We start from the raw sequence: 57,671 nt of genomic DNA, 5'->3' as shown, positions 1-57,671 counted from the left end.
ATAAAAGTGCGGCTACAAGTAGAGTACGTTTCATTGTCATTTCCTTATTATTTTTTATATATGTAGGGTTCTATTCCGTTTTAGTCATCGCGAGTTAGGGCTTTAATTTTTTAAAGCTCTCGCTTCGGCAACCTATAAACGAAATAGTCTCGCTATTAAGCTCTTTTTCGGTACCACCGATCTTTTGTCTGTATCAAGTTCTAACGATTTAGAGTTTGGACGGGGGTTACTGTTTTTTTGATGAGTTAATTTGTTCAATACGGCTAAGTTTTTATAATAAGAACGTGCATCTTTCGCCGGATAACCGAACAGATCACTATTGGCAGGGAAAGAGTGGCTCACACCTGATTTGGCTTTAATAACGGAGTTTTTCCCGATAGTAAGATGCCCTGCGGTACCGGCTTGACCATGTACAATGACATGATCTTCCAAAGTAGTGTGGCCCGCAAAACCAGCCTGAGATACCAGTAAACAATGCTGACCTATTTTGCAGTCATGCCCTATTTGCACTAGGTTATCTATTTTGGTTCCACGACCAATAACGGTGTCGCCTAAAGTGCCTCTGTCGATGGTGTTATTACAGCCAATTTCAACTTCATCACCAATGATCACTCGACCCACACTTTCCACGCGTTCATAACGGGTGTTGTGCCCGGTCATGTATTCGAAGCTGTAATTACCAATGGAGTTGTTAGAGTCAATGGTGACATTGTTACCAATCACAGTGCCTTCTTTGATGACTGTATTGGCATGAATTGCAACGTTATTGCCGATTGTTACACCGTTCATGATTTTAACACCGGGCATGAAATGGCAACCTTCACCTATTTGACAATGCTTTCCGATATAAACATCGGGAGTATCTGATGTATTCCCTTGATCAAATAATTGATATTTTTGAACTTTATAATGACGCATTAGTTGATTGAGCTTCTCAGCTTCGAGCTTCTCAATCACGATTTTTGTTTTTGCTTTAGTCTGTAAAATGGCTTCTGGCCCAACAATGACATCAGCCAAAGTTTCAGATAGCCCTTTTAAATCGGCTTTAGCAAAGACAATGGCTAAGCCGCCCTCTTCTACGCTAGAAACTGGGCGAATCTTCGATATTTCTACCGTGTTATCACCTTCAATTTTTCCACCAACGATTTGGGCGATATCTGAAACTTTGATCATAATATTACTCTGTCATTTGAGTTGTGATTAATACCACTTAGAAGCGGTAAAGCGCTTGTAGGTACATTGTTTCTTGTTCTACAGTTTTCTCTTCGCCTTTCAGCTTAGAGAAAGTCTCTGTGTCTTTAGCCCACTCAAGTTCGCCTTTTACCAACCAATCGTCGCCAATTGCTTGCTCATAGCCTAAAGTTGCCTTACGAATATCTTTGAAGAAAGTTTCGTTCTTTGCCCAACCGTCTGTATGTTTCGTTTCGTTTTCACCAATACGAGCACGAACGTACATAGTGCCGGCTTCTTCAAAGCTGTACTGAACGATTGGCTCAATGTACATCTCGGTGAAATCGCTGGCTTCATTGAGTGAACCGTTAGCGGTTTTCGCTTTATTTTCTTTAACTTGATAGTAGAGCTCAGCTGCAACTTCCCACTGACCAAAGCGCTTGTAAGGTTTAAATAAGAGACTGTAACCTTCCTCTTCACGAGAACCCCAAGCACTCTTATCTGAATCGTTGTATAGGTACTCTAGGTTTGAATAGAAGCCCGCTGAATATTCATTATTCCAGTACGTAAGGTATGGACGAATACTGTGCTCAGCTTTCGTGGTTTTCAAGCCGTCTACTTTCGCAGAAGTAACAATATCACCCTTTGTATATTCCAACTCATAGATCAAGCCCGTTCCCCAACCATTTCCTAGCTGAAAACTTTTATTTAATGATAATAAGTGCTTATATCCATTTTCTGTTTCTGCGTATGCGCCTTTCTTTTTCTTACGATTTTCAAGTTTGAACGCGTAAAGTGCTGTCGCATTCCACGCAGCGTTGTTATAGAAGACGTTAAACACTTCATGAGTCGTTGTACGCTCTTTAGACTTGCCACCACCCCATGATGCAAAATCAGTGATGTTTTTCTCTTCGACTTCAATCGATGTTCCAACATGCCCACCAAATTTTAAAGCGTCATAAAAAAAGATATCACTTGGAGACATAGTTCGGTCATCAGCAGCCGAAGCGCCAGCACTAATAAGTAGAGTGTTGGTGATCACTACAGACAATAATGTTTTTTTCACGGTCATTCCTTATTGATTCTTCACTGAATCATTTGTTGTTATTTGTAGGGTTATTTTTGTTCACTGTTTCTCTTTATCTATCCACTGTGTCTCTTGATAGGCTTGCTGATTTCGCAACATTTAACCAGAAAAACATAGTCGTCCGTAATGAACGCCTATTTATTGTTCTAGAATTATAAATGTTTTGCTTCCTATTGAATTTAGAAATGAGAGATCAATCACCCTTGACTGCGGAGATTATTGATCACCATCACAAACGGTAGGCTTTTCATTAATCTAAGTATCAAAACGAACAAAGCATCGTTCAAAAGCCCCAATAAACAAGACATAAAACCCTATAGCTACCAGATGTAAAAAGCACAAACAGAAGGTGATGACCATCACAAATACGCTGACATTTTAACCAGGTAATGTTGACATATTGTCGGCGAGACATACCATAGTAGTACTTAATGAACGACTACTAAGAATTTAAATAGCGCGGTGTCAGTATGAAAAATTCAGGAATGAAAAAGAATCTATTCGCGGCAGCCTTAATGGCGGCAACGTTAACGACCAGTACATTAGCGGCTGCAGCCGATGCAAACGCAGACACAATTCAGCCAGAAAATGGGGCTGAGTTGTTAATCTGGACCGACAAAACAACACTCGACTACATGGAGTACGCCGCTCAGTCCTTTAATAAGGAGTTAGGATACGATATTGATTTTTCATTCCGTGGGTTAGCGCCTATCGATGCCGCTTCTCGTTTGATTCAGGATGGCGGCTCTGCTCGCGTGGCAGATGTAGTCGAGATTGAACATGACTTATTGGGGCGATTAGTCGTGGCAGGTGGGGCGATGGAGAATCTGGTATCTGCCGAACGTATCTCGAATACTTTTATGCCAAATGCGATTAATGCGTCTCAAGCTGAAGGGGTGAGCTATGGCTTCCCAGTTAGCTTCGCCACTACCGCTCTGTTCTACAATAAAGATTTACTGACTAAAGCACCTGAAACTTTTGAAGAAATTATTGAATTTTCAAAAACTTTCAACAATAAGCAAGAGCATAAATACGCACTGCTTTGGGACATACAGAACTATTACGAGTCTCGTATGTTTGTCACGCTTTACGGCGCATACGAATTTGGTAATAACGGTACCGATGCAAAAGACATCGGCATCAACTCTGAAAAAGCCCAACAAGGCTTAGAAGCAATGAAAACCCTGCAAGTGGCCAACAATTCAAATCCAGTTGATATGCGCAACCCGCAAGTACGTCGTGGCTTATTTAATGAAGGAAAAGTCGCCGCTATTATCGACGGCCCTTGGGCAATCGAAGGGTATCAAGAATCAGGTATAAATCTTGGTGTTGTACCTATGCCAAAATTAGCAGGCCAACAACCACGCACTTTTGCAACTGTTCGTCTTGCGGTTGTGTCTTCTTACACTGAGTATCCGAAAGCCGCACAATTATTTGCTGACTACCTTACTTCCGACGCGATGCTGAAAAAACGCTATGAGATGTCAAGAGCACTCCCTCCTATCCAGTCAGTTATGGAAGAGATCATTGTTGATGCCGATGAAGCAACTTACGCCATTATTACGCAAGGTTTCTACTCAGACGCAATGCCATCTATTCCTGAAATGGGCTTCATTTGGTCACCAATGGCCAGTGCTATTACAGACTACTGGGTAAACGATAAACCTGCGAGTTCTGTTCTAGACCGTGCGCTTTCGATCATCGAAGAACAAATAGAATTACAAGAGTAACCTCTGAACTCCCGTCGCGACTCACAAGCGACTTAGCTCATGCGCTGTGTCATAAAGCCACAGCGCTAGTTCAGGGCGTGACCAGAAAACGAATACATAACGACAACCTAAACAATAGAGATAAACAATGTTGTTAACAGAGAATCAGCCGGCATCGCGAATGCCCGCTTCACTCCTTATTATGGGGAGTACACAGATCGTAAAAGGTCATTGGATAAAAGGCGGTGTATTTTTAGCCATGCAGCTAATCACATTGTTGATTCTCCCGGAGCTGTTGGCCTCGCTAAAAGGCTTAGTCACTTTAGGAGATGTCGCTCAAGTTCGTGAAGGCTTTAAAATATTACAGGGCGATAACTCGGTCTTTATGTTGGTCGAAGGGGTCATAGCCTTACTCTACAGCTTCTTATTCATCTGTCTGTACATCGCTAATGTCCAAGATGCAAAAGTCAGCCTTAAGTCACGACTGAACCTTCGAGAACAATTTAAAGACATTTACGACCAAAAGTTCGCGTTCATCATGCTATCGCCAGCTTTTATTGCCAGTATCGCATTCATTATTTTACCAATCATAATTACGGTACTCGTCTCTTTCACTAACTATTCGGCACCTCATCATATCCCACCAAGAAACCTTGTAGATTGGGTGGGGTTTAAAAACTTTGTTTCACTATTTGAACTGAAAATATGGTCGAGCACTTTCTTCGGTGTCGCTTCTTGGACGGTTCTGTGGGCATTTTTTGCCACCATATGTACTTGTGGGTTTGGTTTTTTACTGGCGCTTGCGCTACAAAATCGAAACATTAGAGCAAAAAAAGCATGGCGCTTTATCTTTATTCTCCCTTATGCCATTCCTGCTTTCGTGACCTTATTGATGTTCCGCTTGCTACTGAATGGTATTGGACCAGTCAACGCAACGTTAAACTCGTGGGGCTTTGATTCGATTGCCTTCTTATCAGACCCTTTCACCGCAAAAATTACCGTTATCGCGGTGAGTGTTTGGGTTGGCGCACCTTACTTTATGCTGCTTATTGCAGGGGCACTGACTAACATTTCAAGCGAACTTTATGAAGCCAGTGAAGTCGATGGTGCAAGCAAGTTCCAGCAATTTAAAGAAATCACCCTACCTATGGTGTTGCACCAAGTGGCCCCATCGTTGGTCATGACCTTTGCCCATAACTTCAATAACTTTGGGGCGATTTACCTGTTAACCGAAGGGGGTCCTATCAACCCTGAATATCGATTTGCAGGACATACCGACATTCTGATCACTTGGATTTACAAGCTCACGCTCGACTTCCAGCAGTATCAAATCGCTTCGGTTATCTCAATCATTATCTTCTTGTTCTTGTCTGGTATTGCGATATGGCAATTCAGCCGCATGAAGTCATTCAAAGACGATGTAGGTATGTAACATGGCTAATTTAAATAGTACGAATAAGTTAATTAACATGGACAAATACATTGGCAAAATAGGCACCCTAGTCGTGTACCTATTTCTCATTGCCAACGCATTATTAGTACTTGGACCAGTGATTTGGACAGTGCTAGCTTCATTCAAAACGGGGAATAACTTATTCAGTTCTTCTTTCACAAGCATTGACTTTACGCTCGACCACTACCGCGCATTGTTCACGGACACACCCTATTTAGACTGGTATAAAAACACCTTTCTTCTCGCGACAGCGAATATGGTTATCTCACTGGTTGTCGTGACTATTTCAGCGTTTGTGTTCTCTCGCTACCGCTTCAATGGGAAGCGCAACATTATGATGAGCATTCTTGTATTGCAGATGTTCCCGGCCTTTCTTTCAATGACGGCTATCTATATCTTGCTATCAAAAATGGGATTGATTGATACCTATGCTGGCTTGTTATTTGTGTATGTAACGGGCTCATTACCATTCATGATTTGGTTGGTGAAAGGTTATTTCGATGCCATTCCCACTTCATTAGATGAAGCAGCAAAAATTGATGGCGCAGGCCACATGACGATTTTCCTCGAGATCATTCTCCCTCTCGCGAAACCTATCTTAGTGTTTGTTGGTTTAGTGTCTTTCACCGCACCTTGGATGGACTTCATTTTACCTACGCTTATCTTACGCAGCGAAGAAAAAATGACGCTAGCCATCGGTATTTTCAGTTGGATTTCATCTAACTCAGCGGAGAATTTCACGCTGTTTGCCGCGGGTTCATTATTGGTTGCAGTGCCCATCACTTTGCTATTTGTTGCGACTCAAAAACACATTACTACCGGCCTCGTCAGCGGTGCAGTTAAAGAATAATAATTAGGGATGATTTCCGCTATGGCTATTACAAATTCAGTTATCAACAAACCGATTACAAAAAGTTCAATCACAAAAAGCTCGCTGACTCACTCAGCAAAAAGTGCAGACAGCTACGCTTACAACAATGAAACGCTTCACCTTCGCTTACGCAGTGCAAAAGGCGAACTAGACAAGGTTTCACTTTGGATAGGCGACCCGTACCACTGGGCAGAAGGCGGCCTCGATGGTGGCAACCTAGGTGGCAGTGATGCACACGGTTGGGTGGGTGGCAATGAAGTGACCATGATTCATGAAGGGGAAACCGAGTACCACGACCACTGGTTTGCAGAGTTTACTCCACCGAAACGTCGTAGCCGCTATGGCTTTATTTTGTACGGAAAAGGCGGCGAAAAGATTCTATTTGGAGAAAAACGCTGCGCCGACATTTCAACGACTGAAAACGCAGAAATCGAGCTGAGTAACTTAAGCAATTTCTTCTGTTTTCCTTACATAAACCCTCGTGACGTTTTAAAGACACCGACGTGGATAAAAGACACCATTTGGTACCAAATATTCCCAGAGCGCTTTGCCAACGGTCGCCCTGAAACATCACCTGCCAACGTGCAACCTTGGGGAACCAGACCTGTATCCGACAACTTTATGGGTGGCGATTTATGGGGCGTGATCGATAAGCTCGATTACCTGCAAGATCTTGGCGTGAATGGTTTGTATTTGTGCCCTATTTTCACAGCCAACGCCAACCATAAATACGACACTGTCGACTACTACAATGTAGACCCGCACTTTGGCGGCAATGAAGCTTTTAAAGCACTCGTCGATGAAGCCCATAAACGCGGCATGAAAATTATGCTCGACGCGGTGTTCAACCACATTGGGTCTCAATCACCACTATGGCTAGACGTTGTGAATAACGGGGCAAAGTCCAAATACGCCGACTGGTTTTGGATCAATCAATTCCCTGTATACCCAGATACACCAAAAGAAGACTGGGATTTTTGGAACTTAAACTACGAAACTTTCGCCAACGTCGTCGAAATGCCAAAGCTGAATACTGAAAATGAAGAGTGTCGCGCATACTTATTAGACGTAGCGCGCCACTGGGTAGAAGAGTTCAACATTGATGGATGGCGTTTAGACGTAGCCAACGAAGTGGACCACGCGTTTTGGCGTGACTTCCGTAAAGTCGTAAAAGATGCCAACCCAGACTGCTACATTCTTGGTGAGATTTGGCACGAAGGTATGCCTTGGTTACGTGGCGACCAGTACGATTCGTTGATGAATTACCCGCTGACACAAGCCATTACCGACTACTTTGGTCTTGGCGACGTTGATAAAGAGAGCTTTGTAAATGCAGTGAACGCGTCGTACATGGCATACCCACGCAACGTAAACGAAGCGATGTTTAACTTATTAGATAGCCATGACACCACTCGCATTATCTCTTTATGTCAGGGCGACAAACGTAAAGCTAAATTAGCCTATTTATTTATGTTCACTCAAGTCGGTGCTCCATGCATTTATTATGGTGGCGAGATTGGTATGGATGGCGGCCGTGGCATGGGCAGCGAAGACAACCGAAAATGCATGATATGGGAAGAATCAGAGCAAGACTTAGAATTCAAAAACTTCATTCAAGAAATGATCGCTTTGCGTAAAGCTAATCCCGATTTTAATCAGCCTAGCATTGACTGGTTAAACGTGGAGGATGAAAAAGGGACGGCAGACAAAGAGTGTATCGCTTACCGCCGTGGCAATTTAATGTTTGTTCTAAACAACAGCGATAAAGATAAACAGATCATGCTCGATGGAAAATCACTGACCATTAGCGCTTATGGCTACGTGATTGAGCAAGCGAACTAAATCCAAGTGTTTCGTTAATCAAATCATGCTCATTAAAGCAGAACCAAATATAGTGATGGGAATCGCGATTGATTCCCACTCTATTTACTCGGTCGCCAGCACTTCTAACGGACAAGAGGTGTATAGAATGGTGCAGCGCACTCCTGGCGACCTTGCCCACTTGACTCAGCATTTGATAAGCCGAATATCAAGCGTCAGCTACCGCTATGGACGTATCGCCGCGATAGGCATAAGTGTATCTGAGTTTTTGTTATCTCATCGCCAATCCGCACATAAACTTGCAAAATCAAGTCCTACTCACTCGCCAGAAATCACCCAATTAACACTAAACCTGAATCAGCATTTCAAGGTCGACTGCTCGCTTGTGATGCATTCACACAGTGCGGCCATTGCGTGCGACGCTATTAGTAACGCAATGACGAACGCAGACTCAATTGAACAACCACTCTCGGCAGGTTCAAGTCTAAATAAGAGGGCTAGAGATTTACACAAAGAGGCCATACTCAGCGTATTTTTGGGCGATGGTTGTGGCATAAGTTGTTATCAAAATAACGAGCAAGTGCACCACCCATTAAGCTCACATTGGGCACATTCAACGTTACCAAATTTTCAATGGCTCGTTGATGGCTTAACTCCTATATGTCGCTGTGGAAACGAGGCGTGCATTGAACAGTTTTTATCCGCACCAAGTATTGAGCGGCAATATCATCAAGTCGTGCTAAAAGACCAAACTTTAACGCAAATTTTTTCAGGCGTAGACCAAAGTGAACCGCATGCATCGCGCATCTATCGTACTTATATCGACCAATTGGCGCGCAGTTTAGTTAATCCCATTCAGCAATTACAGCCCACACGACTCGTATTATCAGGCGAAGCAACGACCTATCCTACATTAACGGCAGATTTAAAAGTCGCATTGTCTCGCTACATTCACGTTAATGAAATTCCAGTGATTATTCACCCAAAACAAGATGAATTCACCTTTGCTCGCGGAGCGTTTCTCATCGCTGAAAAAAATCACAACAATCATTTACGCTCGTCGTGACAAGAATGGTAACCTTAGAAGGAGAAGATATTGAATAGTTTCAGAGGACAACCCGTGTCAGAGCTAGTCACCAAATTAATGGATTTTGGGTTTACCAAAACCGATGCGCTTGTTTATATTAATTTACTCAAAAATGGCCAATCCAGCGGATATAAAATCGCGAAAGAGATCTCTATCTCCCGCTCTTCTGTTTACTCGTCTATCGATAACCTTTACGCCAATGGCTACATTTTCATGTCTGATGGCGACACTAAAGAGTACGAAGCTAAATCACCAGACTTGATTTTCAGCCAGATAGAAAAAAAGACCGTCACCAATATTAATTTCCTTAAATCAGAATTATCTAAGATGATGCTGAAAGAGGAGAAAGAGTTTGTTTACAACGTATCGGGGTTCGACAACTTACTTCAAAAGGCCAAGGAAATCATTAATCAGGCAAATCTAGAAATTTACCTGAATACCGATTTTAACCTTGAATTGTTTGGCAAAGAATTATGCGACGCCGTGGAACGTGGAGTTCGAGTGATTGGCTTTTCATTCAACAAAATGGCGAGCCCACATGAAAAGATAGAATTACATTCGCGTTCTGAAAATGAAGAAACCGAATACCCTTCACACCGCTTTATGTGTGTAGCCGATATGAAGCTCGCCCTCATGTTCTCACACCGTGAAGAAACTTTAGGCTTATATGCAAACAATCGCTTAATTGTAAAAATGATAGCAGAGCATATTCACAGCGATATTTACCTAACAGAATACGAGCGCCTGGCTCCTAATCAGCACCAACACGTCAGAGTAAATACGATTCACGAACAGCATAATGCTATGGTACTCGACGAGCTTAAGAAGCACTAACTCAGCAGATCGAATTCAATAATAAGATACGAACAAAGGTCTAGTAATAGGCCTTTCGGGGAAAGAACTTTTGACGGAAATCTATTTAATCCAAAGGGTTTCTTTGGTTATTTGATAAAGAATAGATTTATGAGTGCATAACTATAAGTCATCTAGAGCAGCCAACCTACCGTCACTTTCCTCTAAACAATCAAATACTTTACATTTTTACGACTGAAACAATAAAGCCTCGAAAATTCGAGGCTTTAAAATCTTTCAAAGTCATGCATTCTTATGAAGATGACTTAACAAAACGTTAGCTTATAGCTCTTCGTTTTCTTCTTCCTTCTCTGCACCTTTCTCTTCAAGCACAGCAGGAGTTAGCAGTAACTCACGAAGTTTAGTATCAATTTCTAGAGCAACTTCTGGGTTTTCACGCAGGTATTTACCAGCGTTAGCTTTACCTTGGCCGATCTTGTCGCCTTTGTAGCTGTACCAAGCGCCTGCTTTTTCTACTAGCTTATTCTTAACACCTAAGTCGATAAGCTCACCTTCACGGTTGAAGCCTTTGCCGTAAAGGATTTGAGTTTCAGCTTGTTTGAATGGTGCAGCAATCTTGTTCTTAACAACCTTGATGCGAGTTTCGTTACCAACAACTTCATCACCATCTTTAATCGCGCCAGTACGGCGAATATCAAGACGAACAGATGCGTAGAACTTAAGTGCGTTACCACCTGTTGTTGTTTCAGGGTTACCAAACATCACACCAATTTTCATACGAATTTGGTTAATGAAGATAGCCATACAGTTAGACTGCTTGAGGTTACCAGTCAGCTTACGCATCGCTTGAGAAAGCATACGAGCCTGAAGACCCATGTGGCTGTCGCCCATTTCGCCTTCAATTTCTGCTTTAGGTGTTAGTGCTGCTACTGAGTCAATAACAAGAACATCGATAGCACCTGAACGAGCCAGTGCATCACAAATTTCTAGAGCTTGTTCACCTGTATCTGGTTGAGACACAAGAAGTGCATCGATATCAACACCCAACTTTTGAGCGTAGATAGGGTCTAGTGCGTGCTCGGCATCGACGAATGCACACGTTTTGCCCACTTTCTGTGCTGCTGCGATAAGCTCAAGCGTTAGCGTTGTTTTACCTGATGATTCCGGACCGTAAACTTCTACGATACGTCCCATAGGTAGGCCACCAGCACCTAGTGCGATATCTAGAGATAGAGAACCTGTAGAAATAGTTTCTACGTCCATTGTGCGGTTATCACCAAGACGCATGATTGAACCTTTACCAAATTGCTTTTCAATCTGACCAAGGGCTGCGGCTAACGCTTTTTGTTTATTCTCGTCCATCTCTATCTCCACATAATCGGTTGTCTTAACAAGCGATCTAGAATCTATTTCTAACCCACATAGGGGTGACTAATTGGCTTTTATTATACTGTTGATTCATACAGTGTCTATACCTGTATGAAAATAATTTGTACAAATGTTACTTACCTTCCATTGATAGGTAATCATAAATAACTTGTAGGGCATGGTGCGTGGCTTGTTGGCGTACTTGTGATCTATCGCCTGTAAATACATGCGTTTCTACTTTATCCCAACCGTTTAGTGCTTTCCAAGCGAAACATACCGTTCCAACAGGCTTATCTTCGGTCGCGCCACCTGGGCCAGCAATACCACTGATCGATACAGAGATAGTCCCATTTGAATGTTGCAATGCCCCGCTCGCCATTTCTATTACGACAGGCTCACTCACCGCACCGAACTCAACTAAGGTTTTAAGCTGTACGCCGATCATCTCTTGCTTCGCTTCATTGCTATAAGTAACAAATGCACGATCAAACCAACCAGAGCTCCCTGCGATATCCGTCACCGCGCTAGCAACCCCACCGCCAGTACAAGATTCAGCCGTCACTAAAACGTGTTTATGTTTAGCGAGTAAGTATCCAAGCTGTTCACTAAGATCTTGAGTCATCTGCATCATCAACTTCCCTTTATCTACTGTCATATCATTCGGATTCGCATCTTTTCGCATGTGTCGCTTTTCGCACGAAACGCTTTCACGTATCCTAAGCCGCAATAGAAATAAACGAAAGAAGTTAACTGTGAAAGCCGATCAAAAACATACTCCCATGATGCAGCAGTACCTAAAGCTAAAAGCAGAAAATCCAGAAATTCTGCTGTTCTACCGCATGGGCGATTTCTACGAGCTTTTCTATGATGATGCTAAAAAAGCCTCTCAACTCCTCGATATTTCACTGACCAAGCGTGGCTCTTCAAATGGTGAGCCGATTCCTATGGCAGGTGTTCCTTACCATGCCGTTGAAGGGTACCTTGCAAAGTTAGTGCAACTTGGTGAATCCGTAGCAATTTGTGAACAGATTGGTAATCCAGCAACTTCAAAAGGCCCTGTTGAGCGTGCTGTCGTGCGTATCGTTACACCCGGAACCGTGACCGATGAGGCTTTGCTTTCTGAGCGCATTGATAACCTGATTGCAGCCATCTACCATCACAACGGTAAGTTTGGTTACGCGACACTGGATATTACCTCTGGTAGATTCCAACTTTGCGAACCAGAAACCGAAGAAGCAATGGCGGCAGAACTGCAGAGAACCTCACCTCGTGAGCTACTGTTCCCTGAAGATTTCGAACCTGTAAATCTAATGGCAAGCCGTAATGGCAATCGCCGCCGCCCGGTATGGGAATTTGAATTAGATACCGCGAAGCAGCAATTGAATAAGCAGTTTGGTACTCGCGATCTGGTTGGCTTTGGCGTAGAAGGCGCGAAACTAGGCTTATGTGCGGCTGGTTGTTTGATCCAATACGTGAAAGATACCCAACGTACTGCCCTTCCACATATCCGTTCACTGACGATGGATAAGCAAGATCACTCGGTGATCCTCGATGCAGCGACTCGTCGTAATTTGGAGATCACGCAAAATCTTGGTGGTGGTACTGATAACACCCTTGCCGAAGTACTAGATCACACCGCGACGGCTATGGGTAGCCGTATGCTTAAGCGCTGGTTACATCAACCAATGCGCAATATCTCTGCACTCGATCAGCGCCTAGATGCTATTGGTGAAATGAAAGATTTGGCTCTCTTTACAGAGCTACAGCCAACCTTGAAACAGATCGGGGATATCGAACGTATTCTTGCTCGACTAGCACTTCGCTCAGCTCGTCCTCGTGATATGGCACGACTTCGCCAAGCGATGGAATATTTGCCAGAACTTGCAGAAACACTGACGCAATTAAAGCACCCATACCTAACTCAACTTGCTCAATATGCCTCGCCTGTGGATGAGGTTTCTGAACTACTTGAGCGAGCGATCAAAGAAAACCCTCCCGTGGTTATCCGTGACGGTGGTGTAATTGCAGAAGGCTACAATGCCGAGTTAGACGAATGGCGCGACCTTGCAGCTGGCGCAACCGAATTTCTTGATAAACTTGAGCAAGAAGAGCGCGAACGTCATGGTATCGATACACTTAAAGTGGGCTACAACAACGTACACGGTTTCTTCATTCAAGTAAGCCGCGGACAAAGCCACCTTGTGCCACCACACTATGTTCGCCGTCAAACGCTGAAAAATGCAGAGCGTTACATCATTCCTGAGCTAAAAGAGCACGAAGACAAAGTGCTTAGCTCTAAATCGAAAGCCCTAGCTATCGAGAAGAAGTTGTGGGATGAGTTGTTTGATTTGTTACTGCCTTATCTAGAGCGACTACAAAACATTGCTTCTTCAGTGTCTCAACTGGATGTTCTACAAAACTTAGCTGAACGTGCAGACACCCTTGATTACTGTCGTCCAACCATGACAGAGTCTGCTGGCGTACAAATTCAGGCCGGTCGTCACCCCGTTGTTGAACAAGTGATGGACGCACCTTTCATCGCAAACCCTATCGACCTCAATGATCAACGTAAGATGCTGATCATCACAGGTCCAAACATGGGGGGTAAATCGACCTACATGCGCCAAACGGCACTCATCGCATTGATGGCTCATATCGGTTGTTATGTTCCTGCAGAAAGCGCGACGATTGGTTCTATCGACCGTATCTTTACGCGTATTGGCGCATCCGATGACTTGGCTTCGGGTCGTTCAACCTTCATGGTTGAGATGACAGAGACCGCGAATATCCTGCACAATGCAACACCAAATAGCCTTGTGTTAATGGATGAAATCGGTCGTGGTACCAGTACTTACGATGGTCTGTCTCTGGCTTGGGCAAGTGCGGAATGGCTAGCTAATCAAATCAATGCGATGACACTATTTGCAACGCACTACTTTGAGCTAACTGAGCTACCAAACCAAATACCAACCTTAGCGAACGTACACTTAGATGCGGTTGAACATGGCGACAGCATTGCCTTTATGCACGCAGTTCAAGAAGGTGCAGCAAGTAAATCTTACGGCCTTGCGGTTGCAGGATTGGCTGGCGTACCTAAAGCAGTGATCAAAAACGCACGTGCGAAGCTGACTCAGCTAGAAGCATTGAGTATCGACTCTCCGACATCAAAGCCAAGCGGCGTTGATATCGCTAACCAACTGAGCTTGATACCTGAACCGAGTGAAGTAGAACAAGCACTAGCGAATGTTGACCCAGATGATTTAACTCCTCGCCAAGCGTTAGAAGAACTCTATCGTTTGAAGAAGTTGCTTTAGTCTCTTTCCAAGTAGCTTGTTATTGTCGCTTGCTATTGTCGTTTTGTACTGTCGCTTAAGTCAGCAGCATAAAATGCAAAAACCACAAACAAAAAAACGCTGACTTAGAGTCAGCGTTTTTATTTGTCTTCTATTCAAAGAAACATCATCAGTTCATTTAGTCGTTTTCTACGTTGAACAGATTTTCCATGTTCAAGCCTTGCTTGATTAGAATCTCACGTAGACGACGAAGACCTTCAACTTGGATTTGACGAACACGTTCACGAGTCAGGCTGATTTCACGGCCTACTTCTTCTAATGTTGACGGTTCGTAGCCAAGCAATCCAAAGCGACGCGCAAGCACCTCTTTCTGCTTAGGATTCAGCTCATCAAGCCAGAAGATCAACGAATTCTTGATATCGCTATCTTGAGTTGAAACCTCAGGATCTGAATTGTTGATGTCTGGAATAATATCCAACAGCGCTTTCTCACCATCACCACCAATTGGCGTATCAACAGAGCTCACTCGTTCGTTTAGACGAAGCATCTTACTCACATCACCAACAGGTTTGTCTAGCTTAGAAGCAATTTCTTCTGCCGTTGGTTCATGGTCAAGTTTTTGTGAAAGTTCTCTTGCGGTACGTAGGTAGATGTTCAGCTCTTTCACAACATGGATTGGCAAACGGATAGTGCGAGTCTGATTCATTAACGCACGTTCAATGGTTTGACGAATCCACCATGTTGCGTAAGTTGAGAAGCGGAAGCCACGCTCTGGATCAAACTTCTCTACGGCGCGAATCAAACCTAGGTTGCCTTCTTCAATAAGATCGAGAAGTGCAAGACCACGGTTGCTATAACGACGAGAAATTTTTACCACCAAACGCAGGTTACTTTCGATCATGCGTTTGCGTGCTGCTTCATCACCGCGTAGAGCTCGACGTGCATAAAGCACTTCTTCTTCAGCGGTTAATAGTGGTGAGAAACCGATTTCACCTAAGTAGAGTTGAGTCGCATCTAAGCTTTTAGACGTAACTTCAGTCTCTTCTTTCGCTTCGGTTTTCTTAGTGACTGTTCGTTTTGCTTTTCCAAGAGCTTCCTGTTCCGTGGTTGCTTGGTTAAGATCGAACTCTTCTTTGGTTACTGCATTGCTTATACTCATAACGCCTCCCCCTGGCGAAATTAGCATGACATTACAACTTCATATGTCGCTAAATGACTATGTCACTCCATACAATACGTAATTTTTGCATATTGTATTTAAGGTAAATACCGTTTTGGATTAACTGATTTACCTTGGTAACGAATCTCAAAGTGCAGCCTGACACTGCTGGCTCCAGAGCTTCCCATTGTTGCAATCTTCTGCCCTGGTTTCACACTTTGCCCTTCAGATACTAATAGTCGGTCGTTATGCGCGTATGCACTTAAGTAATTATCATTGTGCTTCACAATCACTAGATTGCCGTAGCCTCGTAATGCATTACCCGAATAAACAACCGTTCCCCCTGCAGTAGATACTATTGGCTGACCTCGCTGTCCTGCTATGTCTATGCCTTTATTTCCTTGTTCGCCTACAGAGAAATTCTTAATTACTCTCCCTTTCGTTGGCCATAACCATTTGGATACTTTGTTACTCGTTGGTTTTGTTGGCGGTGTAACATTCTGTTTACCTTTAGAACCAACATACTCCTTTGATTTGGATTGTACAACCTTCTTTTGTGGATCTTTTTTCGCCACTTTGGTGGTTGTTTGAGCGGGCGCAGGTTTAGAGCTTTTACTCTTTTGAGGTGTTGTTTTAGGTTTGCTTGAGGCCAACAAAGTTGTGGATGCGGCAACAGGCGCAGCGACGGCTGCAACCGCTACCGTTGATTTACCATACGCTGGAGCGTTGTAGCTAGGACGCCATAACTTAAGGCTCTGTCCGGGATGGATGGTATAAGGTGCAGACAGATTGTTATAGCGAATCAGCTCTTTAACATCTTTATTTGTTACGTAAGCAATAAAATAAAGGGTATCGCCTTTTTTCACTTCATAGTAACTACCACGATAACTACCACGATCAATCGATGAGTAATTCTTGTTTAAGCTTGAAACTGGCGCAGGCGAATTCGCAGCACACCCAACAAGTGCACAGCTAAGCAGTAGAGAACTTCCTTTAAAAACCTTCGAACGCATCGACTTTCTATCCACCTACACCATTAATAATTTTATTAAGCTAACTCACCAGGTACAAGAGGTACAAATCGCACCATCTCGATAACACTCGATAAGAACTCATCACCGTGGCGAACAATCTTCAACAGTTGTTGTTCATCATCTCCGACCGGAATTAATAAGCGGCCTCCATCTTTCAACTGCTGCAAAAGCGCTTGAGGGATCGACTCTGCAGCAGCGGTGACAATAATCGCATCAAAAGGCGCCTTAGAAGACCAACCTTGCCAACCATCACCGTGCTTGGTTGAGATGTTGTAGAAATCAAGTTGCTTCAACCTACGCTTAGCATCCCATTGTAGCGACTTTATTCTTTCAACCGAATACACGTGATCAACCAACTGAGCCAAAACCGCCGTTTGATAACCAGAACCCGTTCCGATCTCCAAAACGCGGCTGTCTTGTTGTAACTCAAGCAGTTCGGTCATTTTAGCAACAATGTAAGGCTGAGAAATTGTCTGCCCCTGCCCGATAGGCAGCGCATTATTATCATAGGCCTGGTGATGCATAGCCTGTGATAAAAAGCTCTCTCTCGGTAGTAAGTAAATAGCATCAAGAACCTTTTGATCCTGAATACCATTTTCTATCAGAAAAGTAACTAAGCGCTCAGCTTGTGGATTACTCACTTATTTATCCCCTAACCATGTAGTCATCGCACCCAACGACTCATGTGCCGTCAGATCAACTTGTAGTGGTGTTACCGACACAAAACCATGTTCAATGGCGTAAAAATCGGTACCCTCACCAGCATCTTGCTCCTTACCAGGAGGGCCAAGCCAATAGATATCATGACCACGTGGGTCTTTCTGCTTAATCATATCTTCAGCATGGTGACGAGCACCTAGACGTGTCACCTGAGTACCCGATAGTTGATCTAATGCTAAATCAGGGACATTCACGTTTAACAGGCGATTGGTCGGGATTGGGTTTGCTAAATGTTGTTCGACAATACGGCGAGCAACCGCTGCTGCTGTCTTAAAATGTTGTTTTCCAACCAGAGAAAATGCCACCGATTGAACACCTAGAAAGTGGCCTTCCATTGCTGCTGCGACTGTACCTGAATAAAGCACGTCATCACCAAGGTTAGCTCCGTGATTAATACCCGTTAAAACCAGATCAGGCATGTCACTCTTTAGGAGTTCGTTCAATGCGAAATGTACACAGTCGGTCGGTGTTCCTTGTACCGAATAGGTATTTCTAGCAATCTCTTGAACACGTAAAGGCTGTTCCAAAGTTAATGAATTTGAAGCACCAGAGCGATTACGGTCAGGTGCCACAATGATAACTTCAGCAAGATCACGTAATTCATTTGCCAGCTCATGAATACCTTGAGCATGCACACCATCATCGTTGCTGAGTAAAATCTTCATCTTGTATCCTTTCTTTTGTACCAATGCCAAGTCACTTAAATACCGATATAAAGTCACTTAAATATCAATATAAAGTGACTTAGACCCAAGCAGAATCATTATTGCTCGTAGGTTCTTTCTACGTGTACTTCTTCAACTAACTCACGAACGATAGCGGTTGCGAAGCAGCCTGCGTCCAGAGAGAATTTAAGAGTGACATTGTCTTCGTTTACTTCCCACACTAAACCCATCGGCTTCAACGAGGCTTCACGGCGATCATGGCGCATACGGTTGCCACAAATAAGCGCCATTAGATCCGGTTCAGCATCAAGGTGTTTCTGCTCTAGAGCTTGAGACGCATCCGTCGTCGGTAACGCATTATCTCCAGCTAAAGCAACGGTAATAAACGCAGAACCATTGGCGATATCTTGGTTTACAGCTTCGATATTAGCGGCTGTCACAGCAAGTTGAGCATCGTTTTTAACTACAATATCGCCGACCAATGCCGAAGCAAACGCATCGTGCTCAATACGGTCAGAAAGAATTAAGTTGTAGATCCAAGAACGAGCTGCAGAGAGGTACAAGCTGCGCTTATTTTGATTACGCGTACGAACGTTTTCACGCCCCCAACGACGAGCTTCAGATAAGTTGTTACCTTCATTGCCAAACCTCTGAGCACCAAAGTAATTTGGCACGCCCACTTGAGCGACTTTTTCCAAACGTTTGACTACATCATCGCAGTCCGTTACTTCAGACAAAGTTAGCTCGAATTGGTTGCCAACTAAATCGCCTGGACGTAACTTTTTGTTGTGGCGTGCTGTCGCCAATATCTCAATACTTGGGTATTGTGCAAGAAAAGCAGAAAAGTCAGGTTCACCTTTTGGTAGATGCACGCTCAACCACTGTTCTGTCACAGCATGACGGTCTTTCAAACCAGCCCAACTCACGTCTTTCGACTTAACACCACACGCTTTAGCCAGCTCGTTTGCTACAAAGCTCGTGTTCTCACCCGTTTTACGAATGCGCACCATAAGGTGTTCGCCTTCACCAGTGAACTCAAAACCTAAGTCTTCATTAACGACAAAGTGTTCGGCTTTTGCTTTTAGTTTTGCTTTCGCAGTTGGTTTACCGTTTAGATAAGCCAATGAAGATAAAATATCTGACATGCTGTTCTTTTCATGTTGGTGCTTACGCACTTTTAGTAATTAGGACCACCGCTTCACATGCGATGCCCTCTTTGCGACCTGTAAAACCTAAACGCTCAGTGGTCGTCGCTTTTACATTCACATTGCTAATGCTGGTTTCTAAATCTTGTGCGATAGCGTGGCACATAGAGTCTATATGAGGCGCCATCTTTGGAGCTTGCGCCATGATAGTAATATCGGCATTACCAATCACGTAGCCTTGTTCTTTTACTCGACGATAAACATCTTTTAGAAGTTCACGGCTATCCGCGCCTTTCCACTCATCATCAGTATCGGGGAAATGACGACCAATATCACCGGCAGCAATCGCACCTAATAAAGCGTCACACAACGCATGAAGGGCAACATCACCATCTGAGTGTGCGATAAGACCCTGCTCATAAGGGACTCTAACGCCACCTATAATTACCGGACCTTCACCACCAAACTTATGTACATCAAAGCCATGGCCAATACGAATCATCATTATTCCTTATTCTGACTTAAATAGAACTCAGCAAGTGCTAAATCTTCAGGCTGAGTAATCTTAAAATTATCTGAACGCCCTGCCACTAAAGCGGGCGATAAACCTTTCCATTCAAAGGCTGAGGCTTCATCGGTAATCGAAACGCCTTGTTGCAACGCCTCGCTTAATGCATTCCACAGAGGCTTTGCTCTGAACATTTGCGGCGTAAGTGCATGCCATAGATCGGTTCGCTCAACGGTATGTTCGATCTGCCCTTGGGCACCTCGCTTCATCGTGTCACGAACTGGCGCCGCTAAAATAGCCCCTACATCATGGCTCATCGCGCCGGAAATTAGCTTGTCGATATCACTGAGTTGAACACAAGGCCTTGCCGCATCGTGAACCATTACCCAATCGCTAAGCTGCTGCTCAGCGATACAGTTTAGCGCAGAGAGTACCGAGTCCGCTCGTTCGCTTCCGCCAGACACTCGGATCACTTTTGGATTCTGGTTGAGTGCTAACTCCGGGTAATAGGGGTCATCATCGCTGATCGCAACGACAATTTGAGATACTTGTGGATGAGACAGTAATTTCTCAATGGTGTGCTCTAAAATCGTTTTGCCGTTAATCTTAAGATATTGCTTAGGGTGGTCTGCTTTCATTCGGCTACCGATGCCCGCTGCAGGTACAACGGCAATCACACTTTGAAGTTGAGTCGACATTAATGGGATTCCTCACCAATGATGCGGAAAAACGTTTCGCCTTCTTTTACCATTCCAAGCTCATGACGTGCGCGCTCTTCTATCGCGTCTAAGCCTTGGCGTAGATCATCGATTTCCGCAAACATCTCTGCGTTACGAAGATGGAGCTTTTCGTTTACTTGCTGTTGAACTTGGATTTCGTTGTTCACACCGTAGTAATCAGAAATACCATTTTTACCGAGCCACAGTGTGTGTTGTAGCCAGCCAAACACTATGAGCAGTACTAAAGCAAAAATTCGCATAACACCTTTCGCCGGTTGAAAAAGAAGGAACTAGAATAAGGCACATATATACCATAATGAGCTTATTGGTGCGAGATATGTGGTGTTAGGGAATCAATAAGTCGGAGAATTATTGTCGGGATAGATATGGTAACAATGAAATTCCCTACTCCTTCCTTCGTCAGTCTAGGGAATGACGAACTTTAGATGTAACGAGGAGGAGCTTTACAATCTAGAGCTTCTTCCCGTCATTTTCTACAGACAAAAAAATGCCCCGCATAAGCGAGGCATTTAAAAAGCTTAGATTAATAATTCGCTAGGAATTATTGACCTTTAACTTCTTTAAGACCGTTGTAAGGAGCTTTAGAACCTAGAGCTTCTTCGATACGGATAAGTTGGTTGTACTTAGCAACACGGTCAGAACGGCTCATAGAACCAGTTTTGATTTGACCTGCCGCTGTACCTACCGCTAGATCAGCGATAGTTGCATCTTCAGTTTCGCCAGAACGGTGAGAGATTACTGCAGTGTAGCCAGCGTCTTTAGCCATCTTGATAGCAGCTAGAGTCTCTGTTAGAGAACCGATTTGGTTGAACTTGATAAGGATAGAGTTAGCTACGCCTTTCTCGATACCTTCAGCAAGAATCTTAGTGTTTGTAACGAACAGATCGTCACCAACGATTTGAAGCTTGTCGCCTAGAAGTTCAGTTTGGTGCTTGAAGCCATCCCAATCAGACTCGTCAAGACCATCTTCGATAGAAACGATTGGGAAGTTGTTCGCTAGCTCAGCTAGGTAGTGGTTGAACTCTACAGAAGTGAAAGTTTTACCTTCGCCCTTCATGTTGTAGATACCAGCTTCTTTGTCGAAGAACTCAGATGCTGCACAGTCCATAGCAAGAGTAACGTCTTTACCTAGTTCGTAACCAGCAGCTGCAACAGCTTCTGCGATAACTTCTAGAGCTTCAGCGTTAGACTTAAGGTTAGGAGCGAAACCACCTTCATCACCAACTGCAGTGCTGTAGCCTTTAGACTTAAGAACTTTAGCTAGGTTGTGGAATACTTCAGCGCCGATACGTAGACCTTCTTTAAGAGTCTTAGCGCCAACTGGTTGGATCATGAACTCTTGGATGTCAACGTTGTTATCTGCGTGCTCACCACCGTTGATGATGTTCATCATTGGTAGAGGCATAGAGAATTGACCAGCAGTACCGTTTAGCTCTGCAATGTGCTCGTAAAGAGGCATGCCTTTCGCAGCAGCAGCAGCTTTTGCGTTAGCTAGAGATACAGCTAGGATAGCGTTCGCACCGAACTTAGACTTGTTTTCAGTACCGTCTAGGTCAAGCATGATTTGGTCAACGTCAGCTTGTGCTTTAGCGTCAGAACCTACTAGAGCTTCAGCGATTGGGCCGTTAACAGCTTCAATAGCTTTAAGAACACCTTTACCTAGGAAACGTGATTTGTCGCCGTCACGTAGCTCAAGAGCTTCGCGTGAACCAGTAGATGCGCCAGATGGAGCAGCAGCCATACCTACGAAACCGCCTTCTAGGTGTACTTCAGCTTCTACAGTTGGGTTACCACGTGAATCGATGATTTCACGACCTAGAACTTTAACGATCTTAGACATTGAATGTTTCCTTCTCGTTGAATATATAAATGTCAAATTTAAAGGTAGCAGCACAACTTACGCAGCTACCTGTATTCCTTTTTACTTCTCTAATTCGCCGCGCTGGAACTCGCCAGCTGCTTTAACGAAACCTGCAAACAATGGGTGACCATCGCGAGGTGTTGAAGTGAACTCTGGGTGGAATTGAGCAGCAACGAACCATGGATGGTTCGGGTTCTCGATAACTTCAACCAGTTTCTTGTCCGCAGATAGACCCGATACTTTTAGGCCCGCTTTTTCAATTTGTGGACGAAGATTGTTGTTCACTTCGTAACGGTGACGATGACGTTCATGGATCGTCGCGCTACCGTATAATTCGTAAGCTTTTGTCCCTTTCGCTAGGTGACAAAGCTGTGAACCAAGACGCATTGTGCCGCCAAGGTCAGATGTTTCTGTACGCTCTTCAACTTTACCTTCGCCATCAGTCCACTCAGTGATAAGACCAACAACTGGGTACTTAGTTTCAGTACAGAATTCAGAAGAGTGTGCCCCTTCCATTTTCGCAACGTTACGAGCGTACTCGATAAGTGCTACTTGCATACCTAGACAGATACCTAAGTAAGGTACTTTGTTTTCACGAGCGTATTGAGCAGCAAGAATCTTACCTTCAACACCACGATCACCAAAGCCACCAGGAACTAGGATTGCATCTAGGCCTTCTAAAACTTCTACGCCACGAGACTCAACGTCTTGTGAATCTACGTATTTAATATTAACGCTTAGGCGATTTTTCAAGCCCGCGTGTTTTAGCGCTTCATTTACTGATTTGTATGCGTCTGGTAGTTCAATGTACTTACCAACCATACCAATCGTCACTTCACCCGTTGGGTTAGCTTCTTCGTAAATTACTTGTTCCCATTCAGACAGGTCTGCTTCTGGAGCTGTGATGCCGAAACGCTTACATACAAGTTCATCAGTGCCTTGAGCTTTAATAAGCTGAGGGATCTTGTAGATAGAGTCAACATCGCGCATAGAAATAACTGCATTTTCTTGCACATTACAGAACAGAGCAATTTTCTTACGCTCGTTCGAAGGAATGTTGCGGTCTGAACGACAAACTAGAATGTCTGGCTGAATACCAATAGACAGCAGCTCTTTTACAGAGTGTTGCGTTGGCTTAGTTTTCACTTCGCCCGCAGCTGCTAGGTATGGCACTAGAGTAAGGTGCATGAACATTGCGCGTTCACGGCCTAGCTCTACTGCTAGCTGACGAATCGCTTCCATGAATGGTAGAGATTCGATATCACCAACCGTACCACCAACTTCAACTAGCGCGATATCGTGGCCAGCTGCGCCAGAAATTACACGTTCTTTGATAGAGTTAGTGATGTGCGGGATAACCTGAATAGTTGCACCTAGGTAATCACCGCGACGCTCTTTAGCGAGTACGTCTGAGTAAACACGACCTGCAGTGAAGTTGTTACGCTTAGTCATCTTGGTGCGAATGAATCGCTCGTAGTGACCAAGGTCAAGGTCAGTTTCAGCGCCATCTTCCGTAACGAACACTTCACCGTGTTGAGTCGGGCTCATTGTGCCTGGATCAACGTTGATGTAAGGGTCAAGCTTCATCATAGTCACTTTAAGACCACGAGCTTCTAAAATAGCCGCAAGAGATGCTGCTGCAATACCTTTACCTAGAGAGGATACAACCCCGCCAGTAACAAAAATGTAATTTGTCGTCATGTTTAACCTGAAATTGGTTGAATGAGGGAAATGGATTACTTCTGGACGGGATGAAAATATACCAGAAGCCCCTTATCGCCACAACGTGAAATCTATCACACTGCTATTTTTTATTTTTTGCTTCAAATCAATTCATGATAAAAGCTTTGATGATCTTTTCTCCGCCACTTTGACTTCATCCCATATGGAATCAAGCTGTTGTAGAGAAAAGTCGGTCAAAATTTTATCTTGCTGACGAACTTTTTGTTCCACACCTTTAAAGCGGCGTGAAAATTTCAGATTGGCTTTATTGAGAGCCGTTTCTGGATTTTTACCCAAATGTCGCACTAAATTGACGGTAGCAAACAACAAATCACCCAGCTCTTCTTCAACTAAATCTTCGTTTGGCGTTACTTGAAGCGCTTCTTCTAGCACCTCATCAACTTCCTCTAAAACCTTATCGGCGACTGGGCCAATAGAGTCCCAATCAAAGCCAAATTTCGCGACTTGCTTTTGAATTTTTGTAGCACGCGAAAGTGCAGGTAGAGAGTTTGGTATTGAGTCTAGAATACTTTCTTGAGTTTTGCCTGCCTGTGCTTTCTCTTTGGCTTTTTCAGCTTCCCAGTTGGCATTAATTTCGTCATCACTGGCAAACTCGGTATCAGAAAACACATGCGGATGGCGGCGCGTTAGCTTCTCATTGATGCCATCGACCACATCAGAGAACTCAAACAGTCCCTGCTCTTTCGCGAGCTGGCTGTAGAAAATCACCTGAAACAACAAATCACCCAGCTCTTCTTGTAGGTTCGGCCAATCTTTGTTGTGAATCGCGTCCACTACTTCATAGGTTTCTTCGATAGTATGCGGGACAATTGTTTCAAAATTTTGTTTCAAATCCCAAGGACAGCCACCTTCAGGATCGCGCAGCTTAGTCATGATCTGTTCAAGTTGTTCAATCGGGTGATTCATTGTTTTCTTCCTATTCACTGTCTTTGATTTTTTAAATTTATAACGTCTTCTAAAACTAAAAAAGGTGAGTAGCCAAAACCACTCACCTTTGTTGATACTGTCTAATTCTCTAAATAATTGAAACTGTGGCTAGGCGACAAGCAAGCGAGACTCCTGAGCATAGCTTGTCTATGTGATTGAGCGAGTGCGCGCAGGCAACAACGCCATCAGCTTCAAGTATGACGAGAATTTTAGCCGAGGCGTTTTACGCTCATGACATCTTTGATTTGTTCGACTCGACTCGTCACTCGACTCAGAATTTCAATGTTGGTCACTTCCAGATCGAAATCCATCACCGACAGCTGACGTTTATAGTCAATACGGCTCTTCATTGTCGTCACACTGACTTTTTCGTTCAAGAACAGGGATGTAATGTCTTTCAACAAGCCGGTACGTTCTAGCGCCTCTACACGCAGTGTTAAGATATACGAGCCAACAAAACCATCTCCCCACACCGTATCGATGATACGTTCAGGGGCATGTAGGTTAAGTTCACTTAACTGCTCACAATCGCTGCGGTGTACTGAGATACCACGCCCTTGAGTAATGTAACCTTTGATCACATCCCCTGGGATAGGCTGACAACAACGAGCCAAGTGGGTCATTAGGTTATCGACACCTTCAACAACAACAGCATCCTTTTTCGGACGGCTCTGATGCGCTGGCTTATTGTCAGATTCAAGCAACTTCTCGAGTGCTTTCTTATCTTCTTCTTCAGCCGTCGGCTTATTGACCAGAGCATTGATGTGATTAACCACTTGGTTAATACGCAAATCGCCGCTACCAATACCAGCATACAATTCATCAGGTGTATTGACGTTGAATCGTTTCAGCGCGTATTGCTCAGCATCTTTCAGTGTTGCGCCTACTCTGCCTAGCTCGACTTCTAGGATGTCTCGTCCAGCTTCGAGGTTTTTCTCACGACTCTGAGCACGGAACCAAGCGTTAATTTTTGCTCGAGCTCGACTTGAATGAACAAAGCCTGTGGTCGGGTTTAACCAATCGCGTGATGGATTCGGTTCTTTTTGAGTGATGATTTCAACTTGATCACCCATCGCCAACTTATGAGTGAACGGAACGATTCGACCTGCGACTTTGGCACCGATACAACGGTGTCCAACCATCGAGTGGATGTGGTAAGCAAAATCCAACGGTGTCGCACCCATTGGTAAATCGACCACATCACCGCGTGGTGTAAAGGCATAGACACGGTCATCAAAGACTTGGCTACGTACTTCATCCAGCATTTCGCCAGAATCCGACATCTCTTCTTGCCAGTCGATAAGCTTACGCAACCACGTGATTTTCTCATCGTAGCCACTGCGTACACCGCTAGAAGCACCTTCTTTGTACTTCCAGTGCGCAGCCACACCCAACTCAGAGTCTTCGTGCATTTGCTTGGTACGGATCTGAATTTCGATGGTCTTACCTTCAGGGCCAAGAACTACGGTATGAATTGATTGGTAACCATTGGGCTTAGGGTTCGCCACATAGTCATCAAATTCACTTGGAAGATGTTTATATTTGGTGTGAACCACACCTAGACCGGCATAACAGTCTTGCAGTTGGTCGGCAATAATACGTACCGCACGCACGTCAAAAAGCTCATCAAACTCTAAGCCCTTTTTCTGCATTTTACGCCAGATGCTGTAGATGTGTTTGGGACGACCGCTGACTTCAGCATTGATGCTTGAACGGTTCATTTCTGATGTTAGGTCATCAACAAAGTCAGTGATGTATTGTTCGCGCACGATACGACGCTCTGACAGCTGTTTGGCAATCTGCTTGTAGGTATCTGGTTGTTGATAGCGGAAAGCGTAATCTTCAATTTCCCACTTTAGCTGACCAATGCCCAAACGGTTTGCAAGAGGCGCATAGATGTTAGCACACTCTTTTGCTGCCGCACGGCGAACAGCATCAGGGGCCTTTTTCACCTCGATGAGGTTGCAAATTCGTTCTGCTAGCTTGATGACGACGCAGCGGAAATCATCGACCATGGCCAGTAACATTCGACGAACGTTATCTACTTGTCCCGAGGCAGCACTGCCTTCAAGGGTAACGTTGAGCTGGCCCAAAGCTGCCATTTCTTCAACGCCATCAATTAACTTTACGGTTTCTTTACCGTAGCTTTCTTCAAACGCTTCACGTCCAAAAACGCCGCTTGAAACAACGGGGAAAAGTTGCGCTGCAATTAAAGTGGCACGGTCCATCGACAACGTAACCAAGATTTCGATCATCTCACGTCCACGCCAAAGCAGGAGCGACGCTTGCTCGTGATCTTTTAATAGCTCTTCACAGTGACGATAAACTTTGGTCAGTTTATTCGAGGTTTTTACGTCTTGATTCAGTGACGCAATCCAACTTTCTAGCTCAAACTGTTCGCTTGGGTTTAAATGTGCGCTTCGTACCGCAACCATCATGCCTTCCTAGTTATTATGTTTTATACCCAATTCAATATGACTAACTGATTCCAAGTTAGTTCGACTCATATTGATATCAGCGCAGGCTTCCCTGCACCTTTGTGATTCATTTTTAAGCCTTATTTAAGGGCTTCTAAGCCTTGATAAAGAGAGCCATCGATTCTAGATGACTGGTATGGGGAAACATATCCAACATACCAAGTTTGGCTAATTGATAGCCTTGTTTTTCTAAACTCTCAGAATCTCTCGCTAGAGTAGCAGGATTACACGAAACATAAACCACACGCTTCGCTCCTAACGCTGAAATTTGATCAACGATCCCACTCGCTCCAGCACGTGCAGGGTCAAGTAATACTTTATCGAATTTCTCTTTTGCCCAAAGCTGTGAAGATAAATCTTCTTCGAGGTTCGCTTGGTAAAACTCCGTATTGCCTAACTGGTTTAACGCCGCATTAGCCGTTGCCTGTTGAACCATTTCATCAACGCCTTCCACACCAACGACAAACGCCGATTGTTGTGCGATAGGCAGACTGAAGTTGCCTAAACCACAAAACAGGTCAAGCACACGCTCATCCGCTTGAGGCTCTAACCACTCAATCGCTTGAGCCACCATCTGTTGGTTCACTTTCTGGTTAACTTGTATAAAGTGGTTTGGCTCAAAAGGTAAGGTTACGCCGGTTTCACTATAGCTTGGCGAATCACCCACCAAACGAACCAACTTATCGGTTTCTGGCATCGAATACAGCGTTGCACCTTCTTCTTTCGCGAGCGTCATCAACGCTTGCTCATCTTTTTCAACCAAAGGTTTAAGGTGACGCAGCACCATAACAGGGCCAGTATCACCCAACACCAATTCAACATGTCCTAAAGACGTAAGGCTACTGAAAGTGTTCAGTAAACTTTTCAGTTTTGGCAGCAATACATTAAGGCGAGTATCCAGCACGGCGCAGTCGGTGATGTTTTCAATCTGTTTACTTTGTTTCTTACGGAAACCAAACTGAAGCTGCTGTGTCTTCTTATCAACAAATAGACTGATACGCGCGCGACGACGATAACCGGTTTCATCACCGACAATCGGCTGAGCGACTTCGGTGTTAGCCGTTTGGTATTTGCTCATCAGGTGCGTCAAAGATTGTGATTTATGCTCAACCTGAGATGAGTAACCGAGATGTTGAAGATGACAGCCACCACACTGATTAAAGTGCTTACAGAATGGCTTTAAACGCAGCTCACTCGGTTGAAGTAATTTGATGAGTTTTGCTCGCGAAAACTTACTTTTGCTCTCAGTAAGTTGAATAACCACCTTCTCACCGGGCAATGCGCCATCAATGAAAACTGGTTTATTCTTCTGATAAGCGATGCCAGCGCCATTGTGATCCATTCGTTCAACCAAAACCGATTGATGCTTGGTCTCGAGTTGAGTTTTCTTTTTTGGTTGGAAAAAACGTGCCATTGCTTGTGCCTAATGTATCTTTTAATAAGTAATTGGTATCCAGGACTCACTATTCTGTCTTGGAATCATTGTCGAACGTCACGGCTTTGATTAAGCTTACCGTTCACTTAACCGCCATTGTGTGCGTTATTTTCCCATATCCAGACCTCGATGTAATTAAAGAACATGACCAGATATGGCTTAAGAGCCCGTGTAATTACCTTAACTCTAGCTCCAACCCTAATTATTGGGCTGCTATTGAGTGCATTTTTCTCATTTAACCGCTATCAAGACCTTGAAGGTCAAGTGGTTAACACTGGTACTAGCATCATTGAACCACTAGCGATTGCGAGTGAGTCTGGCATGAAGCTCGAAAGTCGAGAGTCTGTTCGTCAGCTGATTAGCTATGCACATCGAAAAAATTCTAAGTTAGTGCGCAGTATTGCGGTGTTTGATGAACGTCATGAGTTGTTTGTAACGTCAAACTTCCATCCTGATTTTGAAAGCCTGACCTATCCGAAAGATAAACCGATTCCGCATTTAAGCTCATCGAACCTGCTCGATAACACGCTGATTCTTAGGACACCCATCATCGCTGAGGGACAATACATCAACTCAGCTAATGGCCAGTCTCAAGCGAACCAAGCGATCGGTTATATTGCGATAGAGTTAGACTTGTCGTCACTTCGATTGCAGCAATATCAAGAAGTGTTCTCTGCCTTCTTGGTGCTGATCCTCGGTCTTGGACTTTCTGGGGTATTTGCCTTCCGCTTGATGCACGATGTAACCCAACCGATCACACACATGAAAAACATGGTCGACCGAATTCGTCGTGGTCACCTCGATGTGCGTATCGAAGGCAAAATGCATGGTGAGCTTGATTCACTGAAAAACGGTATCAACGCGATGGCGGTCTCGCTATCAGAATATCACGTCGAGATGCAGCACAGCATCGACCAAGCAACATCTGATCTGCGTGAAACCCTAGAGCAATTAGAGATTCAAAACGTTGAGTTAGACATTGCGAAAAAACGAGCTCAAGAAGCCGCTCGTGTTAAATCCGAGTTCTTGGCGAATATGTCTCATGAGCTTAGAACACCACTGAATGGTGTGATTGGCTTTACTCGTCAGATGCTCAAGACACACCTATCGAACAGCCAAACCGACTACTTACAGACCATTGAACGCTCGGCCAATAACCTACTCAGCATCATCAACGATATCTTGGACTTCTCAAAACTTGAAGCCGGCAAGCTCGCTCTAGAAAATATTCCATTTGAGTTCCAAGCGAGCCTAGAAGAGGTGGTTAACCTTCAAGCCACTAATGCTCATGAAAAAGGTCTTGAGCTTACACTTAAGATCGACCCGAAAGTACCACCAGGCGTTGTTGGTGATCCACTGCGTATCCAACAGATCCTGACTAACCTTGTGGGTAACTCGATCAAGTTTACCGAGCGTGGCAACATTGACATCAGCGTTGAACTTCGTTCACAAAGCGAAGACAGCATTGAGCTGCAGTTTATGGTTCGAGATACGGGCATTGGTATCTCAGAGCGCCAACAAGCACAACTTTTCCAAGCCTTCAGCCAAGCCGATGCGAGCATCTCTCGTCGTTATGGTGGTACAGGCTTAGGTCTGGTAATCACCCAAAAACTGGTCAGCCAAATGGGCGGAGAGATCAGCCTAACCAGTCGTCTTCACCAAGGCTCCACATTCTGGTTCACCCTGAGACTATCGACTACCGATATGCCGATGACAGAATTAATTGAGACTCAGTGCCTGCAAGACAAGCAACTGCTGCTTATCGAGCCAAACATGCAAGCGGCATCAATTACTCAGCAGATCCTAACCCAAGAAGGCTTAGTGGTAACGTACCGTTCGGTTATGCCTGACGAATCTACCTCGTATGACTACGTCCTACTTAACTTAGCCGCGAACCAAGAGTATCAATTTGATACCGTGAGTGGTTGGGCGATTGGCGCGAAGAAGATCGCTCAGAACGTGATTATTGGTACACCAAGTACCGAGCTAGCGTTGGGTGAGCAATTGATGAAAGAAGTCGATGTTCAGTGCATTACTAAGCCTCTCTCTCGCAAGAAGTTGCTGCAAACTTTGGTATCGAATCAAGCTCCAACCTTAATTGCACCCGCTATTGAAACACATTCAGAAGAGAAACTACCGCTTACGGTATTGGCGGTCGACGACAACCCTGCCAACCTTAAACTGATTACTGCGCTGCTAAAAGAGCGCGTAGAGACAGTGATCAGTTGTACTAGTGGTCAGAAAGCTCTCGACAAAGCGACAGAGACTCCATTTGATGTCATTTTCATGGATATTCAAATGCCGCAGATGGACGGCGTGACCGCTTGCCAAAAAATTAAGGCGTTGGCGAACAATGCAAACACGCCTGTGATTGCTGTTACCGCGCATGCAATGATGGGAGAGCGTGACCGACTACTTGAAGCAGGTATGGATGACTACCTAACCAAGCCTATCGAAGAGCATGTGTTACAACAGGTTCTTATTCATTGGAGCCCTACCTCTGAGATTGAGCACATTGATAAAATAGACCCAGATCACCCGGCGGTCTCTGCTGAAATCGACCACAACTCTGTTTCAGAAGTTGAAGCCAGCGAGCACAAGAACATCATCATTGATTGGCAAGCTGCTTTGAAACAAGCCGCCAATAAAGAAGACCTCGCACGCGATATGCTGCAAATGCTCGTAGATTTTATTCCTGAAGTTTATGAGGCTGCAGACAAGGCGATAGAAGACAGTGACTACCCCGTTGAAGCGCTGACACACATCATCCACAAGATGCATGGCAGCAGCTCATACAGTGGGGTACCAAGGCTTAAGTCGGTATGTGCAACGATAGAGAAAGAACTTCGTTCAGGCACTTCTGTTGAAGACATTGAACCGGAGCTTTTTGAACTTCAGGATGAATTAGATAAGGTTCAAGCAACCGCGATTCATTATTTGAAACCAGCCAAGACCTAGCGAATATTTCTTACTCACAAACATTCATTAAACGGTTTACCAGCCAATAAAAAAGCAGAGCTCATGAGCTCTGCTTTTTTCTGTCTAGAACCTAGGGTGCTAGATATAGAGTAGCGGTAATCTATTTACGACTCGAGTAGTACCGTCGCCACCGCATAATGGCGCTCATCAGAGATAGTCAGGTGAATCGACTTTGTACCACTCGCATCTGCGATTTCACGCGCTTTTTTATGCAGGCTTAGAACTGGCTTGCCATGCTCATCGTTTGAAATCTCGAAATCGTGGAAGGTCACACCAAGAGCGATGCCTGTGCCTAATGCCTTAGACGCCGCCTCTTTTGCAGCAAAACGCTTTGCAAGGTAACGCCCTTTTTGCTTAAGTTGCTGGAATACTTCAAATTCAGAATCGGTCAAAATACGCTGAGCGAAAGCCTCACCACTTCGTGATAATGCCTTTTCAACACGTTCAATTTCTGCGATATCTGTACCTAATCCAACAACAGCCATGTTTACCCTACTACCAACTTCTATCTATTAACTTTTCGATTCTACTGATTAACCGCTTAACGCTTACAACTAAACGAATGCCGAGTTAAAGAACTAAGCGTTGTTGCGCGCTGTTTCCATCACGGCTTTCATGTCTGCAACGGCTTTATTCAAACCATCAAAGACTGCGCGGCCCATGATCGAGTGACCGATGTTCAACTCGTAAATCTCAGGAAGTGCCGCAATTGGCGCTACGTTATGGTAAGTCAGACCGTGACCCGCATTCACTGTAATACCAAGGTCGTCTGCGTAGCTTGCACCTGCAGCAATCTTTTTAAGCTCGTCTTGTTGGTCTTCTTCAGTTTTAGCATCAGCATAGTGGCCAGTGTGCAGTTCAATGAACGGTGCGCCACACGCTTTCGCAGCATCGATTTGCTCACGATCGGCATCGATAAACAGAGATACTTTGATACCAGCAGCGGACAATTTTTCGGTCGCCGCTTTGATCTTTTCAAGTTGACCAACTACATCCAAGCCACCTTCAGTCGTTAGCTCTTCGCGTTTTTCTGGAACTAAGCAAACGAACTCAGGATTAGTATCGAGTGCAATTTGAACCATCTCGTCCGTTACGGCCATCTCTAAGTTCATGCGAGTCTGGATTGTCTCAGCAAGAATACGTACATCGCGATCAACAATATGACGGCGATCTTCACGCAAGTGAATCGTAATGCCGTCAGCACCCGCACGTTCAGCAATTTCAGCTGCGTGTACTGGGTCTGGATATTTAGTACCACGTGCATTACGTAGAGTTGCAATATGGTCGATATTAACGCCTAAAAGGATTGAGCTCATTTTCCAATACTCCGTGCTCTAGAGAGGGCTATTGTTGGCATAAATAGCTCTCTACTTTTTAATGGTTTGCCGCCAAGATACGGCTTTAAGGCTATGCGTGTAAAGCGTTTTGCCGCTTTTAACTGCTCTTTAGTGATAAACCTACGCTCACTGATTGCGATAAGTTCATCGCCCATAAAAGTCAGGTTATCTCGACGCACCGAAGCGATGAAGCCTTTCTGCTCTCGATAGCGATAAGTCATGCTCGGATCAATCGCTTCGCCAGTGCCCGCGCAGTGTAAAAAGTCGACGCCATACCCCATAGCGGAAAGTAGAGCCAATTCAAAACGACGCAGTGCTGGCTCAGGGTTCTCATTATGAGCGAGTTCTGTTAAGGCATGAAGATAGTCATGAAAAAATGCGGGCATGGCCACTTCGGCCATCAACACTCGCCCAACTAATTCATTAACGTACATTGCTGAATACAGATTAATGCCAGCAAGAGGAAGCCCCAAGCTGATCGGTTCAGCTTGGCGCAACGTTTTCATTGAACCATTGCCAGACCACTTAAGCAGTAGCGGCGTAAAAGGTTGCAATGCACCTTTCAAATTAGAACGCTTACTCCGCGCACCTTTAGACATCAACGTCACCCGACCGTACTCTTCGCTGAAGACGTCCAGAATCAGGCTCGACTCACTGTATGGTCGACGGTGCAACACAAAGCATCGCTGTAACCCTTCGCTCAATCACTTACCCTTCTTACAGATACAAAAAGAGAGAGTTCGCACTCTCTCTTGTATTTATATTCAATTCAACTTTCTTAATATCAGAAAGTGACGTTCAATATATTATAGATCGTCGATGTAGCCTAACGAGCGAAGTGCACGCTCATCGTCAGCCCAACCAGACTTAACTTTAACCCAAGTCTCTAGGTAAACCTTACGACCGAACAGTTCTTCCATGTCGATACGAGCTTCACGACCAATCGTTTTGATCTTCTCGCCCGCTTTACCAATTACCATCTTCTTCTGACCAGTACGTTCAACAAGAATCAAAGCATTGATGTGGAAACCATCGTTATCTGGGTTGTAATCAAAACGCTCGATCTCAACCGTTACTGAGTAAGGTAGCTCTTCGCCTGTGAATCGCATCAGTTTTTCACGGATGATTTCAGAGGCCATAAAGCGCTGTGAGCGATCCGTTACGTACTCTTCAGGGAAGTGGTGCGTCGCTTTTGGTAAAGAATTACGAACGTGCTTACGCAGTACATCGATATTCTTACCTTGCTTCGCTGAGATTGGCACAACATCAAGGAAGTCCATCTTCTTAGACACTTCCATCATATGTTGCATCACGTCTGTACGGTCTTGAACGTTATCTACTTTGTTAATACAAAGGACAACTGGGAAATCTGTTTTTCTCAGCTTATTCAGTACCATTTCATCGTCGTCAGTCCAGTGAGTACCGTCAACAAGGAAGAATACTAGATTCACATCGCTCAGTGAGCTGTTCGCCGCACGGTTCATCAAACGGTTAATTGCACGCTTTTCTTCAATATGAAGTCCAGGAGTATCAACGTAGATCGCTTGGTAATCGCCTTCAGTTTCTACGCCCATAATACGGTGGCGTGTCGTCTGAGGTTTACGTGATGTGATCGAGATTTTCTGACCCAAAATATGGTTCAGAAGCGTCGATTTACCTACGTTTGGTCGACCCACGATAGCGATGAAGCCACAGTGTTGGTTTTCCGGTAGGCCCGTTTTTTTGCTATCAGATGAAAAGAATGCATCGATATCGAAATCTTGATTGTTATCAGACATTGCTTAGTTGCTCTAATGCTGTTTCAGCAGCCGCTTGTTCTGCCTTGCGGCGGCTAGTGCCTTTACCGATAACAGGTTTATCCACACCTGCCACTTCACACTCAACCGTAAACTCTTGGTTGTGTGCTTCACCTTTAATATTAGTCACAGTGTAGACAGGTAGGGGATTTCTTCGACCTTGTAAAAACTCTTGTAAGCGAGTTTTTGGATCTTTTTGAGATACACCAGGCTGAATAGACTCTAGGCGAGATTGGTACCAGCTTAAAATAATACGGCGAACAACCTCGGTATCACTATCTAAATAGACAGCACCGATGATCGCTTCAACCGCATCCGCTAGAATAGAATCACGACGGAAACCGCCACTCTTCAACTCACCTGGACCTAATTTTAAGTAATCTCCTAGTTCGAATTCACGACCTAGTTCTGCCAATGTATGACCACGTACTAATGTTGCGCGCATGCGGCTCATATCACCTTCGTTTACCTTAGGGAAACGGTGGTAAAGATCATCAGCGATAACAAAACTTAAAATTGAATCGCCCAGAAACTCAAGACGTTCGTTATGTTTACCTGCGGCACTGCGGTGAGTCAGCGCCAAATGGATAAGATCGGCATCATTAAACTGATAGCCAATCTTTCTCTCTAGTTTATCAATTGGAGAATTCATGCTCTCTCGATGTGTTATGTGATCGATTAATGAATCCCACCGATGCGATTAAAACGCACACCAGTAGGAATCCATGTTGGAAGTACACTGTCTGAACCACGTTCGAATTCGAAGCTGATCCAAATAGCAACGGCCTTACCAACAAGGTTTGCTTCAGGGACAAAGCCCCAGTAACGGCTGTCAGCACTGTTGTCACGGTTATCACCCATAACAAAGTATTGGCCTTCTGGAACGATCCACTCGTTAACACCATTGCGAGGTTGATATGCTTGCACACGATCACGGCGTAATGGGTTAACTAAGATTTGGTGCTCCACGTCACCCAGTTGTTCATTCAACTGAATTAGAGGCACACCATCTTGAATAAATTGGCTTTCTTCAACGTTACTCAACTTCACTGGTTTACAGTTACTGCCACCCTTCGCTTGAATGCAGATTTCTTTATTGCTGCTGTAGCGAATGGTATCACCCGGCATACCAATAACACGCTTGATGTAGTCGATATTCGGCTGAGGTGGGTATTTGAATACGATTGAATCACCACGTTCTGGTTTGCCTGTTTCTACCAGTTGAGTGCGCCATACAGGATCTTTTAGACCATAAGCGTACTTTTCTACCAAGATGAAATCACCAACCAATAGTGTTGGCATCATCGAGCCAGATGGAATTTGAAACGGTTCATAAATAAATGAACGCAAAACCAAAACAAATGCAATTACAGGGAAAATGGACACACTGTTCTCAACCCACCAAGGCTGAGCCGTAACTTTTGCGCTGGTTGCAGCGTCTAGGCCATTCGACTGTGCTTCAACGTCAGCCAGTTTTTGTTGGCGCTTCTTCGCCCACACAAACTTTTCCAACGCCCATACAATGCCAGTCACTAGAGTTACGATCACTAAGATAAGCGAAAATGTATTAGCCATTGATATCCCTTAAATTTCATTTCTTTAAAAATAACGAAAGTGAAAGAGTATAACCCTTTCACTCTGCTTAATATTTCTAATCCGTATCAATCATGCTGACTAAATGCTGGGGAGATTACGCAGGAAAAATCGTTTAGTTCGAGGCGCAAAGTGCAGTGACTAGTGGGCCTAATTGCAATCTTTGCAACAAAGAAATAAACGATTTTAACCAGTAATGTTCAGCAGATAGTTAGTGCGATTGATACCTAGTCTTTGCCAACATGAAGAATTGCTAAGAATGCTTCTTGAGGCAGTTCAACGTTACCGATCTGCTTCATACGCTTCTTACCTTCTTTTTGTTTCTTAAGAAGTTTCTTCTTACGACTGATATCACCACCGTAACATTTTGCGATTACGTTCTTACGCAGTTGTTTCACTGTAGAACGAGCAATAATGTGGTTACCAATCGCGGCTTGAATCGCGATATCAAACATCTGGCGAGGGATGAATTCTTTCATCTTCTCAACCAGTAGACGACCACGAGACTGGGCAATATCTTTGTGTGTAATGATCGCCAGTGCATCAACCGTTTCACCATTCAACAATACATCTACACGTACCATGTTTGATGCTTCGTAACGTTGGAAGTTGTAATCCAATGATGCGTACCCGCGAGACGTTGACTTCAGACGGTCGAAGAAGTCTAGAACCACCTCAGCCATTGGAAGATCGTACGTCACAGCAACTTGGTTACCGTGATAAACCATGTCGACTTGCACGCCACGCTTCTCAACACACAGTGTGATCACGTTGCCTAGGTAATCCGAAGGTACCAGAATATTACAGCGAGCAATCGGTTCACGAATTTCTTCTAAGTCATTAATAGCAGGCAGTTTAGCCGGGCTATCAACATAGAGAATTGTGCCATCCGTTTTTACAACTTCGTACACTACGGTTGGTGCCGTTGTGATTAGGTCTAGGTCGTATTCACGCTCTAAACGCTCTTGGATGATCTCCATGTGAAGCATTCCTAAGAAGCCACAACGGAAACCAAAGCCAAGTGCTGCTGAACTTTCTGGTTCGTAAAATAGTGATGCATCGTTCAGGCTTAGTTTGCCTAGTGCGTCACGGAAGTTTTCGTAGTCATCAGACGATACTGGGAATAGACCTGCGTATACCTGAGGCTTCACTTTTTGGAAACCAGGTAGACGTTCTGTGCTGCCGCCTTTTGCAAGCGTCAACGTATCACCAACAGGTGCGCCAAGGATGTCTTTAATACCACAAACAACCCAGCCAACTTCGCCAGTATTTAGCTCAGTTGTGTCGATTTGCTTAGGTGTGAAGATACCTAGACGGTCAACACCCCAAACTTGGTCTGTCGACATTACTTTAATCTTGTCGTTCTTCTTCAGCTTACCGTTCTTGATACGAACCAAAGAAACAACGCCTAAGTAGTTATCGAACCAAGAGTCAATGATCAGAGCTTGTAGTGGCGCTTCTGGATCACCTTCCGGTGGCGGGATAGCCGTTACGATGTTTTCAAGAACGTCATCAACACCGATACCGGTTTTTGCAGAACAACGCGTCGCTTCCATCGCATCGATACCAACGATCTCTTCGATTTCTTCAGCAACTCGTTCAGGTTCAGCTGCAGGTAAGTCAATCTTGTTCAAGATTGGCACTACTTCCAGTTCCATTTCGATCGCGGTGTAACAGTTTGCTAGAGTTTGAGCTTCAACACCTTGGCCGGCATCCACTACAAGAAGCGCGCCTTCACAAGCGGCTAGAGAGCGAGATACTTCGTAAGAGAAGTCTACGTGTCCAGGGGTATCGATAAAGTTAAGTTGGTAAGTTTCACCATCTTTAGCTTTGTAATCTAAAGTCACACTCTGCGCTTTAATTGTAATACCACGCTCGCGTTCTATATCCATAGAATCGAGGACTTGAGCTGCCATCTCACGTTCACTTAACCCTCCACAAACTTGGATTAAGCGGTCAGAAAGGGTCGACTTACCGTGGTCGATGTGGGCGATAATCGAAAAATTACGAATGTGCTTCATAGGCTTGGTGTGACTAAACTCTTTGAATAGGGATAATAAGAAAGCCGCAACGCGTCCAATCTACAGTCAGCATTGGTGGCGGCATTTCAATCAAGTTGGCAGATTCTACCCAATTTAAGGGCAATAAGCATCATAAATTAGATGAGAGACTTGCCTAGGATTCTAATCAAGACAACTTCTTGCTTGGATTTGTCTTCCATTGGTTTAGCTAAGCGCTTCGCCAAACCAATACCACCAGCAGTAAACAGCGCTGCAGTTAAGATAACAATGCCCTCGCCCCCTTGGAGTAAGGGTTGTAACAAGAGTTGTCCAAAACCAGCACCAACCATCAACATGAAAAGCGGGATAAGATAAACAATAGCCGCAGACTGAAGTAGGCTTTTTTCTGGAAAGCCAATTTCTACGATCTGGCCTGCTTTGACTAGGCTTTGGGTTTTAAGCTGCCAAAACAAGGATTTATTGCCAACAGCCTTGGTCACAATACCCGTTCCGCAGCTTTTTTGAGATGAGCAACTGCTGCAACTGGTTTGTTGTTCGCAGCTCAGTTGAACAAAATATTGCTTACCTTTTTGTTCGACTGAGCTAACGGTCGCCAACGCAGTCATCATTGCGCTGGTGCCGGTTTATTGAACGTGACGGATTGAGCGATACGCTTGGCCGTTGCTGGCGGAATATCACCAACCACAGAGATTTCTTTGTCGCCAATCACTAAGCTGTGCAAGGTTCTTCGCCCTTGGCGTACCAGCTGTCCTTTCAATGAATGTTCGTCTTTATCGGCGATATAAACCGAAAAGCTAAATAATCCATCACTGAAAAGCTGGCTTTCAACCATTTTTTCGGTCGCAGCCATTTGGTAACGGCTGAGTTCTTTCGATTTAAATCCTTCTGGCACCCACGAGGCCTGCCAGTCGGTCTCGCTCACCAAGCCTTCTGGCAATGACAAAACCTTCGGCAATTTAGCTTGATTCAAACCGCCCATTGCTTCTGCAATTTTATCGTTCACGACATAAGAGATAGTGCGGTACTGCTCAAGCACTTCGCCATCACGATCCAAAAGATCGGCACGCAAAGGAAGGTTGGTTTTCTCATCTACCCAAACCACATAAGAGTATCGAAGGCCGTCTTTCGGCACAACGCGTAATACTTGCGTGGTACTGCCCGCCTCACGAGAACGCCCAACTTTTACAAAATCGTAGTATTGGTTGAGAGAATCGATATCTCGATTAATCATCGGAATGACAGGTGCAACCATGCTGCCAGACTGAATAGTAAATGGCTCTGTACCCGGTTCGATGTAGCTAACTTCATTGCCACGTCGAATAACCTCACGAACAGGGCCGCTTAGATAAACAAGGTGTGCAAGTTGTTGGTCGTCGTTAACTGCATGACGATAAAGCAGAGGTTCAATACTGCTCTTCTTTATCAATATGTAGGAGAGTTCGTAATTTAGATGCTGACTGGCCTCGTTCATTTGATGTAACAAGGCCTTTGCAGTGGTTTCCTCTGCAAAGGCTGTTGGAGACATCAAGCTGAACAGTGTCAGTGCACTGACCAGGATTTTCTTCATTCAATATCCGATTCTAGGTGTGCATCTTCCATTGGCGATGCATCACTGTTTAATCTTAGTTGTAGCTCATAATCTTCTAACAATGCATGAACGCGTTTGCGTTGCTCTTGCATGTTAGCTTCAGATGCAGGTCTCTCAACAGAGTCACGTGTTAAGCTTACTGGTTCCGCAGAACCTGCAAATGGAATCGTCTGGAGTACAGGCAACTGCTCTGGAGCTGCGGGATCGCTGCCGCCGTATTGCTGAACACCTAATACAACTGCTAATGAAACACACGCTGCCACGGCAACTTGTCCAAACTGTTGTAACCACGCAGGAAGCTGACGCTTCGCTTGCTGAGGTTTAGGCTGCTCTTCTATCGGAGCAACAATAGGTTCAACATTCACTTGGTGCAGGTTCGACATTGAACCATGTGCAGGCTCATCATCAAGCGCTGCCGCTACACTGTTAGCAATGTTCCACTCTGGAGTTTCTGGCGCATCCCCACGCATAACATCACCAATTAAATGGTAACTCTGCCAGGTATCCATGCTTTCTTGATCAGATTCGAGATCTACTATGAGAGCTTTATCGATCGTTTCACCATCCATGAGTGCCGAAAGCTTTTCTTTATCAGCCATTATTTTCACCATAATTATTACAAGTTCTAGCGTTGTAAAAGAGGTTTAATTTTCTTTTCTACCGCTTCACGAGCTCGGAAAATACGCGAACGTACGGTTCCTACAGGGCAATCCATTACTTCTGCAATCTCTTCGTAGCTCAAACCTTCGAGCTCACGCAACGTCATTGCAGTTTTTAAGTCTTCGGGTAGCGCTTCAATCGCTCCAAAAACAACTTGTTTCAATTCGTTTGACAGCGTTAAGTTCTCAGGGTTCGATATTTCTTTTAACGCGCTGCCTGTTTCGTAATATTCTGCATCTTCTGCATCGACATCTGTTGCTGGCGGCCTGCGGCTCTGGGCAACAATATGATTTTTAGCGGTGTTCACGGCAATTCGGTACAACCATGTATAGAAAGCACTCTCACCACGAAAGTTAGGTATCGCGCGGTAAGCTTTAATAAAAGCTTCTTGTGCTACATCAGGTACATCACCGGAATTATTCACGTATCGAGAGATAAGATTACAAACTTTGTTTTGATACTTAACCACTAATAAGTTAAATGCCTGCTTATCTCCACTCTGAACTCGCTCAATCAACACTTGATCGGTTAGCTGCTCGTTCATTCGAGCGGGTACTCCTATTGTTATAACCCTTACCTTCACAGATATGGGTACTAATTATGCGAAATGTAGTATTGACACCACCGTCTACAAGAGCACTATTGTGACTAAGCCAAATACCGAAAGTTCCAACTTTCCTAAAATTATTTGCCATTATTGTTTCACAATGTGATGTAATAAAAATAGTTATCCCTATCAATTTGGGGAAACTTGAGCAAAAGCAATGGTATTGAGCAATTAAATATTTCTAGATAGCTGTCTATATATTGATTTTGTGTCGTGTTTTAGGATGACTAGGGAAAGATTATAACAGTCTTACCCAAACTCCTAAAACAAGACGAAGTCAATTGAGCATGGACAACTCGACTATAGCCCGGGATTTAATAAGTTTTATGAACGCAAACCGTGAACATCAGTGTGATGTATTAGTGGTAGGAAGTGGTGCGGCAGGCTTGTCATTAGCCTTACGCGTAGCAGAACATGCAAAAGTAATTGTATTAAGCAAAGGACCACGCAGCGAAGGATCGACGTATTACGCACAAGGTGGTATTGCGGCGGTGTTCGATGAATCGGACAGTATTGAGTCTCATGTAGAAGATACTCAAATTGCTGGGGCTGGGTTATGCGAAGAAGATACAGTTCAATTCATTGCTGAAAATGCTAAAGAGTGTGTGCAATGGCTGATTGATGGTGGTGTTCCATTTGATAAAGATGAGAACAGCACAGAAGGCCAACCAAAGTATCACCTCACTCGTGAGGGCGGCCACAGTCACCGCAGAATTCTGCACGCTGCCGATGCAACTGGCATGGCGATGCAAACCTCACTGCAAGATAACGTCAAGAATCACCCAAACATCGAGATCTTCGAGCGTCACAATGCGCTGGATTTAATCACCGAAGATAAGATAGGAGGTTCGAAAGACAAGGTTATCGGTGCCTATATTTGGAACCGTAACCAAGAACACGTTGAAACCGTGCGCGCTAAATTTGTTGTATTAGCAACAGGCGGCGCTTCAAAGGTTTACCAATACACCTCTAACCCAGATGTCTCTTCAGGTGATGGTATTGCTATCGCTTGGCGTGCGGGTTGTCGTGTGGCAAACCTTGAGTTCAACCAGTTCCACCCGACTTGCTTATTCCACCCAGAAGCGCGTAACTTCCTACTAACGGAAGCATTGCGTGGTGAAGGTGCCTATTTGCGTCGCCCAGATGGCTCTCGCTTTATGAAGGACTTCGATGAGCGCGGTGAATTGGCTCCACGCGATGTGGTTGCTCGTGCGATTGACTTTGAAATGAAGCGCTTAGGTGCTGACTGCATGTATGTTGATATCAGCCACAAACCTGAAGAATTCATCACGACGCATTTCCCAATGATCCATACTCGCTTGATGGATTTGGGGATTGATATGACCAAAGAACCGATTCCAATCGTACCGGCAGCTCACTACACTTGTGGTGGTGTCATGGTGAATAAGCAAGGTCAAACCGACTTAACTAACCTATATGCAATTGGCGAAGTGAGTTATACCGGCTTGCACGGTGCAAACCGTATGGCTTCAAACTCACTGCTTGAGTGTGTGGTATACGCGTGGGCAGCCGCAAAAGATATCGTTGAAAACATCGACCAATCTCAACTGTGCGCTGAACTTCCGGCATGGGATGAAAGCCAAGTCACCAACAGTGATGAAGAAGTGATCATTCAACACAACTGGCACGAGCTAAGACTGTTCATGTGGGATTACATGGGTATTGTTCGAACGGACAAACGCCTTGAACGTGCAATGCGCCGCATTCAGATGTTGCAGCAGGAAACTCATGAGTACTACAGCTACTTTAAGGTTTCAAATAACCTATTAGAACTGCGTAACTTACTACAAGTGGCTGAGTTGATGGTTCGCTGTGCAATGCAACGTAAAGAGAGCCGCGGCCTACACTACACGCTGGATTACCCAGAACTTGCTGAAGACAGCGGCCCAACCATTCTGACACCAGAGAAAAACCAGTCTTAATTTTTGGTCATGGAAAAAGACGACAGGGAGCCTAGCGCTCCCTTTCTTTTATCTTTGGTTCTTGTTTATCCAATGCTTTCGTTTATCAAACGGACTCGTTGTAAATGCGCCAAGAAGTGTCGATATTCACGTTCATTGCAACTATCTCGCCACAACAAGACTGAATATCCGCACTCAAACTGCAATTTAACGAAGAACTGCGCCCAAATCTTATCAACGGACTTAAGTGTGTAGGCTTGTTCATTGAGTCGGATCTCGCCATCTTCTTTATAGTCAAAGCACCCATGTGCTGTATTCAAGATTACATGATTGGCTTTAAACAAACTGAACACTAAAGCTAAACAATAGAGGGCAACAGCGAGTGGAATAGAAGAGAAAACGATGAAAAACAAAAGGCACCCAAAAACAGTGCCTTTTGCAAATAATGCGGAATACGAAGGGTTAAGCTGAAGCTTAACGAACCTTGCTGAGGTTATGCGCGACAATTTTATCAACCATTGAAGCATGGCCTAGGTTTTCACTGCGTCCGTGTCCCATTACCCAAGTAAACAGGTCTGGGTCATCACACTCTAATAGAGAAACAAACTCACGCTGCTCCTGCTCTTGCAATGAATCAAAACACTCTTCGAAAAATGGCATGATAACTACGTCAAGTTCCAACATGCCACGACGGCAACCCCATTTAATTCGTGCTTTCTGCTCTGCAGTGTACATTGGCTATCCTCACCTATAATTTTTCTTTCTCGGAGTGTAACAAGTCATACGCTCTGCAACTACTATGTGAGTCACAGTCCCTATCTAAGCTCACAAAAAAACCTAAGCTGACAAAGAAACAGAACCGGATTAACATAGAGCCAAATAAAATTCTTAGGAAAGATAAAATGGATTGGAAAAACACATTTCAGCCGCTCGCTCATACGCAAAATGAATCGCTTCCAGATCTGATGATGACACACGTGTCAGACTGGAGTGCAATCACCATGATAGGCGATGACAAAAAGTCGTACCTGCAAGGTCAAGTAACGTGCGATGTCGTCACTCTTCCTAATGATGAATCCACGTTAGGCGCGCATTGTGATGCGAAAGGAAAGGTTTGGAGTATCTTTCGTTTGTTCCACCACAATGGTGGCTACGCTCTTATGCAGCCTAAGTCTGCGATTGAAATCGAGTTAGTTGAAATTAAAAAATACGCCGTATTCTCTAAGGTTGATATTGAGCAAACGTCTGACGTTGTTATCGGTGTCATGGGCGCGTCAGCTGATCAATACATTGACTCAATTTCAGAAAGCCAAGGTAAAGTGCGTGTAATCTCTGGTGGCACCGCTGTTCAAGTCTCTGACAACCGCTGGGCTCTACTTGTTACGCAAGAAGCAGCAGAAGCCTTGGTATCAAGCAGCACTGCAGAAAAAGTATCAGAAGCGCTTTGGCAGTATCATGAAATTCTTGATGCTCAGCCGAACCTATCGAAAGCAGAGCAAAACGAACACATCCCTCAAGCACTCAACCTGCAAGCGATTGGCGGTATCAGCTTTTCAAAAGGCTGTTACACAGGTCAAGAAACAGTTGCTCGTGCTAAATACCGTGGCATGAACAAGCGTGAAATGCGCATTGTTTCAGGAACGAGTTCAGATGTATTGTCTCTAGAGAATACGATTGAACTAGAGCGCAGCGTAGGTGAGAACTGGCGCGGTGCAGGCCGACTATTAAACGTCTATCAATTTGCTGATAATCAGGCGATTGGTTTGATGGTGTTGCCAAACAACCTTGATGACGATGTTCAGCTTCGATTGACTGCGCAACCTGAGCAAATATGGAACATTCTGCCACTGCCTTACAGCCTTGACGAAGAGTAGCCACGTGGAAACACTGATTACACAATGGTTAGATCAACAGCAGGTGGACTATCGCCTGTTGGTGCAAAGCAAGCCAACCACCAGCATCGAAGAGACAGCGCAAGAACGAGGTATTAATGCCTCTCAAATGGTCAAGTGCATCCTGCTTAAGGATATGGGAAACCAGTATGCGTTGGCCTGTACTCCTGGCGATCGCTCTATCGATCCAAAGAAAGTACGCTCGGTACTGAATTGCCGTCGAATGACCTGCGTATCACTCGCTGATGTTGAAGCCATCACCGGCTTTAAAGCTGGATGTGTTGGGCCTATTGCTCTAAAGAGATACATGCCGATCATTTTTGATCCTTCCATTCAGAGCAACTCGACCGTTACCATTAGCTCGGGTGATCGAATGGCTGGCGTTGCGTTGGATCCCAATGATCTCATAGCACTATGTGCACCGATCGTCGCTGACATCAGTCGATGAACGTTTCGAACAGATCATGCTTCGCAAACTTCATTTCAATATTTCATTGAGTACATTTTTAGTGTGAACTTCGTCATAAGAAAAACACACCCACCCTAAATAGTTACTCAAAATAAAAGCATAAGTAGTCACAAGGTTGAATTTGCGTTATTGTAATTTTACTGACTAGCCTTTAAGCAAATCAGTACAAGTGAATCCACTGAGTAACATCAGTATCCACTTTTGTGTAATGCATCTGTGACTATTCGCCCGTTTTAGACGGGCTTTTTTTTTGTTCAAAATTTACAATTTGATTACACAAACAAAAAAATCCCGCCTATTCTTATACTTGTAACATTAGCACTGCTTAATACCGGACAGGAAAGTTCGTAGCAGTTCACTACTCAGTACTATTTTGGGGAGGAGCTCACGTAAAAATAGATATTTACTGAAGAAAGTGCTTAGAACAGCACAAATATCTAATTAACGTCAACTCTACTGCATATTACTCCATGCTTATCACAATAATTATCTCGGAGTTTTTCTATAATATGCAGGCTAGGTAAATATAAGGATAATTAAAAATGAGACTGTTTAAGCGCTATACACCGAGTATGATTGCTAAACATGTAAGTCGACTTTTCAAAGGACGAATCTACATTTACGGCGTAGGTAAATTTGAGTTTGATAACGGTAAACTCGTACTACCAGACCGAGCAGAGAAGCGTCACTTCCAAACCGTGAAAGAAATAAATAGTGAAATCATGAAACTGCGCTGCGCGTACGCATGATCTGATAGTCTAAAGAATTAAAAACAAAAAGGGTTGGCATTATGCCAACCCTTTTTTCGTGTTCTTGATGTCGTCAATTGCTATCAACTTTAGCTACTGACCATCAACAGCAATCCATCTCACGCGACTACCGGTGTGCTACGGGGCGCTTAGCTAAATCCGGAAGATTGCCCGACAACCCCAGCGCTCGCTTCATTATCTCATCTTTCGCACCCGGTAATTGACCAGCAAGCTTCATACCGATACCACGAATTAGCTTCTTAGCCGGATTATCGCCTTCAAACAGATCTTTAAAGCCCTGCATTGAAGCAATCATTTTCGCCGCCTCAGCTTTTCTCCAGCGCTCATAGCCACGAAGGTTGCGCTTGGTGCCAATATCCTCACCAGAAGCCCATAGCGTTAACAGCTCTTGCGCTAAGCTTGCTGCGTCTAATAGACCAAGGTTCACACCTTGCCCTGCTAATGGGTGAATAGTATGAGCAGCATCACCCACCAAAGCGACACGCTCTACAGCAAAGTCACGTGCATAACGCATGCGCAGTGGGAAGGCAAAACGGTCACCAACCACTTCGCATAATCCAAGCTTTGAGTCGAACTCTGCCGTTAGCTGCTTATTAAAATCAGCATCCGACATTGATACAAGCTTCTCGGCACGATTAGGCTCCGTAGACCAAACTATCGAGCTCATATTCGTTGGTTGAATTGGCAGGAACGCCAACGGCCCTTGCGGTGTAAATATTTGACGAGCAACGCTATGGTGCTGCTCTGAGGTTTTGATGTTCGCGACAATCGCACTGTGGCCGTAATCCCAATGAGTTAATGGGATATCTTGTTGCTTGCGAACCCAAGAGTTTGCACCGTCAGCTCCAACAACTAACTTTGCTGTCAGCGCTTGGCCGTTGTCTAACGTTAGCCATGCTTCGCTCTCACCAATCGCCATCGTTTTACACGTTGCAGGCATGTATAGGCTGACGTTATCTTGCTTCTTAACCTGATCAAGCAGCGCTAATTGGATTACGCGGTTTTCTACAATATGGCCTAGGTTAGGCTGTGCTAAGCGTGTTGAGTCAAACTCAATGCGAGCAAAGCTGTCTTGTTCCCACACTTCCATCGCTTGGTAGGGCGCAGCACGTCTTTGTTCGATACCTTGCCATGCGCCTAGATTGCGAAGAATCACTTCACTCGAGCGGCTCAATGCCGACACACGCACATCAGGCAATTCGCTAAGCCCTTCGTTAGGCGCTCTGCCTTCAATGACCGCAATTCTTAGATCGCTGTCTTTCAGTGCAGCCGCAAGCGCTAGGCCAACCATGCCACCGCCAACAATCGCGATATCAACACTTTGCATCATTATTTATTACCTTATCTTTCTACTAGGCCAAGCGTATGACGCAAAAGTGGACCTTTAAGTGGTGGGAGGTTATCAATTACGGCTAACCCAAGGTTTCGCCCAATACGAGCGGTCAAAAAATCGTTTGAGAACAGATGAACTAGGCTTGAAGTCAACGTAATCGTCATGTCTCTGTCTTGTTCTCTGCGCTTTCTAAAGTTAACAAGACCTGTGTAACGACCTACATCATCCAATTGAGTACATAATTCTTCCGCCAAGGAAGCCACATCACGAATGCCAAGATTAAAACCTTGCCCCGCAATAGGGTGAAGTGTTTGAGCAGCATTGCCAACAATGGCAAATCGATGAGAGATATTTTGCTGTCGGTGGCGAAGAATCAGTGGGTAGCTCGCACGCTTACCCACTTTCTCTAGTCGGCCAAGTCGCCAACCGAAGTCATTCTGTAACTGCTCAAGAAATTCGTTGTCGTTTAAGGCCACCACTTTTTGTGCTTGTTCCGGTGACAAACACCAAACTAGCGATAAACGGTTGTCGCTCATCGGTAACAGAGCAACTGGCCCATGATGAGTAAAACGCTCAAAGGCTCGACCTTGATGGGGCTCACTAGCAACAATATTGGCAATCACAGCGACTTGTTCAAAGTCATGTTCGCTCAATGGGATATTCAGTTGCTGACAACAGGTTGAGATAGCACCGTCAGCTGCAACCAATAACTTAGTGCTTACTGTCTGCCCACTTGTCAGCTCAATCGTCGTTAACGATTCATTACGTTCAACGGTTCTAACAGACTCAGGGCAAAGCATCGTAATTGCAGCTTCTGATTCAAGCTTCTGCTGATAGATTCGCCCCACATCCGCCAACTCCACCACATAGCCAAGCGCATCAACAGCAAGATCTTCACTGTAGATGTCTGTCATCCCAGCATGACCTCGATCTGATACATGAATATCTTTGATCGGGGTTGCTACGGGAGCGATAGATTGCCACAACTGCAAAGAGTCGAGGATCTGCACCGTGCCATAAGACAAAGCAATCGAACGAGAATCAAAGCCTGGGTGAGCTTGATGATCAACCTGATAAGGCTCTACTACCGCGATCGATAGAGAACCTTGACTGAGGTGATTCAGAGCAAGGGCTAAGGTCGCCCCCGCCATTGCGCCACCAGCAATTACAACATCATACTGAGCCATTATAACCTCAAACCGACAAGCGGATTAATGAATGGTTGGAGCTGCATCTTCAGATGGGCGAGCACCGAATTCAGCATGAATCGTTAGTGCACACGCTTTTACGTGTTCAATAACGTGCTCTAGAAGCTGCGCTTGCTCTTCCATATCATCGTCTTCGTCAATGCCTAGCTTTGCCATCTCTTCAAGATCAGCTAATGCTTCTTTGGTACCGTCAGACGCTTTATTCAATTGAGCGCCAACCAAGCCTAAACCAGAAATAAAGTGGTTGATCCAATCTGACACACCATCAGCCAAATCAAACAAGCTTGCGCTTGCGTCTTCATCAGGCAGCAACATAGACAGTTCCATGCCTGAACCTGTGATTTCGCTGGTCGTCACCTTTAATGTAGCTTCCGCTAACGTTAATGCGCGATCTGGCCACCCCATGCCTTCATTGGTGTAATCAAAGATAAGTGGTTGCCAGCTTTTATCTGCTAGGTTTAAGCCTCCGCTCAACATACCCGTTAATAAACCATGCATCTCAGCAGGGTTTACGGCTAGGCTTGCCGATTGAAGTTCAGTCGCAACCGTTAGGTAGTCAGGTAAAGTAGTTTCGCTCATCAGATAGCTCGCTCAGTTATTCTTTATATCGATAGTATAATCGTACCACTTCACCCCAATTCTGGTAAGCGTCGATCCTGAGCAATTGAAGGACGACTGACTACCAATTGTTCAATTTGCTGAATTACTGTGTGCTCAAGCTCTCATTTACAAACAGTCACTCTGAAAAGCTTGAATCTTAATAGCGGTTTACCTATAGTTTCTCCCTCAGAGGAGATTGCTTCCTCATCGGTACTTGCACTTTTTCTTTCTCAAAAAATGATAAAGAGCAACAGCCTTAAATAGTGCGTTAAAGAGTTCATCCATCATGAGTAATCAAGCGGTAGACGTTGAAATATTAGGAAAACTGACTCGAGTGAATTGTCCCCCAGGGCAAGAAGAGTCATTGATTGCAGCGGCGGCCGATCTTGATAATCGATTGAAAGAGATGGCTGAACGTACTAAGGTAACCAATGAAGTGAAGCTGCTAACGATCGCAGCTCTGAACATTTGCTATGAATTACAAACCAAGAAGTTTGAAGCAAATGATGAACAAAACGCACTGACCGAGCGAATGGAACAGCTCACGACATCACTTTCAGATGTCCTCAGTAAAGTTAAGCACGGACAGCAATAGCGTACACAAAATTTACCCTGGAGTGTTTGTCAGAGGATTCACGTCCCCGAGCCGATAAGCAATCCCTAAGGGTTAGTACTTGAGTGCTATTGAGCATGCTCGGTCCGCCGAGAAGCCTACGGTAATCATTGCTGATCCGCCTTGAACTCGCTGGTTCAAGGGCCATCTATTCTCAACGGCACTTTGGGGTATCCCTTCTTATGAAGACGCTCACACGCAGCGAATTTCGCAAACAGATCCGCATCAAACGTAACTCCCTATCTAGCGAACAACAAACTCAATCCGGTTTAGATTTAGTCCAGCAGTGTGCTCAGCTTAATGAAGTTCAATCTGCTCAGCATATTGCACTCTATATATCCATCGATGGCGAACTCGATACCCAGCCTTTAATTGAATGGTTATGGGCGCAAGGTAAGCAAACTTATTTACCAGTATTGCACCCCTTCTCGGCCGGACACCTGCTGTTTCTGCACTACTCGCCAAGTACACCGACGGTTTTGAATAAGTACGGAATCGTTGAACCTCAGCTCAATCAATTACTCGTCAAACCATGCCAACAACTCGATCTTATTCTCACACCATTGGTGGGCTTTGACTCTCAGGGGCATCGCTTAGGCATGGGCGGTGGATATTACGATCGCACCTTGGCTCGATGGTTCGAGACGGGCAATGGCGCAACACCTATTGGCCTTGCTCACGATTGCCAACATGTCGATCGCTTACCAGTTGAAGGTTGGGACATTCCGTTACCTAAAATCGTGACTCCGAGTAAAACTTGGCAATGGGAAAACAACCATTAAAGCGCTATAATCGCGCCGCAAACGTTAACCTCGATATCCAAACGTTACCCCAATATCTAAACGTTAACTTCATCATTACGCAAACGATCAATTCAAAGCGCAAGACCTTATTCAGGAGAATGGCATGACTCAAGATGAAATGAAAAAAGCAGCGGGCTGGGCAGCACTTCAATATGTTGAAGAAGGCAGCATTGTAGGTGTAGGTACTGGCTCAACAGTAAATCACTTCATCGACGCACTTGGCACAATGAAAGACAAAATCAAGGGTGCGGTTTCAAGCTCTGTAGCCTCTACTGAAAAACTAGAAGCGCTAGAAATCAAAGTATTCGAATGCAACGACGTATTCAAGCTAGACATCTATGTTGATGGCGCTGACGAGATTAACGGTTCTCGCGATATGATCAAAGGCGGCGGCGCTGCTTTGACTCGTGAAAAAATCGTAGCAGCTATCTCTGATAAGTTTATTTGTATCGTTGATGGTACCAAAGCAGTTGATGTGTTGGGTAAATTCCCACTGCCTGTTGAAGTTATCCCAATGGCGCGTTCATACGTAGCACGTGAACTCGTAAAACTTGGTGGTGACCCAGTTTACCGCGAAGGCTGCACAACCGATAACGGCAACGTGATCCTAGATGTGTACGGCATGGCGATCGAAAACCCAAAACAGCTAGAAGATATCATCAATGGTATCGCTGGTGTGGTAACGGTTGGTCTGTTCGCTCACCGTGGTGCTGATGTAGTTATCACTGGCACGCCTGAAGGTGCAAAAATCGAAGAATAAATAATAGAAGATTGAGTTTTTCTGTTACTTCATTACAGACGGTGCCCTAGGGCGCCGTTTTTTTTGCTTTATTGCTGTAAAATTATGTCTTATTCCGTAATTTTCTTACCCAAAACATTTTTTTTTTGTTACTTTATTGTTCAGAAGACGCACAGGGAAAACGTTTGTCTCCTAACAAAGTGGTGAATTTGTTCCCCTTTCAGCCATTTTGTAGCACGTGCGCCGCATTTGCCCAACCTTTCCATTTTAAGGACGAGAACAATGGCCAAAGTTTCACTGGAAAAAGAAAAAATAAAAATTCTACTTCTAGAAGGTCTTCACCCTTCTTCTGTAGAAGTACTGCAAGCCGCTGGTTACACAAACATTGAGTACCACAAAGGCTCACTACCTGAAGATGAACTTCTTGAAGCAGTTAAAGATGCTCACTTCATTGGTATCCGTTCTCGCACCAACATCTCCCAAGAAGTTATTGATGCGGCTGAAAAGCTGGTTGCTGTCGGTTGTTTCTGTATTGGTACTAACCAAGTCAACCTTCAAGCAGCAGCAAAGCGCGGTATCCCTGTTTTCAATGCACCGTTCTCCAACACTCGAAGTGTTGCCGAACTCGTTCTAGGTCAGGTTCTATTACTGCTTCGCGGTATCCCAGAGAAGAATGCTCTTGCTCACCGTGGTATCTGGAAAAAGAGTGCAGACAACTCTTACGAAGCTCGTGGTAAGCGTTTAGGTATTATTGGCTACGGTCACATCGGCACTCAGCTGGGTATTATTGCTGAAAACCTTGGTATGCGTGTTTACTTTTACGATATCGAAAACAAGCTGTCTCTAGGTAATGCCACTCAAGTTCATACTATGACCGAGTTGCTGAACAAGTGTGACGTGATCTCTTTACACGTACCTGAAACCAATGAAACTAAAGACATGATGGGTAAAGAAGAGTTCGAGCGTATGAAGCCTGGCTCTATCTTTATCAATGCAGCTCGTGGCACGGTAGTTGACATCCCTGCTCTGTGTGGCGCTCTGGATTCTGGTCACCTTTCTGGTGCGGCTATTGATGTTTTCCCAACAGAACCAAAAACCAATGCAGACCCGTTTGAGTCTCCATTAATGCAGTTCGATAACGTGATTCTTACCCCTCACGTGGGTGGTTCAACACAGGAAGCACAAGAGAACATCGGTGTAGAAGTTGCTGGTAAGCTTGCTAAGTACTCTGATAATGGCTCTACGCTATCAAGTGTTAACTTCCCTGAGGTTTCACTGCCATTGCATACAGGTACTTCTCGTTTGCTACACATCCATGAGAACCGTCCAGGTATTCTTACTCAGATCAACACCATCTTCGCAGAAGAAGGGATCAACATCGCGGGTCAGTACCTACAGACTGCAGCAGATATGGGTTATGTTGTTATCGATGTAGAAGCCGATCGCTCTGAAGAAGCACTGCTTAAACTGAAAGAGATCGAAGGCACAATCCGTGCTCGTCTTCTTCACTAATCATCGCATTCAAAATGCACAAAAAAGGCTCTCATCATGAGAGCCTTTCTAGTATTTGGCCTATCGTAGGTAATTATACCAATCACAGTAAGTAAGTGATCAAAAATAGCGTAGGAAAAAGGCTTGAGAACAAGGCGGCATTTTTCGATAAGTAGTTATTCTACAATAAAAAATTCCAACGCAGTTATTGAGCATTTTAACAAGCTAGGGAGAACAGTTATTTACTACGATTGGTATTAGATCATCATGATCCAAAACCTTCTATAACGCTGCTGTTACTCTTCGATCTGATAGATCACATTGACACGATCACGAATGGTGATCGTTGAGTCTTCATAAGAGTTCGATTCTGTTCTTGCATCCATCGCCATTGAACGCATTAGCACAGGCTGAGAAGATTGTGCGTTGTAATCAACACGCCAAACATCACCGAGCTCACGCTCAAAACCACTCGCTAATGATTTAGCTTTTGATGTCGCATCTTTGATCGCTTCTAAGCGTGCTTGCTCTTGATACTTGGCTTGGTCACGAACTTGCAGTTGGATATTATCGATCTGGTTAATACCCTGTCCTATTGCAATATCCATGTACTCATTGAGATTAGCGAGCTCATTCACTTGAACGCTCACATTACGTGAAGCGCGGTAGCCAACCAATTCTGGTTTGCCATCTTTGGGATAATGGTACTGAGGAGATAGGTACAGATTAGAGCTGTGTACGCTCGCCTCATCTACGCCGGCTTGGTGCAGCTTATTTAGAAAGCCCGTTACCACTTTATCAACAGTACTTTTAGCCTGTTCAGCCGTCATCGTTGACTCTACCACTCTCACTGAGAATGTCGCCATATCCGGTGTCGCGATGACTTCACCATAACCTGTTGTTGAAATATGCGGAAAGGATGGAGAGTCAGCCAGTGATGGAAAGCTCACAGCACTCAACGCAGCCGTAAGAGTAAGAGACGTTGCTAACATCTTTGGTACAAACTTCATTAGGTAGACCTATGCTAAACAAATGTCCTTCCATCATAGAGTAATTTATCGTTTAGCCAATCCTGATTGTGCACATCTAACAGAACTTTGACGCTGAAAAAACCAACAACTTACTGAGGTAAATGATTGTGAGCAAAACTTAATATCGCTTGGGATACCTCTTTTAGCACCCCACTCTCAAGCTGCCAATGGTGCCAATAGATGCGATAAGACAGCAGAAAACCAGGGGTAATATCAATCAAAGCACCAGACTCTAGTTCCTCGATAATCTGCAATCGAGGAATCAAGCAATAGGCAACACCCGATAATGCCAAGCGCACAAATGCTTCTGAACTGCCGACCGTATGATTGATCACACTGTCTCTGGGTACATTGAAATGATCATGTAGAAATTTCTTATGCAGATCATCGTATTGATCATAGGAAACCGCAGGCGCTTTGCTTAAGGTGGCGTAGTTTACGCCCTCTGAAAAGTAACGCTGATGAAACTCAGGGCTCGCCACACACACATAATCCATCCTACCGAGGTAGTCTGCACTGCACCCAGGAATCGCTTGAGGTTCTAAACTGATCGCGCCGGCAACCTCACCGCTTTTTATTTTTTCAATGGTTCTAGACTCACCATGAATCGCGAGGTTCAACTCGACTTGACGAGACTTCATCACATCCGACAGTGCAGGTAACAACCATGTCGCCAAACTATCAGCGTTGGTGGCTATGGATATAGATAGTGGTTGAGTACCCTCTTCATTCATTAACTCAGGCACAAGCTCGTGCTCTAACAAGCGAACACGACGATACAAACCCAACAGCTTTTTTCCTGCTGGTGTAGGCCTTGGTGGGTTTTCTCTCACCAGCGCAGGCTGGGCTAACCACTTTTCTAGCTGTTTGATACGTTGGGACACCGCTGATTGGGAGATGTATAACTGCTCAGCGGCCCTCTCAAAGCTACGTTGTTTCACAACGGCATCCAGTGCTTCAATCCATTTATAATCCAATCCACGCATCAATTTGCTTCCTTTTTAAGCTAACCCAACACCACATTAGCAACTCTAATAATGGATTAAAATCATTAATTATACTTATTTAAAGGGTCGGAGTATCTTCGCCACATAGCACGCAAATATCGTTAATTAAGTGGAGGTTAAAATGAGTTTTTGGGTTTTATTGCAAGGTTTTGGTCTAGGGGCAAGTATGATAATCCCGATAGGCGCACAAAATGCGTACGTCCTAAATCAAGGCATAAAACGCAATCATCATTTAACGACTGCAACGATTTGTAGCCTGCTCGATACCCTGTTTATCTCATTGGGTATTTTTGGTGGCGGAGCAATTCTGTCTCAAAATGAATTGCTGCTTACCTCTGTGACATTGGGCGGTATCGCTTTTCTAACGGTATATGGTTTGCTATCACTGCGCAGTGCATTCAAAACGCGCACCAGTGATGAATCAAAAGGTGAGGTATTAGCTCGTGGCAAACGCACCGTTATTTTGGGTGCATTAGCTGTAACAGTATTAAACCCACACCTCTATTTGGATACCGTGGTGATTCTTGGATCTATTGGTGGGCAATTTGAAGGCAACGACAGAGTTGCGTTTGCGATGGGGACTATCTTAGCTTCATTCGTGTGGTTTTATTCCCTATCATTGGGCGCAGCAAAGCTAGGTCCAACGCTATCGAAACCTAAAGTTAAGAAAGGCATCGATATCGCAGTAGCAACCATGATGTTCGCTATTGCACTTGTGCTCGCCAATGGACTCATTGAGCAATACGGGTAAACCTATTCTTCTTTAGTCATCAAACAAACTTTACTCATCCAACAAAAAAGGCGAATAACCTAAGTTATCCGCCTTTCCTTATAGAAGCTAATAGCTATAAAAACTAACTAGAAATTAAGCTTCAACTTTATTCATGTGTACATCCATTTGCGGGAATGGGATTTCGATACCTTCGTTATCCAAGCCTTCTTTGATAGCTTGCATAAGGTCGAAATAAACATTCCAGTAGTCAGCTGTGCTAACCCATGGACGAACAACAAAATTAACTGAAGAATCAGCTAGCGTGTGAACACCTACTTGAACACCTGGATCTTTCAATACGCGCTCATCAGATTCACAGATCTTAGTCAGTAGCGCTTTTGTCTTCTGAAGATCAGCGTTGTAAGAAACACCAATTATTAGGTCAATACGGCGCGTCGCATGACGAGAATAGTTAGTGATTGGGCTACCGATAACGCTTCCGTTAGGCACTACAACCATTTTGTTGTCTGGTGTTGTTAAAACAGTTTGGAAGATCTGAATTGAATCAACTGAACCCGCTACACCACCAATTTCCACGTAGTCACCAGACTTGAATGGACGGAATGCAACGATAAGTACACCCGCTGCAAAGTTAGATAGTGAGCCTTGCAGCGCAAGACCAACGGCTAAACCAGCTGCACCAATAACAGCAACTACAGATGCAGTTTGAACGCCTAAACGACCAAGTGCAGCGATAAGAACAATAACAAACAATAAGTAACGAACTAAACCGTGGATAAATTCCACAACAGCTCGGTCCATCTTCTTCTTCTCAAGAACCTTAGATACGCTATTCGCGACTGCTTTAACAATCAAGTTACCAATAAATAGAATTATCAGTGCAGAGATAATGTTTACACCGTATTGGATAAATAGATCTGAATTATTTGTTAACCACTGCTCGGCCTGAGATAAACCATCCACAATTGGAGTCTCAAGCGCTGTCGAACTATCAGCCATAATGTGCATCCTCTATATAATATGCTATGAGCTAAACTGTCTTAAGCCAAACTTACTTTTACAATAATAAACAGTTTAACTCCTGTTAAGTCACTGTGTTAAAAGTAAATTAAAGCCAAGTCCTTTTTATAAACTGAACCAGGTCCAGTTTTTCGGCACGATATCCTATCTTTGACCGATTGCAAAGTCATATTTATGTAAGCTTTTGAATTAATAAAACTTACCAATAAACGCAAATACCGATAACTAAAAGACTACGAAATTTATTCACCGTAGGCTAGGTTTTTCACATATTTAATACAAGTTTTTATCAGACATAAAAAAACCCGCTCAATGAGCCAACACCTATCATTTAAGGTGTTTAGATCGCACAGTGTAGCGAGTCTTACTAAAA

The 57,671-nt window shown here is 44.4% G+C and carries 54 protein-coding genes and 1 other RNA gene (1 of these 55 running past the window's edge); 18 read left to right on the top strand and 37 right to left on the bottom strand.

Going from position 1 to position 57,671, the window contains the following annotated elements; translation table 11 throughout:
* The 3 genes from AB6D80_RS07280 to AB6D80_RS07270 form a co-directional block, all read right to left on the bottom strand.
* Positions 1-34: the 5' end (the start) of a glycosidase gene (locus AB6D80_RS07280; protein WP_009847624.1), read on the bottom strand. Its footprint begins 449 nt before the window's first position; 34 of the gene's 483 nt are visible here — the first part of the coding sequence; it begins with the start codon at positions 32-34; the stop codon falls past the left edge of the window.
* Positions 35-132: 98 nt separating this feature from the next.
* Entirely contained in the window at positions 133-1,173 is a 1,041-nt protein-coding gene (gene lpxD, locus AB6D80_RS07275; protein ID WP_017097678.1) for a UDP-3-O-(3-hydroxymyristoyl)glucosamine N-acyltransferase, read from the bottom strand.
* A gap of 37 nt (positions 1,174-1,210) precedes the next feature.
* On the bottom strand, positions 1,211-2,242 hold the full coding sequence (locus AB6D80_RS07270; protein ID WP_012604766.1) for a hypothetical protein: 1,032 nt from the start codon (positions 2,240-2,242) through the stop codon (positions 1,211-1,213).
* Between the two features lie 500 nt (positions 2,243-2,742).
* Here AB6D80_RS07270 and AB6D80_RS07265 point away from each other — a divergent pair, with 500 nt between their 5' ends.
* The 6 genes from AB6D80_RS07265 (at position 2,743) to AB6D80_RS07240 (ending at position 10,032) form a co-directional block, all read left to right on the top strand.
* The gene (locus AB6D80_RS07265; protein ID WP_017100763.1) at positions 2,743-3,987 is read left to right on the top strand and encodes a maltose ABC transporter substrate-binding protein; all 1,245 of its coding nucleotides are present in this window, start codon (positions 2,743-2,745) and stop codon (positions 3,985-3,987) included.
* 127 nt (positions 3,988-4,114) lie between these two features.
* Entirely contained in the window at positions 4,115-5,398 is a 1,284-nt protein-coding gene (locus AB6D80_RS07260) for a carbohydrate ABC transporter permease (RefSeq protein ID WP_372188134.1), read from the top strand.
* Positions 5,399-5,435: 37 nt separating this feature from the next.
* Positions 5,436-6,269 (top strand): sugar ABC transporter permease, encoded by an 834-nt coding sequence (locus AB6D80_RS07255; RefSeq protein ID WP_029223077.1) that lies wholly within the window; start codon positions 5,436-5,438, stop codon positions 6,267-6,269.
* Between the two features lie 9 nt (positions 6,270-6,278).
* Entirely contained in the window at positions 6,279-8,132 is a 1,854-nt protein-coding gene (locus AB6D80_RS07250; RefSeq protein ID WP_372188132.1) for a glycoside hydrolase family 13 protein, read from the top strand.
* Complete coding sequence (locus AB6D80_RS07245; RefSeq protein WP_372188131.1) at positions 8,116-9,177, top strand: ROK family protein; 1,062 nt, start codon at positions 8,116-8,118, stop codon at positions 9,175-9,177. The genes AB6D80_RS07250 and AB6D80_RS07245 overlap by 17 nt, the downstream gene beginning before the upstream one ends.
* A gap of 54 nt (positions 9,178-9,231) precedes the next feature.
* Positions 9,232-10,032 carry a TrmB family transcriptional regulator gene (locus AB6D80_RS07240; RefSeq protein WP_009847632.1) on the top strand — a complete coding sequence of 267 codons (801 nt, stop codon included), beginning with the start codon at positions 9,232-9,234 and terminating at the stop codon, positions 10,030-10,032.
* A 300-nt stretch (positions 10,033-10,332) separates the two neighbouring features.
* Here the strand turns inward: AB6D80_RS07240 and recA are convergent, their stop codons facing one another.
* Together recA and AB6D80_RS07230 are read right to left on the bottom strand one after the other, a co-directional pair.
* The gene (gene recA / locus AB6D80_RS07235; protein ID WP_009847633.1) at positions 10,333-11,373 is read right to left on the bottom strand and encodes a recombinase RecA; all 1,041 of its coding nucleotides are present in this window, start codon (positions 11,371-11,373) and stop codon (positions 10,333-10,335) included.
* Between the two features lie 139 nt (positions 11,374-11,512).
* Positions 11,513-12,007 carry a CinA family protein gene (locus AB6D80_RS07230; protein ID WP_029225457.1) on the bottom strand — a complete coding sequence of 165 codons (495 nt, stop codon included), beginning with the start codon at positions 12,005-12,007 and terminating at the stop codon, positions 11,513-11,515.
* A gap of 124 nt (positions 12,008-12,131) precedes the next feature.
* On the opposite strand from AB6D80_RS07230, the gene mutS reads away from it, so the two are divergent.
* On the top strand, positions 12,132-14,693 hold the full coding sequence (gene mutS, locus AB6D80_RS07225; protein ID WP_372188129.1) for a DNA mismatch repair protein MutS: 2,562 nt from the start codon (positions 12,132-12,134) through the stop codon (positions 14,691-14,693).
* Positions 14,694-14,850: 157 nt separating this feature from the next.
* Here the strand turns inward: mutS and rpoS are convergent, their stop codons facing one another.
* The 13 genes from rpoS to rlmD all read right to left on the bottom strand — a co-directional run bounded on the left by rpoS (position 14,851) and on the right by rlmD (position 29,065).
* Positions 14,851-15,831 carry an RNA polymerase sigma factor RpoS gene (gene rpoS / locus AB6D80_RS07220; protein ID WP_009847636.1) on the bottom strand — a complete coding sequence of 327 codons (981 nt, stop codon included), beginning with the start codon at positions 15,829-15,831 and terminating at the stop codon, positions 14,851-14,853.
* A gap of 98 nt (positions 15,832-15,929) precedes the next feature.
* The gene (nlpD, locus tag AB6D80_RS07215) at positions 15,930-16,844 is read right to left on the bottom strand and encodes a murein hydrolase activator NlpD (protein ID WP_135444306.1); all 915 of its coding nucleotides are present in this window, start codon (positions 16,842-16,844) and stop codon (positions 15,930-15,932) included.
* A gap of 35 nt (positions 16,845-16,879) precedes the next feature.
* Positions 16,880-17,506, bottom strand: coding sequence for a protein-L-isoaspartate(D-aspartate) O-methyltransferase (locus AB6D80_RS07210; protein ID WP_009847638.1), 627 nt, complete (start codon positions 17,504-17,506; stop codon positions 16,880-16,882).
* Positions 17,507-18,250: a 5'/3'-nucleotidase SurE gene (gene surE / locus AB6D80_RS07205; protein WP_135384187.1), complete on the bottom strand. Its 744-nt coding sequence runs from the start codon at positions 18,248-18,250 to the stop codon at positions 17,507-17,509.
* 98 nt (positions 18,251-18,348) lie between these two features.
* Positions 18,349-19,395 (bottom strand): tRNA pseudouridine(13) synthase TruD, encoded by a 1,047-nt coding sequence (gene truD, locus AB6D80_RS07200; protein WP_029223074.1) that lies wholly within the window; start codon positions 19,393-19,395, stop codon positions 18,349-18,351.
* 22 nt (positions 19,396-19,417) lie between these two features.
* Positions 19,418-19,897: a 2-C-methyl-D-erythritol 2,4-cyclodiphosphate synthase gene (gene ispF, locus AB6D80_RS07195; RefSeq protein ID WP_029223073.1), complete on the bottom strand. Its 480-nt coding sequence runs from the start codon at positions 19,895-19,897 to the stop codon at positions 19,418-19,420.
* 2 nt (positions 19,898-19,899) lie between these two features.
* Positions 19,900-20,601 carry a 2-C-methyl-D-erythritol 4-phosphate cytidylyltransferase gene (gene ispD, locus AB6D80_RS07190; protein ID WP_372188127.1) on the bottom strand — a complete coding sequence of 234 codons (702 nt, stop codon included), beginning with the start codon at positions 20,599-20,601 and terminating at the stop codon, positions 19,900-19,902.
* The gene (gene ftsB, locus AB6D80_RS07185; RefSeq protein ID WP_012604777.1) at positions 20,601-20,882 is read right to left on the bottom strand and encodes a cell division protein FtsB; all 282 of its coding nucleotides are present in this window, start codon (positions 20,880-20,882) and stop codon (positions 20,601-20,603) included. The genes ispD and ftsB overlap by 1 nt, the downstream gene beginning before the upstream one ends.
* A gap of 302 nt (positions 20,883-21,184) precedes the next feature.
* Complete coding sequence (eno, locus tag AB6D80_RS07180) at positions 21,185-22,483, bottom strand: phosphopyruvate hydratase (RefSeq protein ID WP_009847644.1); 1,299 nt, start codon at positions 22,481-22,483, stop codon at positions 21,185-21,187.
* Positions 22,484-22,564: 81 nt separating this feature from the next.
* Positions 22,565-24,205 (bottom strand): CTP synthase, encoded by a 1,641-nt coding sequence (locus AB6D80_RS07175; RefSeq protein ID WP_012604779.1) that lies wholly within the window; start codon positions 24,203-24,205, stop codon positions 22,565-22,567.
* Between the two features lie 132 nt (positions 24,206-24,337).
* On the bottom strand, positions 24,338-25,153 hold the full coding sequence (mazG, locus tag AB6D80_RS07170; protein WP_029223900.1) for a nucleoside triphosphate pyrophosphohydrolase: 816 nt from the start codon (positions 25,151-25,153) through the stop codon (positions 24,338-24,340).
* Positions 25,154-25,383: 230 nt separating this feature from the next.
* Complete coding sequence (gene relA / locus AB6D80_RS07165) at positions 25,384-27,609, bottom strand: GTP diphosphokinase (RefSeq protein WP_009847647.1); 2,226 nt, start codon at positions 27,607-27,609, stop codon at positions 25,384-25,386.
* A gap of 136 nt (positions 27,610-27,745) precedes the next feature.
* Entirely contained in the window at positions 27,746-29,065 is a 1,320-nt protein-coding gene (rlmD, locus tag AB6D80_RS07160; protein WP_372188126.1) for a 23S rRNA (uracil(1939)-C(5))-methyltransferase RlmD, read from the bottom strand.
* 165 nt (positions 29,066-29,230) lie between these two features.
* On the opposite strand from rlmD, the gene barA reads away from it, so the two are divergent.
* Complete coding sequence (gene barA / locus AB6D80_RS07155) at positions 29,231-32,044, top strand: two-component sensor histidine kinase BarA (RefSeq protein WP_371702937.1); 2,814 nt, start codon at positions 29,231-29,233, stop codon at positions 32,042-32,044.
* Positions 32,045-32,169: 125 nt separating this feature from the next.
* Here barA and acpS read toward each other — a convergent pair whose 3' ends face one another.
* From acpS to rpoE, 11 genes are all read right to left on the bottom strand, one after another.
* Positions 32,170-32,550: a holo-ACP synthase gene (acpS, locus tag AB6D80_RS07150; protein ID WP_009847650.1), complete on the bottom strand. Its 381-nt coding sequence runs from the start codon at positions 32,548-32,550 to the stop codon at positions 32,170-32,172.
* A gap of 93 nt (positions 32,551-32,643) precedes the next feature.
* Complete coding sequence (pdxJ, locus tag AB6D80_RS07145) at positions 32,644-33,381, bottom strand: pyridoxine 5'-phosphate synthase (RefSeq protein WP_009847651.1); 738 nt, start codon at positions 33,379-33,381, stop codon at positions 32,644-32,646.
* On the bottom strand, positions 33,378-34,106 hold the full coding sequence (gene recO, locus AB6D80_RS07140) for a DNA repair protein RecO (protein ID WP_012604785.1): 729 nt from the start codon (positions 34,104-34,106) through the stop codon (positions 33,378-33,380). Before recO ends, pdxJ begins: the two co-directional genes overlap by 4 nt.
* 102 nt (positions 34,107-34,208) lie before the next feature.
* Positions 34,209-35,180 (bottom strand): GTPase Era, encoded by a 972-nt coding sequence (gene era, locus AB6D80_RS07135; protein ID WP_004735384.1) that lies wholly within the window; start codon positions 35,178-35,180, stop codon positions 34,209-34,211.
* Positions 35,173-35,850 (bottom strand): ribonuclease III, encoded by a 678-nt coding sequence (gene rnc / locus AB6D80_RS07130; RefSeq protein WP_004735383.1) that lies wholly within the window; start codon positions 35,848-35,850, stop codon positions 35,173-35,175. The genes era and rnc overlap by 8 nt, the downstream gene beginning before the upstream one ends.
* Positions 35,851-35,876: 26 nt before the next feature.
* Positions 35,877-36,773, bottom strand: a complete 897-nt coding sequence (gene lepB / locus AB6D80_RS07125; protein ID WP_102249683.1) for a signal peptidase I — start codon at positions 36,771-36,773, stop codon at positions 35,877-35,879.
* Positions 36,774-37,018: 245 nt separating this feature from the next.
* The gene (gene lepA, locus AB6D80_RS07120; protein ID WP_009847653.1) at positions 37,019-38,812 is read right to left on the bottom strand and encodes a translation elongation factor 4; all 1,794 of its coding nucleotides are present in this window, start codon (positions 38,810-38,812) and stop codon (positions 37,019-37,021) included.
* A 137-nt stretch (positions 38,813-38,949) separates the two neighbouring features.
* Positions 38,950-39,420: a SoxR reducing system RseC family protein gene (locus AB6D80_RS07115; protein ID WP_009847654.1), complete on the bottom strand. Its 471-nt coding sequence runs from the start codon at positions 39,418-39,420 to the stop codon at positions 38,950-38,952.
* Positions 39,417-40,379, bottom strand: a complete 963-nt coding sequence (gene rseB / locus AB6D80_RS07110; RefSeq protein ID WP_009847655.1) for a sigma-E factor regulatory protein RseB — start codon at positions 40,377-40,379, stop codon at positions 39,417-39,419. Before rseB ends, AB6D80_RS07115 begins: the two co-directional genes overlap by 4 nt.
* Positions 40,376-40,999, bottom strand: coding sequence for a sigma-E factor negative regulatory protein (locus AB6D80_RS07105; protein WP_029223850.1), 624 nt, complete (start codon positions 40,997-40,999; stop codon positions 40,376-40,378). The genes rseB and AB6D80_RS07105 overlap by 4 nt, the downstream gene beginning before the upstream one ends.
* Before the next feature lie 26 nt (positions 41,000-41,025).
* The gene (rpoE, locus tag AB6D80_RS07100; RefSeq protein WP_004735377.1) at positions 41,026-41,604 is read right to left on the bottom strand and encodes an RNA polymerase sigma factor RpoE; all 579 of its coding nucleotides are present in this window, start codon (positions 41,602-41,604) and stop codon (positions 41,026-41,028) included.
* A 389-nt stretch (positions 41,605-41,993) separates the two neighbouring features.
* Here rpoE and nadB point away from each other — a divergent pair, with 389 nt between their 5' ends.
* Positions 41,994-43,610 carry an L-aspartate oxidase gene (nadB, locus tag AB6D80_RS07095; RefSeq protein WP_012604791.1) on the top strand — a complete coding sequence of 539 codons (1,617 nt, stop codon included), beginning with the start codon at positions 41,994-41,996 and terminating at the stop codon, positions 43,608-43,610.
* A 65-nt stretch (positions 43,611-43,675) separates the two neighbouring features.
* Here the strand turns inward: nadB and AB6D80_RS07090 are convergent, their stop codons facing one another.
* The gene (locus tag AB6D80_RS07090; RefSeq protein ID WP_012604792.1) at positions 43,676-44,116 is read right to left on the bottom strand and encodes a protein YgfX; all 441 of its coding nucleotides are present in this window, start codon (positions 44,114-44,116) and stop codon (positions 43,676-43,678) included.
* Positions 44,064-44,324 (bottom strand): succinate dehydrogenase assembly factor 2, encoded by a 261-nt coding sequence (locus tag AB6D80_RS07085; protein WP_004735374.1) that lies wholly within the window; start codon positions 44,322-44,324, stop codon positions 44,064-44,066. Before AB6D80_RS07085 ends, AB6D80_RS07090 begins: the two co-directional genes overlap by 53 nt.
* Positions 44,325-44,491: 167 nt before the next feature.
* Here AB6D80_RS07085 and ygfZ point away from each other — a divergent pair, with 167 nt between their 5' ends.
* From ygfZ to AB6D80_RS07070, 3 genes are all read left to right on the top strand, one after another.
* Positions 44,492-45,463 (top strand): tRNA-modifying protein YgfZ, encoded by a 972-nt coding sequence (gene ygfZ / locus AB6D80_RS07080; RefSeq protein WP_017100744.1) that lies wholly within the window; start codon positions 44,492-44,494, stop codon positions 45,461-45,463.
* Between the two features lie 4 nt (positions 45,464-45,467).
* The gene (locus tag AB6D80_RS07075; protein ID WP_009847659.1) at positions 45,468-45,929 is read left to right on the top strand and encodes an aminoacyl-tRNA deacylase; all 462 of its coding nucleotides are present in this window, start codon (positions 45,468-45,470) and stop codon (positions 45,927-45,929) included.
* A gap of 563 nt (positions 45,930-46,492) precedes the next feature.
* A complete protein-coding gene (locus tag AB6D80_RS07070) occupies positions 46,493-46,699 on the top strand; it encodes a DUF1107 domain-containing protein (RefSeq protein WP_009847660.1) in 207 nt (68 codons plus the stop codon).
* Positions 46,700-46,826: 127 nt separating this feature from the next.
* On the opposite strand, the gene AB6D80_RS07065 is transcribed toward AB6D80_RS07070, so the two are convergent.
* Genes AB6D80_RS07065 through AB6D80_RS07055 form a run of 3 tightly spaced genes read right to left on the bottom strand, consistent with a single transcriptional unit; the run spans position 46,827 to position 49,840 of the window.
* Positions 46,827-48,050, bottom strand: a complete 1,224-nt coding sequence (locus AB6D80_RS07065) for an FAD-dependent 2-octaprenylphenol hydroxylase (protein WP_371702884.1) — start codon at positions 48,048-48,050, stop codon at positions 46,827-46,829.
* 11 nt (positions 48,051-48,061) lie between these two features.
* Positions 48,062-49,240: a 2-octaprenyl-6-methoxyphenyl hydroxylase gene (gene ubiH, locus AB6D80_RS07060; protein ID WP_371702882.1), complete on the bottom strand. Its 1,179-nt coding sequence runs from the start codon at positions 49,238-49,240 to the stop codon at positions 48,062-48,064.
* 24 nt (positions 49,241-49,264) lie between these two features.
* On the bottom strand, positions 49,265-49,840 hold the full coding sequence (locus AB6D80_RS07055) for a YecA family protein (protein WP_004735367.1): 576 nt from the start codon (positions 49,838-49,840) through the stop codon (positions 49,265-49,267).
* A gap of 307 nt (positions 49,841-50,147) precedes the next feature.
* On the opposite strand from AB6D80_RS07055, the gene zapA reads away from it, so the two are divergent.
* The 5 genes from zapA to serA all read left to right on the top strand — a co-directional run bounded on the left by zapA (position 50,148) and on the right by serA (position 53,528).
* Positions 50,148-50,456 carry a cell division protein ZapA gene (zapA, locus tag AB6D80_RS07050; protein ID WP_004735366.1) on the top strand — a complete coding sequence of 103 codons (309 nt, stop codon included), beginning with the start codon at positions 50,148-50,150 and terminating at the stop codon, positions 50,454-50,456.
* A gap of 11 nt (positions 50,457-50,467) precedes the next feature.
* Positions 50,468-50,650: non-coding RNA, 6S RNA (ssrS, locus tag AB6D80_RS07045), on the top strand.
* A 6-nt stretch (positions 50,651-50,656) separates the two neighbouring features.
* A complete protein-coding gene (locus AB6D80_RS07040) occupies positions 50,657-51,256 on the top strand; it encodes a 5-formyltetrahydrofolate cyclo-ligase (RefSeq protein WP_371707743.1) in 600 nt (199 codons plus the stop codon).
* Between the two features lie 124 nt (positions 51,257-51,380).
* Positions 51,381-52,037, top strand: a complete 657-nt coding sequence (gene rpiA, locus AB6D80_RS07035) for a ribose-5-phosphate isomerase RpiA (RefSeq protein ID WP_009847664.1) — start codon at positions 51,381-51,383, stop codon at positions 52,035-52,037.
* A gap of 261 nt (positions 52,038-52,298) precedes the next feature.
* Positions 52,299-53,528, top strand: a complete 1,230-nt coding sequence (gene serA, locus AB6D80_RS07030) for a phosphoglycerate dehydrogenase (RefSeq protein WP_017097288.1) — start codon at positions 52,299-52,301, stop codon at positions 53,526-53,528.
* A 275-nt stretch (positions 53,529-53,803) separates the two neighbouring features.
* Here the strand turns inward: serA and AB6D80_RS07025 are convergent, their stop codons facing one another.
* Both AB6D80_RS07025 and AB6D80_RS07020 read right to left on the bottom strand, forming a co-directional pair.
* Positions 53,804-54,517 carry an oxidative stress defense protein gene (locus AB6D80_RS07025; protein WP_009847667.1) on the bottom strand — a complete coding sequence of 238 codons (714 nt, stop codon included), beginning with the start codon at positions 54,515-54,517 and terminating at the stop codon, positions 53,804-53,806.
* A 110-nt stretch (positions 54,518-54,627) separates the two neighbouring features.
* Positions 54,628-55,524 carry a LysR family transcriptional regulator ArgP gene (locus tag AB6D80_RS07020; protein ID WP_102249679.1) on the bottom strand — a complete coding sequence of 299 codons (897 nt, stop codon included), beginning with the start codon at positions 55,522-55,524 and terminating at the stop codon, positions 54,628-54,630.
* A gap of 142 nt (positions 55,525-55,666) precedes the next feature.
* Between AB6D80_RS07020 and AB6D80_RS07015 the strand changes: the two genes are divergently transcribed.
* A complete protein-coding gene (locus tag AB6D80_RS07015; protein WP_012604800.1) occupies positions 55,667-56,296 on the top strand; it encodes a LysE/ArgO family amino acid transporter in 630 nt (209 codons plus the stop codon).
* A gap of 114 nt (positions 56,297-56,410) precedes the next feature.
* On the opposite strand, the gene mscS is transcribed toward AB6D80_RS07015, so the two are convergent.
* Positions 56,411-57,277: a small-conductance mechanosensitive channel MscS gene (mscS, locus tag AB6D80_RS07010; protein WP_102249677.1), complete on the bottom strand. Its 867-nt coding sequence runs from the start codon at positions 57,275-57,277 to the stop codon at positions 56,411-56,413.
* Positions 57,278-57,671 lie beyond the last annotated feature (394 nt).

The organism is Vibrio sp. 10N.247.310.17 (assembly GCF_041466605.1).
Taxonomy (GTDB): Bacteria; Pseudomonadota; Gammaproteobacteria; order Enterobacterales; family Vibrionaceae; genus Vibrio; species Vibrio tasmaniensis_A.
The sequence above is the reverse complement of the archived record's forward strand: the minus strand, read 5'-3'. Positions and strand labels throughout refer to the sequence as shown.

What these genes read in the sequence shown, in the direction of transcription:
- mazG (WP_029223900.1), bottom strand. Translation starts at nt 25,153, where the DNA reads ATGAATCACCCGATTGAACAACTTGAACAGATCATGACTAAGCTGCGC.
- ispF (WP_029223073.1), bottom strand. Translation starts at nt 19,897, where the DNA reads ATGATTCGTATTGGCCATGGCTTTGATGTACATAAGTTTGGTGGTGAA.
- AB6D80_RS07025 (WP_009847667.1), bottom strand. Translation starts at nt 54,517, where the DNA reads ATGAAGTTTGTACCAAAGATGTTAGCAACGTCTCTTACTCTTACGGCT.
- lpxD (WP_017097678.1), bottom strand. Translation starts at nt 1,173, where the DNA reads ATGATCAAAGTTTCAGATATCGCCCAAATCGTTGGTGGAAAAATTGAA.
- AB6D80_RS07015 (WP_012604800.1), top strand. Translation starts at nt 55,667, where the DNA reads ATGAGTTTTTGGGTTTTATTGCAAGGTTTTGGTCTAGGGGCAAGTATG.
- AB6D80_RS07270 (WP_012604766.1), bottom strand. Translation starts at nt 2,242, where the DNA reads ATGACCGTGAAAAAAACATTATTGTCTGTAGTGATCACCAACACTCTA.
- nadB (WP_012604791.1), top strand. Translation starts at nt 41,994, where the DNA reads ATGAACGCAAACCGTGAACATCAGTGTGATGTATTAGTGGTAGGAAGT.
- relA (WP_009847647.1), bottom strand. Translation starts at nt 27,609, where the DNA reads ATGGTTGCGGTACGAAGCGCACATTTAAACCCAAGCGAACAGTTTGAG.
- lepA (WP_009847653.1), bottom strand. Translation starts at nt 38,812, where the DNA reads ATGAAGCACATTCGTAATTTTTCGATTATCGCCCACATCGACCACGGT.
- rnc (WP_004735383.1), bottom strand. Translation starts at nt 35,850, where the DNA reads ATGAATTCTCCAATTGATAAACTAGAGAGAAAGATTGGCTATCAGTTT.
- lepB (WP_102249683.1), bottom strand. Translation starts at nt 36,773, where the DNA reads ATGGCTAATACATTTTCGCTTATCTTAGTGATCGTAACTCTAGTGACT.
- AB6D80_RS07020 (WP_102249679.1), bottom strand. Translation starts at nt 55,524, where the DNA reads ATGCGTGGATTGGATTATAAATGGATTGAAGCACTGGATGCCGTTGTG.
- eno (WP_009847644.1), bottom strand. Translation starts at nt 22,483, where the DNA reads ATGTCTAAGATCGTTAAAGTTCTAGGTCGTGAAATCATCGATTCACGT.
- recA (WP_009847633.1), bottom strand. Translation starts at nt 11,373, where the DNA reads ATGGACGAGAATAAACAAAAAGCGTTAGCCGCAGCCCTTGGTCAGATT.
- surE (WP_135384187.1), bottom strand. Translation starts at nt 18,250, where the DNA reads ATGAAGATTTTACTCAGCAACGATGATGGTGTGCATGCTCAAGGTATT.
- AB6D80_RS07065 (WP_371702884.1), bottom strand. Translation starts at nt 48,050, where the DNA reads ATGATGCAAAGTGTTGATATCGCGATTGTTGGCGGTGGCATGGTTGGC.
- AB6D80_RS07265 (WP_017100763.1), top strand. Translation starts at nt 2,743, where the DNA reads ATGAAAAAGAATCTATTCGCGGCAGCCTTAATGGCGGCAACGTTAACG.
- pdxJ (WP_009847651.1), bottom strand. Translation starts at nt 33,381, where the DNA reads ATGAGCTCAATCCTTTTAGGCGTTAATATCGACCATATTGCAACTCTA.
- AB6D80_RS07115 (WP_009847654.1), bottom strand. Translation starts at nt 39,420, where the DNA reads ATGATGACTGCGTTGGCGACCGTTAGCTCAGTCGAACAAAAAGGTAAG.
- AB6D80_RS07260 (WP_372188134.1), top strand. Translation starts at nt 4,115, where the DNA reads ATGTTGTTAACAGAGAATCAGCCGGCATCGCGAATGCCCGCTTCACTC.
- AB6D80_RS07040 (WP_371707743.1), top strand. Translation starts at nt 50,657, where the DNA reads ATGAAGACGCTCACACGCAGCGAATTTCGCAAACAGATCCGCATCAAA.
- AB6D80_RS07085 (WP_004735374.1), bottom strand. Translation starts at nt 44,324, where the DNA reads ATGTACACTGCAGAGCAGAAAGCACGAATTAAATGGGGTTGCCGTCGT.
- AB6D80_RS07175 (WP_012604779.1), bottom strand. Translation starts at nt 24,205, where the DNA reads ATGACGACAAATTACATTTTTGTTACTGGCGGGGTTGTATCCTCTCTA.
- rpoS (WP_009847636.1), bottom strand. Translation starts at nt 15,831, where the DNA reads ATGAGTATAAGCAATGCAGTAACCAAAGAAGAGTTCGATCTTAACCAA.
- zapA (WP_004735366.1), top strand. Translation starts at nt 50,148, where the DNA reads ATGAGTAATCAAGCGGTAGACGTTGAAATATTAGGAAAACTGACTCGA.
- ubiH (WP_371702882.1), bottom strand. Translation starts at nt 49,240, where the DNA reads ATGGCTCAGTATGATGTTGTAATTGCTGGTGGCGCAATGGCGGGGGCG.
- ygfZ (WP_017100744.1), top strand. Translation starts at nt 44,492, where the DNA reads ATGGATTGGAAAAACACATTTCAGCCGCTCGCTCATACGCAAAATGAA.
- ispD (WP_372188127.1), bottom strand. Translation starts at nt 20,601, where the DNA reads ATGTCGACTCAACTTCAAAGTGTGATTGCCGTTGTACCTGCAGCGGGC.
- barA (WP_371702937.1), top strand. Translation starts at nt 29,231, where the DNA reads ATGACCAGATATGGCTTAAGAGCCCGTGTAATTACCTTAACTCTAGCT.
- AB6D80_RS07255 (WP_029223077.1), top strand. Translation starts at nt 5,436, where the DNA reads ATGGACAAATACATTGGCAAAATAGGCACCCTAGTCGTGTACCTATTT.
- AB6D80_RS07090 (WP_012604792.1), bottom strand. Translation starts at nt 44,116, where the DNA reads ATGCTTCAATGGTTGATAAAATTGTCGCGCATAACCTCAGCAAGGTTC.
- serA (WP_017097288.1), top strand. Translation starts at nt 52,299, where the DNA reads ATGGCCAAAGTTTCACTGGAAAAAGAAAAAATAAAAATTCTACTTCTA.
- ftsB (WP_012604777.1), bottom strand. Translation starts at nt 20,882, where the DNA reads ATGCGAATTTTTGCTTTAGTACTGCTCATAGTGTTTGGCTGGCTACAA.
- rpoE (WP_004735377.1), bottom strand. Translation starts at nt 41,604, where the DNA reads ATGAACGAGCAGCTAACCGATCAAGTGTTGATTGAGCGAGTTCAGAGT.
- AB6D80_RS07250 (WP_372188132.1), top strand. Translation starts at nt 6,279, where the DNA reads ATGATTTCCGCTATGGCTATTACAAATTCAGTTATCAACAAACCGATT.
- mscS (WP_102249677.1), bottom strand. Translation starts at nt 57,277, where the DNA reads ATGGCTGATAGTTCGACAGCGCTTGAGACTCCAATTGTGGATGGTTTA.
- AB6D80_RS07055 (WP_004735367.1), bottom strand. Translation starts at nt 49,840, where the DNA reads ATGAGCGAAACTACTTTACCTGACTACCTAACGGTTGCGACTGAACTT.
- rseB (WP_009847655.1), bottom strand. Translation starts at nt 40,379, where the DNA reads ATGAAGAAAATCCTGGTCAGTGCACTGACACTGTTCAGCTTGATGTCT.
- AB6D80_RS07070 (WP_009847660.1), top strand. Translation starts at nt 46,493, where the DNA reads ATGAGACTGTTTAAGCGCTATACACCGAGTATGATTGCTAAACATGTA.
- acpS (WP_009847650.1), bottom strand. Translation starts at nt 32,550, where the DNA reads ATGGCTGTTGTTGGATTAGGTACAGATATCGCAGAAATTGAACGTGTT.
- AB6D80_RS07105 (WP_029223850.1), bottom strand. Translation starts at nt 40,999, where the DNA reads ATGGCTGATAAAGAAAAGCTTTCGGCACTCATGGATGGTGAAACGATC.
- rlmD (WP_372188126.1), bottom strand. Translation starts at nt 29,065, where the DNA reads ATGGCACGTTTTTTCCAACCAAAAAAGAAAACTCAACTCGAGACCAAG.
- nlpD (WP_135444306.1), bottom strand. Translation starts at nt 16,844, where the DNA reads ATGCGTTCGAAGGTTTTTAAAGGAAGTTCTCTACTGCTTAGCTGTGCA.
- AB6D80_RS07230 (WP_029225457.1), bottom strand. Translation starts at nt 12,007, where the DNA reads ATGCAGATGACTCAAGATCTTAGTGAACAGCTTGGATACTTACTCGCT.
- era (WP_004735384.1), bottom strand. Translation starts at nt 35,180, where the DNA reads ATGTCTGATAACAATCAAGATTTCGATATCGATGCATTCTTTTCATCT.
- truD (WP_029223074.1), bottom strand. Translation starts at nt 19,395, where the DNA reads ATGTCAGATATTTTATCTTCATTGGCTTATCTAAACGGTAAACCAACT.
- rpiA (WP_009847664.1), top strand. Translation starts at nt 51,381, where the DNA reads ATGACTCAAGATGAAATGAAAAAAGCAGCGGGCTGGGCAGCACTTCAA.